The 57,671-nt window shown below is 67.7% G+C and carries 43 protein-coding genes and 2 tRNA genes (2 of these 45 cut by a window edge); 24 read left to right on the top strand and 21 right to left on the bottom strand.

What is annotated here, in order from left to right:
- Together ACY466_RS00750 and ACY466_RS00745 are read right to left on the bottom strand one after the other, a co-directional pair.
- A tRNA-Ser gene (locus ACY466_RS00750) sits at positions 1-68 on the bottom strand; it reaches 22 nt to the left of the window's first position.
- A 93-nt stretch (positions 69-161) separates the two neighbouring features.
- The gene (locus ACY466_RS00745; protein ID WP_463248965.1) at positions 162-863 is read right to left on the bottom strand and encodes a dienelactone hydrolase family protein; all 702 of its coding nucleotides are present in this window, start codon (positions 861-863) and stop codon (positions 162-164) included.
- A 92-nt stretch (positions 864-955) separates the two neighbouring features.
- Between ACY466_RS00745 and hisC the strand changes: the two genes are divergently transcribed.
- Positions 956-2,011, top strand: a complete 1,056-nt coding sequence (gene hisC / locus ACY466_RS00740) for a histidinol-phosphate transaminase (protein ID WP_463248963.1) — start codon at positions 956-958, stop codon at positions 2,009-2,011.
- Positions 2,012-2,017: 6 nt separating this feature from the next.
- Here the strand turns inward: hisC and ACY466_RS00735 are convergent, their stop codons facing one another.
- On the bottom strand, positions 2,018-3,043 hold the full coding sequence (locus ACY466_RS00735) for an alpha/beta hydrolase (RefSeq protein WP_463248961.1): 1,026 nt from the start codon (positions 3,041-3,043) through the stop codon (positions 2,018-2,020).
- Between the two features lie 514 nt (positions 3,044-3,557).
- Here ACY466_RS00735 and ACY466_RS00730 point away from each other — a divergent pair.
- Positions 3,558-4,817 (top strand): PucR family transcriptional regulator, encoded by a 1,260-nt coding sequence (locus ACY466_RS00730; protein WP_463248959.1) that lies wholly within the window; start codon positions 3,558-3,560, stop codon positions 4,815-4,817.
- Positions 4,818-4,909: 92 nt separating this feature from the next.
- Here the strand turns inward: ACY466_RS00730 and ACY466_RS00725 are convergent.
- From ACY466_RS00725 to ACY466_RS00715, 3 genes are all read right to left on the bottom strand, one after another.
- A tRNA-Ser gene (locus ACY466_RS00725) sits at positions 4,910-4,999 on the bottom strand.
- 10 nt (positions 5,000-5,009) lie between these two features.
- On the bottom strand, positions 5,010-5,498 hold the full coding sequence (locus ACY466_RS00720; RefSeq protein WP_463248956.1) for a MarR family winged helix-turn-helix transcriptional regulator: 489 nt from the start codon (positions 5,496-5,498) through the stop codon (positions 5,010-5,012).
- 64 nt (positions 5,499-5,562) lie between these two features.
- Positions 5,563-6,738, bottom strand: coding sequence for an alpha-hydroxy-acid oxidizing protein (locus tag ACY466_RS00715; RefSeq protein ID WP_463248954.1), 1,176 nt, complete (start codon positions 6,736-6,738; stop codon positions 5,563-5,565).
- Positions 6,739-6,866: 128 nt separating this feature from the next.
- Here ACY466_RS00715 and ACY466_RS00710 point away from each other — a divergent pair, with 128 nt between their 5' ends.
- Together ACY466_RS00710 and ACY466_RS00705 are read left to right on the top strand one after the other, a co-directional pair.
- Entirely contained in the window at positions 6,867-7,817 is a 951-nt protein-coding gene (locus ACY466_RS00710) for an ATP-binding cassette domain-containing protein (protein ID WP_463248952.1), read from the top strand.
- Positions 7,814-8,641, top strand: a complete 828-nt coding sequence (locus ACY466_RS00705) for an ABC transporter permease (protein ID WP_463248949.1) — start codon at positions 7,814-7,816, stop codon at positions 8,639-8,641. The genes ACY466_RS00710 and ACY466_RS00705 overlap by 4 nt, the downstream gene beginning before the upstream one ends.
- A 33-nt stretch (positions 8,642-8,674) precedes the next feature.
- Here ACY466_RS00705 and ACY466_RS00700 read toward each other — a convergent pair whose 3' ends face one another.
- On the bottom strand, positions 8,675-10,207 hold the full coding sequence (locus ACY466_RS00700) for a protein adenylyltransferase SelO (protein WP_463248947.1): 1,533 nt from the start codon (positions 10,205-10,207) through the stop codon (positions 8,675-8,677).
- 57 nt (positions 10,208-10,264) lie between these two features.
- Here ACY466_RS00700 and ACY466_RS00695 point away from each other — a divergent pair, with 57 nt between their 5' ends.
- Positions 10,265-11,254: an NAD(P)H-quinone oxidoreductase gene (locus ACY466_RS00695; protein ID WP_463248945.1), complete on the top strand. Its 990-nt coding sequence runs from the start codon at positions 10,265-10,267 to the stop codon at positions 11,252-11,254.
- 126 nt (positions 11,255-11,380) lie between these two features.
- Here ACY466_RS00695 and ACY466_RS00690 read toward each other — a convergent pair whose 3' ends face one another.
- On the bottom strand, positions 11,381-12,583 hold the full coding sequence (locus tag ACY466_RS00690) for a cysteine desulfurase-like protein (protein ID WP_463252400.1): 1,203 nt from the start codon (positions 12,581-12,583) through the stop codon (positions 11,381-11,383).
- A 141-nt stretch (positions 12,584-12,724) separates the two neighbouring features.
- On the opposite strand from ACY466_RS00690, the gene ACY466_RS00685 reads away from it, so the two are divergent.
- The 5 genes from ACY466_RS00685 to ACY466_RS00665 are packed head-to-tail and all read left to right on the top strand — an operon-like array spanning position 12,725 to position 16,867.
- Positions 12,725-13,345 (top strand): bacterial proteasome activator family protein, encoded by a 621-nt coding sequence (locus tag ACY466_RS00685; protein WP_463248943.1) that lies wholly within the window; start codon positions 12,725-12,727, stop codon positions 13,343-13,345.
- A gap of 48 nt (positions 13,346-13,393) precedes the next feature.
- Positions 13,394-14,254, top strand: coding sequence for a galactan export ABC transporter permease subunit Wzm/RfbD (gene wzm / locus ACY466_RS00680; RefSeq protein WP_463248941.1), 861 nt, complete (start codon positions 13,394-13,396; stop codon positions 14,252-14,254).
- Between the two features lie 31 nt (positions 14,255-14,285).
- Positions 14,286-15,095 carry a galactan export ABC transporter ATP-binding subunit Wzt/RfbE gene (wzt, locus tag ACY466_RS00675; protein ID WP_463248939.1) on the top strand — a complete coding sequence of 270 codons (810 nt, stop codon included), beginning with the start codon at positions 14,286-14,288 and terminating at the stop codon, positions 15,093-15,095.
- The gene (gene glfT1 / locus ACY466_RS00670) at positions 15,088-15,993 is read left to right on the top strand and encodes a galactofuranosyltransferase GlfT1 (RefSeq protein WP_463248937.1); all 906 of its coding nucleotides are present in this window, start codon (positions 15,088-15,090) and stop codon (positions 15,991-15,993) included. The genes wzt and glfT1 overlap by 8 nt, the downstream gene beginning before the upstream one ends.
- 46 nt (positions 15,994-16,039) lie before the next feature.
- Positions 16,040-16,867 (top strand): class I SAM-dependent methyltransferase, encoded by an 828-nt coding sequence (locus tag ACY466_RS00665; protein WP_463248935.1) that lies wholly within the window; start codon positions 16,040-16,042, stop codon positions 16,865-16,867.
- Here the strand turns inward: ACY466_RS00665 and ACY466_RS00660 are convergent.
- The 4 genes from ACY466_RS00660 to ACY466_RS00645 all read right to left on the bottom strand — a co-directional run bounded on the left by ACY466_RS00660 (position 16,860) and on the right by ACY466_RS00645 (position 22,523).
- Positions 16,860-18,770 carry a glycosyltransferase gene (locus ACY466_RS00660; RefSeq protein WP_463248932.1) on the bottom strand — a complete coding sequence of 637 codons (1,911 nt, stop codon included), beginning with the start codon at positions 18,768-18,770 and terminating at the stop codon, positions 16,860-16,862. The two genes, ACY466_RS00665 and ACY466_RS00660, sit on opposite strands and share 8 nt — an antisense overlap.
- Before the next feature lie 71 nt (positions 18,771-18,841).
- Positions 18,842-21,028: a hypothetical protein gene (locus ACY466_RS00655; RefSeq protein WP_463248930.1), complete on the bottom strand. Its 2,187-nt coding sequence runs from the start codon at positions 21,026-21,028 to the stop codon at positions 18,842-18,844.
- Between the two features lie 68 nt (positions 21,029-21,096).
- Entirely contained in the window at positions 21,097-21,537 is a 441-nt protein-coding gene (locus ACY466_RS00650) for a GtrA family protein (protein ID WP_463248928.1), read from the bottom strand.
- Positions 21,534-22,523 (bottom strand): glycosyltransferase family 2 protein, encoded by a 990-nt coding sequence (locus tag ACY466_RS00645; RefSeq protein ID WP_463248926.1) that lies wholly within the window; start codon positions 22,521-22,523, stop codon positions 21,534-21,536. The genes ACY466_RS00650 and ACY466_RS00645 overlap by 4 nt, the downstream gene beginning before the upstream one ends.
- 377 nt (positions 22,524-22,900) lie before the next feature.
- Here ACY466_RS00645 and ACY466_RS00640 point away from each other — a divergent pair, with 377 nt between their 5' ends.
- From ACY466_RS00640 to ACY466_RS00620, 5 genes are read left to right on the top strand one after another with little or no spacing between them, the layout of a single operon-like run.
- A complete protein-coding gene (locus ACY466_RS00640) occupies positions 22,901-25,153 on the top strand; it encodes a hypothetical protein (protein WP_463248924.1) in 2,253 nt (750 codons plus the stop codon).
- 38 nt (positions 25,154-25,191) lie between these two features.
- Positions 25,192-26,199, top strand: coding sequence for a glycosyltransferase (locus tag ACY466_RS00635; protein WP_463252399.1), 1,008 nt, complete (start codon positions 25,192-25,194; stop codon positions 26,197-26,199).
- Entirely contained in the window at positions 26,196-27,122 is a 927-nt protein-coding gene (locus ACY466_RS00630) for an NAD-dependent epimerase/dehydratase family protein (RefSeq protein ID WP_463248922.1), read from the top strand. The genes ACY466_RS00635 and ACY466_RS00630 overlap by 4 nt, the downstream gene beginning before the upstream one ends.
- Before the next feature lie 49 nt (positions 27,123-27,171).
- A complete protein-coding gene (locus tag ACY466_RS00625) occupies positions 27,172-27,690 on the top strand; it encodes a GtrA family protein (protein ID WP_463248920.1) in 519 nt (172 codons plus the stop codon).
- Positions 27,691-28,521 (top strand): glycosyltransferase family 2 protein, encoded by an 831-nt coding sequence (locus ACY466_RS00620; protein ID WP_463248918.1) that lies wholly within the window; start codon positions 27,691-27,693, stop codon positions 28,519-28,521.
- Positions 28,522-28,524: 3 nt separating this feature from the next.
- On the opposite strand, the gene rfbB is transcribed toward ACY466_RS00620, so the two are convergent.
- Positions 28,525-29,529 carry a dTDP-glucose 4,6-dehydratase gene (gene rfbB / locus ACY466_RS00615; RefSeq protein WP_463248915.1) on the bottom strand — a complete coding sequence of 335 codons (1,005 nt, stop codon included), beginning with the start codon at positions 29,527-29,529 and terminating at the stop codon, positions 28,525-28,527.
- Positions 29,530-29,587: 58 nt separating this feature from the next.
- On the opposite strand from rfbB, the gene rfbA reads away from it, so the two are divergent.
- A complete protein-coding gene (rfbA, locus tag ACY466_RS00610; RefSeq protein ID WP_463252398.1) occupies positions 29,588-30,463 on the top strand; it encodes a glucose-1-phosphate thymidylyltransferase RfbA in 876 nt (291 codons plus the stop codon).
- Positions 30,460-31,038 (top strand): dTDP-4-dehydrorhamnose 3,5-epimerase family protein, encoded by a 579-nt coding sequence (locus ACY466_RS00605; protein ID WP_463248913.1) that lies wholly within the window; start codon positions 30,460-30,462, stop codon positions 31,036-31,038. The genes rfbA and ACY466_RS00605 overlap by 4 nt, the downstream gene beginning before the upstream one ends.
- Here ACY466_RS00605 and ACY466_RS00600 read toward each other — a convergent pair.
- On the bottom strand, positions 31,025-31,483 hold the full coding sequence (locus ACY466_RS00600; RefSeq protein WP_463248910.1) for a GtrA family protein: 459 nt from the start codon (positions 31,481-31,483) through the stop codon (positions 31,025-31,027). The genes ACY466_RS00605 and ACY466_RS00600 overlap by 14 nt on opposite strands.
- A 71-nt stretch (positions 31,484-31,554) precedes the next feature.
- Here ACY466_RS00600 and ACY466_RS00595 point away from each other — a divergent pair, with 71 nt between their 5' ends.
- The 7 genes from ACY466_RS00595 to ACY466_RS00565 all read left to right on the top strand — a co-directional run bounded on the left by ACY466_RS00595 (position 31,555) and on the right by ACY466_RS00565 (position 45,261).
- Positions 31,555-32,958 carry an FAD-binding protein gene (locus ACY466_RS00595; RefSeq protein WP_463248908.1) on the top strand — a complete coding sequence of 468 codons (1,404 nt, stop codon included), beginning with the start codon at positions 31,555-31,557 and terminating at the stop codon, positions 32,956-32,958.
- A complete protein-coding gene (locus ACY466_RS00590; RefSeq protein ID WP_463248906.1) occupies positions 32,955-33,719 on the top strand; it encodes a decaprenylphospho-beta-D-erythro-pentofuranosid-2-ulose 2-reductase in 765 nt (254 codons plus the stop codon). Before ACY466_RS00595 ends, ACY466_RS00590 begins: the two co-directional genes overlap by 4 nt.
- Before the next feature lie 16 nt (positions 33,720-33,735).
- Positions 33,736-35,625: a galactan 5-O-arabinofuranosyltransferase gene (locus ACY466_RS00585; protein ID WP_463248903.1), complete on the top strand. Its 1,890-nt coding sequence runs from the start codon at positions 33,736-33,738 to the stop codon at positions 35,623-35,625.
- The gene (locus ACY466_RS00580; protein WP_463248900.1) at positions 35,622-37,364 is read left to right on the top strand and encodes a glycosyl transferase; all 1,743 of its coding nucleotides are present in this window, start codon (positions 35,622-35,624) and stop codon (positions 37,362-37,364) included. The genes ACY466_RS00585 and ACY466_RS00580 overlap by 4 nt, the downstream gene beginning before the upstream one ends.
- Positions 37,365-37,426: 62 nt before the next feature.
- The gene (locus ACY466_RS00575) at positions 37,427-40,675 is read left to right on the top strand and encodes an arabinosyltransferase domain-containing protein (protein WP_463248898.1); all 3,249 of its coding nucleotides are present in this window, start codon (positions 37,427-37,429) and stop codon (positions 40,673-40,675) included.
- 21 nt (positions 40,676-40,696) lie between these two features.
- The gene (locus ACY466_RS00570) at positions 40,697-44,047 is read left to right on the top strand and encodes an arabinosyltransferase domain-containing protein (protein ID WP_463248896.1); all 3,351 of its coding nucleotides are present in this window, start codon (positions 40,697-40,699) and stop codon (positions 44,045-44,047) included.
- 239 nt (positions 44,048-44,286) lie between these two features.
- The gene (locus tag ACY466_RS00565; protein WP_463248894.1) at positions 44,287-45,261 is read left to right on the top strand and encodes a hypothetical protein; all 975 of its coding nucleotides are present in this window, start codon (positions 44,287-44,289) and stop codon (positions 45,259-45,261) included.
- A 156-nt stretch (positions 45,262-45,417) separates the two neighbouring features.
- On the opposite strand, the gene ACY466_RS00560 is transcribed toward ACY466_RS00565, so the two are convergent.
- The 7 genes from ACY466_RS00560 to ACY466_RS00530 all read right to left on the bottom strand — a co-directional run.
- On the bottom strand, positions 45,418-46,962 hold the full coding sequence (locus ACY466_RS00560) for an acyl-CoA carboxylase subunit beta (protein WP_463248892.1): 1,545 nt from the start codon (positions 46,960-46,962) through the stop codon (positions 45,418-45,420).
- On the bottom strand, positions 46,959-52,274 hold the full coding sequence (pks13, locus tag ACY466_RS00555) for a polyketide synthase Pks13 (RefSeq protein ID WP_463248890.1): 5,316 nt from the start codon (positions 52,272-52,274) through the stop codon (positions 46,959-46,961). The genes ACY466_RS00560 and pks13 overlap by 4 nt, the downstream gene beginning before the upstream one ends.
- 33 nt (positions 52,275-52,307) lie before the next feature.
- Positions 52,308-54,206, bottom strand: a complete 1,899-nt coding sequence (fadD32, locus tag ACY466_RS00550) for a long-chain-fatty-acid--AMP ligase FadD32 (protein WP_463248888.1) — start codon at positions 54,204-54,206, stop codon at positions 52,308-52,310.
- A gap of 157 nt (positions 54,207-54,363) precedes the next feature.
- Positions 54,364-55,368: an LLM class F420-dependent oxidoreductase gene (locus ACY466_RS00545; protein WP_463248886.1), complete on the bottom strand. Its 1,005-nt coding sequence runs from the start codon at positions 55,366-55,368 to the stop codon at positions 54,364-54,366.
- A gap of 194 nt (positions 55,369-55,562) precedes the next feature.
- On the bottom strand, positions 55,563-56,495 hold the full coding sequence (locus tag ACY466_RS00540) for a cutinase family protein (protein WP_463252397.1): 933 nt from the start codon (positions 56,493-56,495) through the stop codon (positions 55,563-55,565).
- 49 nt (positions 56,496-56,544) lie between these two features.
- A complete protein-coding gene (locus ACY466_RS00535) occupies positions 56,545-57,084 on the bottom strand; it encodes a DUF732 domain-containing protein (RefSeq protein WP_463248884.1) in 540 nt (179 codons plus the stop codon).
- Between the two features lie 146 nt (positions 57,085-57,230).
- Positions 57,231-57,671: the end of an alpha/beta hydrolase-fold protein gene (locus tag ACY466_RS00530; protein ID WP_463248881.1), read on the bottom strand. Its footprint extends 1,464 nt past the window's final position; 441 of the gene's 1,905 nt are visible here — the last part of the coding sequence; the start codon falls outside the window, past its right edge; its stop codon occupies positions 57,231-57,233.

Here is a 57,671-nt window from a genome sequence, read left to right as displayed (position 1 = left end):
ACCTCCGGACCCGGTGAAGGGTCAAGTCATTAGCAGTGACTCCCATTCGGCCGCTCTGGCACGCCTCCTGAGCCTTCTTCCGAAGGGCACCGGTCCTTTCGAACCGCCGAGGAGCAAGGTTACACAGACCCGTCGACAGACGCAAAACGCCTGATCGGGTGCTATCGGAGGTGGCTGTCGAACCAGTCGAAGATACGCCGCTCCGCGTCGACCACGGGGTCCTCGCCGGCGTCGTCGGTGAGGATCGTCCGGTCTTCGTCGGCGCGATGCTCGACCCCGGCGTAGCTCACGACGAGCGTGGCCACCGACGCGGTCGCGGTGGCCTCCTGCAGCCGCTCGACCTCCTGGACGGGGGTACGGGCGTCGTCCCGGCCGTACAGACCGAGCCACGGTGCCTTCATGTGCGGGGCAGCGTCGAGCAGAGACGTCGCGTCCTCCGTGAGCGCCTCGGCGATACCGGGCGCCGCGACGCTGACGGCCGCACCGATGGCGCGATTCGTCGCGACGAGAGCGGCGGCGGTGCCGGCCTCGTCGAATCCGACGACCCCGATGCAGTCCTCGTACGCGCCGTTGGCGACGAGCCACCGGGTGGTCGCGTCGAAGTCCTCGAACAGAGCCGCGCCGAAGACGCCGTTCTCGTTCGACGCGCGGTGGAACAGGTGCGGGGCCGCGACCAACCACCCGTCGGCGGCGAGGGCCTTCATGAACGCGAGCAGAGCGTCGGGGAAGGTTCTGGCCTCGTGCAGGACCACGATGCCGCCTCGGACGCCCGCCTCCGGGGCGAAGACGGTCAGCGGGACGGAGTCGGAGCTGTCGTCCACGTCGGTACCCAGCGGGGCTTGGTCTTCGATCGGACCTGTCATGTCCCCACGGTAGTGCGGTCGAGGTCTCCTGGCGAGGGCTGTGGCCAGGCCGCAACACGACTGTGTCCGACCGCGGCGCATAATCGGAAACCGTGACCGCACGCACCCGTGAAGACCTCGACGCCATTCCCGGATACGTCCCCGGAAGCTCCTCCCCCGGGGCCATCAAGTTGGCCAGCAACGAGACCACCGTGGGGCCGCTGCCGAGCGTGCACACCGCCATCGTCGACGCCGCGACCACCGTGAACCGGTACCCGGACAATCAGTCGACCGCCCTGGTCGAGGCGCTGTCGCGATTCCTGGACGTCCCCACTCAGCAGATCGTGATCGGCGGCGGCTCCGTGGCCCTGTGCCAGGAGCTGGTCCAGGCCACGTGCGCCGCGGGCGACGAGGTGGTGTTCGGATGGCGGTCCTTCGAGGCCTACCCCATCGTCACCCTCGTCGCGGGAGCCCGTGCGGTGCAGGTGCCGCTCACGGCCGACGACATCCACGATCTCGACGCCATGGCCGCCGCGGTCACCGACCGCACCCGTCTGATGTTCGTGTGCAATCCGAACAACCCCACCGGCACCGTCGTCGAGCGAGCCGATCTGGACCGCTTCCTCGACGCCGTCCCGGAGCACGTCCTCGTGGTGCTCGACGAGGCGTACTTCGAGTACAACGACGGCGCCATCGACGGCGTCGAGATCGGCCGCACCCGCCCCAACGTGTTCGTGCTGCGCACCTTCTCCAAGGCGTACGGTCTCGCGGGACTGCGCGTCGGCTACGGCGTGGGCGCACCGTCGGTGGTCACCGCGATGAAGAAGGTGCACACGGCGTTCTCCGTCAGTACCGTCGCGCAGGCCGCTGCCATCGCATCCCTGGCCGCGTCGGACGAACTTCTCGCGCGCACCGTCGGGGTGACGGCGGAGCGCAGTCGGATGCAGAAGGAGTTGCGCGACGCCGGCTACCGGATTCCCGACTCGTCCGCGAACTTCGTCTGGATTCCCCTCGGCGACCGGTCCGGGGACTTCGCGGCGGCGTCGAGGGAAGCGGGAATCCTGGTGCGCGCGTACGGAACCGACGGCGTACGCATCACCGTGGGCGACGTGCACGAGAACGACGCGTTCCTCGCCTTCGCCGCGACGGCCGCCGCCGACTTCGCCTGACGGTCGTCAGAGCCCGAGGGCCCGCGAGACCACCGGCCACGACGCGTGGAGCTCGTCCTCCCAGTACTTCCACTGGTGGGTGCCGAACGGCTTGAACACCACGGTCGCCGGAATGCCCGCAGCACGAAGGGAATCCGAGAACCCGTGGGTGCAGATGTTGGCGGCCATCTCGAGCGGGGCTCCCGAGGTGAACGCCTCGAGGACCTCGGATCCCGGTGCGCCACCGAACTCGTAGGGACCCGGGAACCCGTTGCCGGACGAGACGTAGACCGTCTTGCCGCGCAGGGCCTCCAGTCGCAGACTCGGATCGTTCTCGGCCCAGCCGACGTCGGCGTTGGTGCCCCACATGTTGGTGGCGTCGCCACCCTCGGACGCGACCGTCGCGCGGACGGCGTTCTTCGTCGCGTCGGTGCGGTTGTCGTAGCACCCGCTGAAGCCGGCGACGCCGGAGTAGAGGTCCGGGTGCTTGGTCATCAGGTTCATCGCGCCCTGCGCGCCCATCGACAGACCCATCAGAGTGTTGATCCCGTTGGTGCCGAACTGGGCGTCGACCAACGGAGGTAGTTCACTCGTGAGGAACGTCTCCCACTTGTTCACACCCAGGACGGGATCCGGAAGGTTCCAGTCGGCGTAGTAGCTGCCGCGGCCTCCCACCGGCAGGACGACGTTCACGTTCTTGTCCGCGAAGAACTGCTCCGCATCGGTCTTCTGCGTCCAGGTGCTCTCGGTGTAGTCCGATTCCTCGCCGGCGCTCACGCCGTCGAGCATGTACAGCGACGGCCGCCGAACCGACCGATCGGCGGGCAGGAGCACCTGCACCTGGATGTCACGACCCATCGAGGGCGAGAACACGAACATCTGCGCGCGCTGCTCGGTCAGCATCGACACGGCCGTCACCCGGGCGCCGGGAACCGCGTCGGAGACCGAGGTGACCGGTTCGACCGGCCGTGGATCCGCATGGGCTGCCGGGGTGGCGGTGGCCATCGTCAGCGCCAGTGCGCATCCGACGATCACTCGGGTTCTCTGTCTCACTCTCCGTCCTCTCCTGGTGGTATCGGACCGCGCCGATGTGTCGCTCGGGCCGGTACCGCGCACCAAGGTAACTCACCGGTAGCGTCGTCGCCTCCACCCTCCAAGTACCTCGCGAAGCTCTTGGCAGGGGTCACAAACGCGGCGAAAACCGACCGGCGGATACAGGATCGGCCCGCGATGCGTACCCGAAACCTCATTCTTCGGACCGAACCCGTCGCCCGTCTCGTATGACCGATCATGAAATTCATCGGTCGAGGTTGTGCGCACGCACGGTAAATCGGTGAATTACCCGAGGAATGCGGGGTGAAGCGACGTCTCGATGGCTTCGAACTGCATCGTTTGTGCTGGTCAGACGCCGAGTCCGAAAAGGTGAGCGATATCCGGCGAACTGCTCACTGCGATACCGGTACTCCTCGTTTCATTTCCGAAACAATCTCCAAGTTCGTTCCGGATTGTTACGGTACACACGAGATCAGCACAGACTGCAGTAACCACACAGTCACGGGGGGACACCATGACCACTTCGAAGGCAGCACCCAACCCGCTTCCGGGTCACGTCGAGGCCGGCTTCCTCGCCGGAACCAAGACCAACTCGTTGGCCATGAACGACCTGCGGGGGGTCGCCCGACACCTGGTGGATCACTTCGCCGCCAACACACCGTGCGGCACGCTGCCCGGCGAACTGCTGCACGGCGACGTCACCGAGGTGACCGTCAAGTGCCTGGGACTCGCCGTTCGCATGCTCGAATCGGGAACGACGCCGTCGGAGAAGGACCTCACCAACGTGCACGACGCGGCCGCCCGGTGGGCCCGCGAGGGAGTGCCGCTGCGATCGATCCTCCGGGCGTACCACGACGGTTTCCGCTTCGGCCTCACTCTCGTCAGCCGCCAGGCCAAGCCCGAGGACCTCACCAACGTCACCGAGAACTCGCTCGTCCTGGTGACCCTGCTCGAGGCCGTCACCACCGAGGTCTCCATGGCGTACGTCGAGGAGTACCGCTCCGTTGCCTCCGAGCACCACACCGCCACCCACACGCTCGTCACCGCGCTGCTCAGCGGCGGCCAGAACGCGATGTCCATCGCGCAGCAGTCCGGTATCGACCTGGCCGACGACTACTACGTCGTCGCGATGCACTTCCCACAGCACCCGGACGAGACCAGCCCGGTGGTCGACCGCACCGTCTCCGCCCGTCGGAAGCTGCGCCGCATCCAGGCCGAACTCGCCACCCTGACCGGGAAGGCGCCCCTGGCCCTGCTCACCACCGAGGGCGGCACCGTACTCATGCCCGCGCCCCGCGAACGCGAGTGGATGGACTCGTTGATCGAGCGCCTCTCCCGCGCCGGCGAGATCCCCATCACCGCCACGGTCACCCTCGCCGTTCGCGAGGACGTCCCGTGCGCCGCCGAGCACGTCTACGAGCTGCTCTCGCTCACACGGCAATTGGGCCGACCCGCCGGGATGTACCGCACCGAGGACCTGGTGCTCGAGTACCAGCTCACCCGGCCCGGACGCGGCCGCGACCAGCTGCTCGCCGCGCTGGCACCGCTCGACGACGCACCCGAGCTGCTCGAGACCCTCAAGTCCTACATCGGTCACGAGCTCAACCGGCAGCGCACCGCGCGCCACCTCTTCGTCCACGCCAACACCGTGGACTACCGCCTCAAGCGCATCGGGCAGCTGACCGGTATCGACCCCAGCGTGCCGTCCGGGCTGCGGTACCTGCAGGCCGCCATCGTGGCGCGGGGGCTGGCGACGACGCCGAAGCCGCGCTGACCGCTTCCGCCACGACCGCAGCCGCACACACGACCGAGCCCGAAGCCGCAGATCATGTGGCTTCGGGCTCGGTCGTTGCGTGGCCGTGATCGTGGCGGAAGCGGAGGGATTCGAACCCCCGGACGCTTTCACACGTCTCTCGCTTTCAAGGCGAGTGCATTGGGCCGCTCTGCCACGCTTCCGCAGGCGATACTAGAGGTCGCCGGAGTCCAGGCGACGATCGACCTTCTCGAAGATGTCGCCGAGGGTGGACAGTTCCCGTTCGTCGAGCAGGTCGATCAGATGGCGACGCACCCCGACGACGTGGGTGGGCGCGGCCTCCGCCAGCCGGGACCGGCCCTCGGCGGTGATCACCGCTCGGACCCCGCGCCCGTCGTCCGCGCAGGTCTGCCGCTCCACCATCCCCTGCTGCTGCATCCGCCCGATCTGGTGGGTGAGCTTGCTGCGCGAGGAGAGCACTCCGTCGGCGAGCGAACTCATCCGCAGCGACCCCTCGGGGGACTCGGCGAGCAACACCAGAATGCGGTACTCCGCGATGGTCAGACCGTGCGCGTTCTGCATCCGACGGTTCAGGACGTCCACCAGGCGGTGGTGACCCTCGATCAACGACCGCCACGCACGCATCTCCCCGGCGTCCAGCCACCGTGGGGAGGCGTCGCCGTGTTCGTCGGGGTCTGTCATCACCCACGCATCGTGGGGTACGCCGGGCACCTGCGCCGCCGTTCGGGACACGGCACGAACAATTCTAGAGTTTCTGCAGAATGGACGCGTCGACCTCGGTGACCGATGACAGGCCGGCCAACCCCATCGTGATGTCGAGGTCCGCGAGCAGCGAGCGCAGCGAGTGCACGACGCCGTCACGGCCGCCGAGCCCGAGTCCGTAGACCCAGGGCCGTCCGTACAGCACGGCATCGGCCCCGAGAGCGAGCGCCACGACGACGTCGGCTCCCGACCGGATCCCGGAATCGAGCAGGACCGCGGCCCGATCGCCGACGGCCTCGGCGACACCGGGCAGGGCGTCGAGCGCGGCGATCGCGTTGTCCACCTGCCGCCCACCGTGATTGGACACGATGACGCCGTCGGCGCCGGCGTCGACCACGCCGCGGGCGTCGTCGGGATGCAGAACGCCCTTCACGGCGATGGGAAGATCCGTCCACCCCCGCACCTTCGCGATGTCCGCGAGCCGCACGGTGTGATTGCCGAACATGCCGATCCAGGTGAGCACCGCGATCTGCATCGCCTCCGCGCTCTCCTCCGGTGGCGCGCTCAGCCGGGACCGGAACACCGGATCCGTCAGGTAGTTCGCGATGCCTTCCGAGCCCAGGAACGGGAGGTGGCCGAGGGTGAGATCCCGCGGACGCCAGCCCATTCCGGGGGTGTCGGCCGTGACGACGATCGCCTTCGCGCCTGCGGCGTCGGCCCGACGGACGAACGATTCGGCCACCTCGTCGTCGGCGGGCCAGTACAGCTGAAACCACCAGTCGTCCCCGGCCTCGGCCGCGACGTCCTCGATGCACATCGACGACGCCGTCGACAGCACGAAGCCCGCGCCCACCTCGGCCGCGGCGGCCGCCACCAACGCCTCGGCACCGGAGTGCACGATCCCGAGCGCCCCGATCGGCGCCGTGAGCACCGGGCTCGACAACGGGGTGCCGAGGACGGTGACCGACAGGTCGCGGGCGTCGGGTGCGCTCGCCCCGGTCCACATCCGCGGAACGATGCGATGGGACGCGAACGCGTCGACGTTGGCGCGCGCGGTGCGCTCCGTGGAGGCGCTTCCGGCCACGTACGCGTAGGCGACGGCGGAAAGGGATTCGCGGGCGAGATCGTCGAGCCCGGCGGCGGTCATGGGAAGAGACGGGACGGTGCCGCCGAGTCCGGACAGATAGATCTCGTTCTGAAAGTTCCCGAAGTTGCTCACATCGGCGCACGTTACTGCCTGAGGCGCCCCCGCGGACGAGCATCGAGCGCAGGTGATCACGCCGATTTCTCGTGTGATCTCGCCGCGCTCGCGGTGACGACCGGGGCGCGGTGGTTCATGCTTGTCGCATGCATCCCGCGATCGAAGCCGAGGGCCTGGTCAAGACGTTCGGAAAACACCGCGCCGTGGACGGCGTCAGCCTCACGGTGCCCCGCGGCACGGTGTACGGCGTGCTCGGCCCCAACGGAGCCGGCAAGACCACGACGGTCCGCATGCTCGCCACCCTGCTGCGACCGGACGGCGGCAGCGCGCGCGTCTTCGGTCACGACGTTCTGAAGGAGCCGACGGCCGTTCGATCGCTGGTCGGCGTCACGGGTCAATACGCATCGGTGGACGAGGATCTGACCGCCACCGAGAACCTGGTGATCTTCTCGCGCCTGCTCGGTCTCGGCCGGGGCGAGAGCAAGACGAAGGCCCGCGAACTGCTCGAGGAGTTCGACCTTCTCGACGCCTCCGACCGGCCCCTGAAGAACTTCTCCGGCGGCATGCGGCGCCGGCTCGACCTCGCCGCGAGCCTCATCTCCTCCCCGCCGCTGCTGTTCCTCGACGAGCCCACCACCGGACTCGACCCCCGCACCCGCGCGCAGATGTGGGACACCATCCGGCGTCTGGTCTCCGAGGGCACCACCGTGATGCTCACGACGCAGTACCTCGACGAGGCCGATCAACTGTGCGATCGCATCGCCGTCATCGACCACGGACGGGTGATCGCCGACGGCACCGCCGACGACCTCAAGGCGTCCATCGGAGAATCCTCGCTGCACCTGCACCTCGAGGACCCCACGCGGTCCGAGGAGGCCAGAAGCATCGTCGTCGGCGTTCTGGGCGTCGAGGTCGCGGTGAAGGCGGGCGGCCGGCTGAGCGCCCCCATGGCCGACGCCTCCGCCACCGCCGACATTCTGATCCGGCTGCGGGAGAACGGCATCGACGTCACCGAGATCACCGTGACCAAGCCGAGCCTGGACGAGGTATTCCTCACCATCACCGGAAACACCGACACCGAGGACGACGCCGCATGACCACCACCCTGAACGATCCCGGTCCGACGATCGACGACGATCTCGTCGTCGTCCGACGCATCTCGCTCGGCCAGTCGGTCGGGCACTCGCTCACGATGGCCCACCGGGGATTGCTCAAGATCAAGCACAACCCGGAACAATTGTTCGACGTGGTGTTCGTGCCGGTGGTGTTCACCCTCATGTTCACCTACATCTTCGGCGGCGCGATCTCCGGTGACGTGCAGAGCTACCTGCCGGTCATCATCCCCGGCATCCTGGTGCAGACGGTGATCACCACGTCGATCGTGACGGGCACCCAGTTGCGCGAGGATATGGACAAGGGCGTCTTCGACCGCTTCAAATCGCTTCCCATCGCGCGCATCTCACCGCTCGCGGGTGCGTTGCTCGCCGACGTCGTCCGCTACGGGATCGCGACCGTCATCACGGTGTGCACCGGATACGCCATGGGGTTCCGGCCGGGCGGTGGAGCCGTCGGCGTGCTGCTCGCCGCCGCGCTCGTCATCTTCTCCGCGTGGGCCATCAGCTGGATCTTCGCGCTCATGGGCGTCCTGATGAACAAGGCGTCGTCGGTGCAGGGCATGTCGATGCTGATCCTGTTCCCGCTCACGTTCCTGTCCAACGCCTTCGTCCCGCCGGAGACCATGCCGGGGTGGCTGCAGGCCTTCGTCGGCGTCAACCCGGTGTCCCAATTGGTCTCGGCGGTACGCGAACTCATGAACGAGGGCAACGCCGGGATCCACGTGGTGTGGTCGCTGATCGGCGCCGTCCTCATCGTCGCGATCGTCGCGCCGCTCACCGTGCGGACGTACATGCGCAAGGCCTGACGGCCTGCGGTTCGGTGAACCCGGTGGGGTGTCTCAGGTGCCGCAGAAGGTCTGGAACCCGTCGCAGAACGCGGCCGGGGCCGGCTCGGCGAACTCGGACCGGTCGTCCCGACGCTCGAACGGGTGCGTCACCACGGTCAGCAGTTCGCGGAACGGCGCGAGGTCGCCCGCCGTCGCCGCCCGCAGCGCGGCGTCGACCCGGTGGTTGCGGGGGATGTAGACGGGGTTGACGCGGTCCATGGCGTCGGCGATCTCGGTGTTCGTGCTTTCGGGGTTCGGGCTCTCGGGGTTCGGCGCGGCCAGGGCGTCGCGCCAGCGACCGAGCCAACCGGCCGAATGTTCGCGCGGCACCAGGGAATCGAGGGCGGTGGGATCGCCGCGAAGCTCGTCGGCGAGGGCCCGGAACGTCCCGGTCCAATCGGCCCCGTGGTCACGGAGCAGGACCAGGAGATCGTCGGTCAGCGCCGCGTCGAGCGCGTCGGGGTTCAGCCCCAGCTTGGCCGCGAGCCCGGTCCGGTAGTGCGCGTCGTATCGCTCGCCGAACGTCCCCAGCACCGCGGTGGCCGCGGTCACGGAATCGTCGGGAACCGAATCGATCAGTGGGAGCAGCGTTTCGGCGAAACGCGCGAGATTCCATCCCAGCGCCGCGGGCTGGTTGCCGTACGCGTATCGACCCTGGCGGTCGATGGAGCTGAAGACCGTCGCGGGGTCGTAGGCGTCGAGGAAGGCGCACGGCCCGTAGTCGATGGTTTCCCCGGAGATCGTCGTGTTGTCGGTGTTCATCACTCCGTGCACGAAGCCGACGAGCATCCATCGCGCGACCAGTGCGGCCTGGGCCTCGACGACGGCGCCCAGGAACGCCAAGTACCGGTTGTCCGGACCCTCGGTGGGCCGGTCCAGCAGGTCCGGGTAGTGGCGAGCGATCGCGTAGTCGACGAGCGGGGCGGTCATACCCTCACGGCGCGCGGCGAATTCGAACGTGCCGACCCTCAGGTGGCTCGACGAGACTCGAGCGAGGACCGCTCCGGGCTCCACCGTCTCCCGCTCGATCAGCTCACCGGTGACCGTCACGGCGAGAGCACGCGTGGAGGGGATGCCCAGCGCGTGCATCGCCTCGCTGACGAGGTACTCGCGCAGCATGGGCCCCAGCGCCGCCTTGCCGTCGCCGCCGCGCGCGAAAGGTGTTCGGCCCGAACCCTTCAGGTGCAGATCGACCCGATCGCCGGCCGCGGTGGTCAGCTCGCCGAGAAGCAGGGCGCGGCCGTCGCCGAGCAGCGGGACGTATCCGCCGAACTGGTGACCGGAATAGGCCATGGCAACCGGTGAGGCGTCTGCCGGTGCGGCCGACCCGGCGAGCACCGCGACGCCGTCGTCCCCGCGCAGCATGTCGGAGTCCAGGCTCAGCTCGCCCGCCAACGCGTCGTTGACGACGGCCAGGCGCGCGTCCGGTGCGGGCGCGCCCTGCCACGGAACCGAGAGGTCGGGCAGCTCACGGGCCAAGGAATCGTCGAGCCCCCACGCGGCGTCGACGGTGGGGCGAGCGGCGGATTCCGGTACGGCGGTCATATCCGACAGTAACCGTCGGGTGGGCCGAAAAATTGCGTCCGGCCTAGCATCGGGAGCGTGTACGCAATCACCCTGACCGAATACGGCGACCCCGACGTGATGCGGTGGACCGAGGTCCCCGACCCCGAGCCCGGCCCCGGTGACGTCCTCATCTCGATCACCGCCGCCGCCGTCAACCGGGCGGACCTGCAGCAACGCCAGGGCAACTACCCACCGCCACGGGGGGCATCGGAGATCCTCGGGCTCGAGTGCTCCGGCGTGATCGCCGAGGTTGGCGCGGACGTCACGCGCTGGAACGTGGGCGACCGCGTGTGCGCGCTGCTCGCCGGGGGTGGCTACGCCGAGCAGGTCGTGGTGCCGGCCGAGCAGGTCATGCCGATTCCCGACGGACTGGATCTGCACGTCGCCGCGTCGTTGCCGGAGGTCGCGTGCACGGTGTGGTCGAACCTGTCGATGTACGCGGGCCTGTCCGACGGCGACACCCTGTTGATCCACGGCGGCGGGAGCGGGATCGGCACCCACGCCATCCAGGTCGCGAAGGCCCTCGGCGTCCGGGTGGCCGTCACGGCGGGATCGGCGGAGAAGCTCGAGGTCTGCCGGTCGTTCGGTGCGGACATCCTGATCGACTACAAGACGACGGATTTCGTCGAGGAGCTGCGCACTGCCACCGACGGTCACGGCGCCGACGTCATCCTCGACAACATGGGCGCGAAGTACCTCGGCCGCAACATCTCCGCCCTGGCGCTCGACGGCCGGCTGGTGACGATCGGCATGCAGGGCGGCCGGGTCGGCGAGCTCGATTTCGCGGCGTTGATGGCGGTGCGCGGGTCGGTGCACTGTGCGGGGCTGCGGGGGCGTCCGGTCTCGGGACGCGGCGGGAAGGCGGACATCGTGCGCGCCGTCACCGAGCGGGTGTGGCCGCTGATCGCGGACGGCACTGTTTCCCCCGTCGTGCACGCGGAGGTCCCCGTCGCGGACGCCGCCGAGGCGCATCGGATGCTCGACGATCACGCGACCGTCGGAAAGGTGATTCTGCGGGTGCGGTAGCGGCCGGCGCTGGGGGTCCGCGCGGGGTCCTCGCGCAGTTCTCGCGCACCCTCCAGCGAGTTGCGCACCGTGCAGCGTGCGCGGAGCGCTGGAGGGTGCGCGGGAGGGGTGAGTGCGCCGGGGGGCTCAGGCGAAGGTCGACAGCAGGTAGACGAACTGATCGATCTCGTACCTCGTGGTGTACGGCGCCAACCCCACCGTGATCGCACCACCCGCATCGCCCACGCCCAGGGAATCGAGCAGACGGCTGTCGCCCGGCACCCCGCTCACGACGCCGACCTGACTGTCCGCCAAACGAGCCGCCACCTTGTCGGCCGCGACCCCGTCGACGCTGACGCTGACACACGGGATGCGGCTCGACGACTGGCCGATGGTCATGACGTGCGCCATGGTCCGCAGGCGCGCGAGAAGGTAGTCGAACAGCCGGTCCTGGTAGTCCTGCAACGAGGAGATCGACATCTCGATGCGTTGGCGGCGAGTGCCGACGGCACGCTCGTCGAGTCGGGCCAGGTGGTCGATCGACGCGGTCATGCCGGCGAGGACGGCGTACTGGAGCCCACCGACCTCGAGGCGTTCGGGGCCGCGCGCGTTGGGATCGAGCGACATCGACGGCAGCCGGTCGAGCAGCTCCGGATCGCGGAAGACCAGGGCGCCCGAGCGCGGACCGCCCCACGCCGACGAGTCGACGGCGATGACGTCGGCGCCGAGCTCTTCGAGGTCGAGCACCGCGTACGGAGCCGCTCCGACGGCGTCGACCACGATCAGTCCACCCACCTCGTGCACCAGATCGGCGGCGACCTTGACGCCGGGTGCGGATCCGACGATCGACGACGCCGCGGTGACGCTCACGACGCGAGTGTTGGGGGCGATGAGGTCCGCGAACTGCCAGCTGGGGAGCTCGCAGGTCTCGATGTCGACCTCGGCCCACTGCACCTGCGCGCCGTAGCGGTTCGCGATGCGCAACCAGGGAGCGACATTCGCCTCGTCGTCCAGCCGCGACAGGACGATGCCCGTTCCCAGTCCCAGACGAGTGCTCATCGATTCGGCCAGAAGAGCGAGCAGAGCCCCGTGGTTCGGTCCGAGGACCACACCCTCCGGGGTACCTCCGACGAGGTCGGCGACGGCCTGGCGAGCCTGGTCCGTGATCTCGGCACTGCGCTGGGCGAAGGGGTGGCGTCCGACGCGCGACGTCGCGGACCCGCGGAAGGCGGTGGACACCGCGGTGGACACCCGATCCGGGGTCTGCATGCCGAGCTGGGGGTCCAGGTGGATCCATCCGTCGCCGAGCGAGGGGAACAGCCCTCGGACTCGGGCGACGTCGTAACTCATGGTGATCACTCTAAGCGTCTCGGCGCGAGACGCGAGGCTCACGTGGTGAGGGTGGGGGGACATCGCCGGACGTGCATGGGTCCGCGCCCTGGCGAAATGTCGGGATCGACCGGTGTCGGTCCGGTAGGCCACTATGGGGACATGACTTTTCCGCAGTCTTCGCGCGAGCAGGCGTCCGACCAGCAGTCCACCGACGAGCGGGGCGACGGCTCCGACCACGTCACGGTCGTCGGACCCGACGGCAATCCGATCTCGCTGAGCCCGTCCGAAGCCGCCGCGGCCGCGGCGCGGGCCAACGTGACCGGGGCGGGTGACGACGGCGAGGAGTCTCTGGCCGACATGGTCGAGCAGCCCGCCAAGGTGATGCGCATCGGCACGATGATCAAGCAACTCCTCGAAGAGGTGCGGGCCGCTCCGCTGGACGACGCGAGCCGCACCCGGCTCAAGGAGATCCACAGCTCGTCCATTCGCGAACTCGAGCAGGGCCTGGCACCCGAGTTGCGGGACGAGTTGTCCCGGTTGGCGCTGCCGTTCGGTGAGGACTCCGTACCCTCGGACGCCGAGCTGCGCATCGCTCAGGCGCAGCTCGTCGGCTGGCTCGAGGGCCTCTTCCACGGCATCCAGACCGCACTGTTCGCCCAGCAGATGGCGGCGCGCGCGCAGCTCGAGCAAATGCGCCAGGGTGCGCTGCCGCCCGGCGTGAGCATCGCCGGTGGCGGCGGCGGTGGCGGTGCCTCCCCCGGAACGGGCCAGTACCTCTGATGCCGGTGCTCCGGGTGCAGCGGTGACCGGACGGTAGGGTCGACCGTCGTGGCAGTCCGAGGAACAGAATCCAGCACCGACGCCCCGCCCCCGTCCGACTCCCAGACGTTCGGCCGGGCCGTGGGCGATCTGCGCCAGGGTTTCGCTCAGCGCGAGCTGTGGTTGTCGCTCGGGTGGCAGGACATCAAGCAGCGCTACCGCCGCTCGGTCATCGGACCGTTCTGGATCACCATCGCCACGGGCGTGCAGGCCGTAGCCATGGGCCTGCTGTATTCGGTGCTGCTCGACATCGAACTGCGCGACTTCCTGCCGCACGTCACCGTCGGGCTGATCATCTGGAATCTCATCAGCGCCTCGATCCTCGAGGGCGCGGACGTGTTCGTGGCCAACGAGGGACTGATCAAGCAGTTGCCGTCGGCGCTGAGCGTGCACATCTACCGTCTGGTGTGGCGCCTGGTCCTGCTCTTGGGCCACAACCTGCTGATCTACCTGATCATGCTGGCGGTCTTCCGACCCGAGCTGCACTGGACCATCGTCACGGCGATCCCGGCGTTCGTGCTCATCGTGATCAACATGGCGTGGGTCGCGATGTTGTTCGGCATCATCGCCACGCGGTACCGCGACCTGGCCCCGATCCTCGGGAGCCTGGTGACGTTGCTGTTCTTCATGACACCGATCGTGTGGACCACCGCCAACCTGCAGACGATGGGCGGCGAGGCCGCCTCGCGCGCCCGGTTGGTCGAGATCAACCCGCTGTTCCATTACCTGGACATCCTGCGAGCGCCCCTGATCGGCGAGGACCAGCAGGCGTACCACTGGTACGTCGTCCTGGGTTGCACGGCCGTCGGGCTGATCCTCACGATGCTCGCCATGCGCAAATTCCGGGCCCGCGTGCCCTACTGGGTCTGACGGAGACAACCACCATGACTGTGAGTGCCCCATGACCGTGAGCATCGAGACGCGCAACGCGTGCGTCGACTTCCCCATCTTCGACGCCAAGACCCGCTCGCTCAAGAAGGCGTTCCTGGGCCGGGCCGGCGGAACCATCGGGCGCAACAGCGACGACGTCGTCGTCGTGGAAGCCCTGCGCGACATCTCCCTGTCGCTGAAGGAAGGCGATCGCGTCGGGCTCGTCGGACACAACGGCGCCGGCAAGTCCACGCTGCTGCGCCTGCTGGCCGGCATCTACGAGCCCACCCGGGGTAGCGCCAGCGTCCGCGGCCGCGTCGCGCCCGTGTTCGATCTGGGCGTCGGGATGGATCCGGAGATCTCGGGCTACGAGAACATCGTCATCCGCGGCCTGTTCCTCGGCCAGACGCGCAAGCAGATGATGGCCAAGATGGACGAGATCGCCGACTTCACCGAGCTCGGCGAGTACCTGGACATGCCGCTGCGCACCTACTCGACCGGTATGCGCGTGCGCGTCGCGATGGGCGTCGTCACCAGCATCGACCCCGAGATCCTGCTGCTCGACGAAGGCATCGGCGCGGTCGACGCCGAGTTCATGAAGAAGGCTCGCATCCGCCTGCAGGCACTGGTGAAACGCTCGGGCATCCTGGTCTTCGCCTCGCACTCCAACGAGTTCCTGGCCCAGCTGTGCGACTCCGCGATGTGGGTCGATCACGGGCAGATCCGTCAGCGCGGATCCATCGAGGAGATCGTGCGCTCGTACGAGGGGAACGACGCAGCCGATCACGTGGCCAAGGTCATCCGCGAGATCGAGGCGCAGGATCACGATCCGCGTGCCTGAGCGGATCGTCGGTGTCGTCGTCACCCATCGCCGACGCGAACTGCTGGCGACGTCCCTGACGGTGCTCGCCTCGCAGTCTCGGCCGCTCGATCACCTCGTCGTCGTCGACAACGCGGACGAACCGCAGGTGCGCGAACTCGTGGAGTCCACGGCCGGACTCGACGTCACGTACCTCGGCAGCAAGCACAACCTCGGCGGTGCGGGCGGATTCGCGCTCGGCATCCTGTACGCCCTCTCGCTCGGCGCGGACTGGGTGTGGCTCGCCGACGACGACGGCCGCCCGGAGGGCTCGGACGTTCTGCGCACCCTCGTCGACTGCGCGCAGCGCCACGGACTCGCAGAGGTCTCCCCGGTGGTCTGCGACATCGACGACCCGGATCGCCTGGCGTTCCCGCTGCGCCGTGGACTCGAGTGGCGTCGGCTCCGCTCGGAACTGATCGACCCCGCCCGGCCGGAGGACGACCTCCTCGCCGGCATCGCGTCGTTGTTCAACGGCGCCCTGTTCTCCGCGTCGGCGATCGACGCCGTCGGCGTTCCGGATCTCAGACTGTTCGTCCGCGGCGACGAGGTGGAGATGCACCGGCGGTTGCAGCGATCCGGCCTGGCGTTCGGCACCTGCCTCACCACCGCCTACGTCCATCCCAACGGAGCCGACGAGTTCAAGCCGATCCTCGGCGGTCGCATGCACACCCAGTACCCGGACGACGCGACCAAGCGGTACTTCACCTACCGCAACCGCGGATACCTGATGGCGCAGCCGGGAATGCGCAAACTCCTCCCCCAGGAATGGGTGCGGTTCGGCTGGTATTTCCTGGTCACGACGCGCAATCCCGCAGGCCTGCGGGAGTGGCTGAGCCTGCGCAAACTCGGTCGGCGCGAGCACTTCCGCCGCCCCTGAACACCAGGTGCGTCCGATGATCGTCGGTCCACTACGGTAACTGCTCATGACCTCGAAGTGGCGCCTGACGCAGCGCATGAAAGTGTCGGCTCGCGACAAGGTCGTCCGGGCAGTCCACGACGCCACAGCCGCCGACCGGTCCGACGCAGAACGCCGCCACCACGAACTCGTGAACCTCCTCACCAGCCAGGCGCAGGTCATCTCGGAACTACAGGAGTCCGTCACCACGCTGGAATTTCGGATGCGTCGTGACATCCCCTTTGCGTTGGACGTCGAAGCGACTGCATCCAGCGCGGACTTCGTCGAGGACCACCTGACGCGTACGCCGTCTTTCACGCACCCCAACCTGACGCTGCGCCACGCGCTGGGTGCAGTTTCCATCGACGGCATGGCACTGGAGTTCGGTGTCGCCACTGGAACCACGCTGGCCATCATCGCCGAGGAGTGGCGTCAACAGTCGAATGTTGGCGTGGTTGCCGGTTTCGACACCTTCGAAGGTCTTCCCGAAACATGGCGCACCGGCTTCGAAGCCGGAACTTTCGCGCAGGATTCTCTACCCGACGTGCCTGGCGCGCATTTGGTCAAGGGTCTGTTTCAGGAAACGCTTGGCCCGTTCCTGTCCAAGAACCGCGGACCGATCGCGTTCGTCCACGTCGACTCCGACCTGTACTCCTCGGCCGACTTCGTCCTGCGACGCCTCGAGTCCCGGCTGCGCCCGGGCACCGTGATCGTGTTCGACGAGTTCTTCAACTATCCGGGCTGGGCCGCACACGAGTACCGGGCGTGGACCGAATTCGTCGATCGCACCGGAGTCGGATTCGAATACCTCGCCTACACGTCCAACGGGGAACAGGTGGCGCTGAAGCTCATCTGACCGACTTACTGTCGGCGGAATCGACGCCGTACAGGCGAGCCCAATTCTCGCGGCTCGTCAAATCGGGAACAGCGTCTCTGAACTGTCGCTGGACGTCACTGCCCTCCGACCGAAAACGCCGCATCACGTTGGCAACACGCTTGGCGACCGACCTCGCCTCGGACACATTCCGACGACGTACTCGAACCCCGGACTGGGACGCATCGGCAACAACGACCCGATCGAACAACGACACGTGCCACCAATGCGCCTCGGCCGCCGGGATGTAGGCGAACTCGTGCCGTACCCGACCTTGCAACTGGTCCCGAACTCGCTTCGCCAGAACCAGGTCGAGCATCGAATCTTTCGGGGGGTAAGTCGCTGTCCTGGTAACCAATTCGGATGCCGAGACTCCGGGTACAGCACTCGCGGGGTGCTTGATGGTTTCCGGATGGGCAGCACGCATGGCACGAACCGAAACAAGAGCGGACTGACCACCGTCGTCGAGAATGCTCGGCCCGGTCAGAAAATCCTCGACTGCCTGAAGAACAGTGTGCGCCAGGCCGTACTGCATCGACACAGCGAACTGGGTCACTTCACGAGCCAATAGTTTCGTCAAAGCGTTGACCTCGAAGTCGCTGTGCAGAGCTGCCGCGATCAGGGAATTTCGCACACTGAAATATTTCGCCCAGTCGTCGCGGTCCTTCCAGTGGAAGTCTGCATGCCATACTCCGGCGTTGGGAAGCGTGGCGGTTGCAAAACCGTGAGCACGCGCTCGAATCCCGAACTCGATATCGTCCCATTGAAAGAACACCGGTAACGGAAGACCGATAGCAGAGACGACTTCGGCGGGTATCAGGCAGGACCACCAGGCGTTGTACCCGGCGTCCACACGCTTGTTTGCGCGCTTCTCGGTCAAATCCACGTCGTGAAGAGAATTCGCCGACCACCGACCCGCCTTGAGTTTGGGTAGGTCCGCTTCCTCGCCGCTCACGTGCAGGTTCAATGGATTCATCAGATACAGCATCTGCGCGCCTACCAGGGTCGGCTCGCTCGTGACATTCGCAAAGGCGTTCATACGTAGGACTGTTTCCGGTTCACACAAGATGTCATCGTCCATCAGAATGACATTGGCGTGTTGGTTCAATTCCGTGATCTCGAAGATCCCGCGAGTGAAACCACCGGCCCCGCCGAGATTGGGTTGCCGGATGTAGACGAGTTTGTCACCGATAGTTTCGCGCACCTCGGTGAACAGAACCCGCTCCGCTACCGGATCGGTACCCTGATCGACGACGAAGACTGCGTCGAGGCCCGCCATGACCCCATCGTCGGACGCAAGCGCGGCAACCGTCTCCGCGCAGTCGTCCGCTCGGTTGAACGTGCATATCGCGACCGCCGCAGGGCGAATTACCTCAGGTGCCGCTACGGTCCATTCTACGTTCGAGACAACGACGCGACTGCCGGACGCTGCGATCTCGATCCAGAGATATCCACCGTCCAAGAACGTGTCGAGGGTTCCGGTGAGATGCAGTCGGCCTGAATCGGACAAGCCGGCCGTCCGAACCGTCCTCTCGTTTCCACCCGAATCCGACGCACGCAGCCTCACCTCGCCAGAGCCGTCGAAATCGAATGACACCGTCACTTCGAGGATCGAGGTCCAACGTTGAAAGTAGCTTGCAGGGAACCGCCCGAAATAGGTGTCGGCATGAACCAGGGCACCTTGTTCCAGAGTCACATCGAACCGGCGGCGGTGAGCATCTCCATTGACGATGGAGCAGTACAGATCGTCGGAGACCCGTGAAGACGGCCCTGCGAATGTGCCGCGCTGAACCACCAACCGTGTCGACGGCTCGTGGTCGGTCAGTTTGCGCCGCACCGCCTCGATGTCGTTCTGCGTTCCGACAGTTTGCGCGGACCTACTCATTACTCTCCTACCGATTTGCGGTGCGATCCACCACTGGCGTCCAGCTTCGTCGATCGACGCAGCTCACGTTATCAACCCTTTGCGGTCCCATCCGGGATAGCCGTTCGGGCGCGGCGCCGCGAAACGACGCCCAGAAATGACATTGTCAGCACTACCAGGCCCGCCACCACTGCCGCGATCCTGCCCAGTCGCAGACCTGGTGACTCGAACACCACTTCGAGGACCGCAGTTCCGGCGGGCACGTCGACGGTCAACAGACCCGCGGGGCCCTCCCGGACGGGGACGGCTACCCCATTCACGCTGGCCGAGTAACCCGGCCAGGCCAAACGCGAGAACACGACGGTACCCGAAGTGACCGCGTCGATATCGACCCTTTCCACACTCGCGGTGCCGCGTGACGAAGACGCATCGACCCCCGGAGAGGACCAGGTCGCAGGACCGGCGCGACTTGCCATCGGCTGGGTTCGTACCCACACGACACGAGCACCGTCCTCGTCTGCAATGCGCCACCCGCGAGGCGGAGGACCAGCAGTTTGCGAGGGCAGGAGAGCGCGCTGCAGTACCAAAGTCGAAATGCCCATGATGTCGACCAAAGGAGCGACGATCTCGTCGGACGCGGGTTCGAACAGCCTGTCATAAGCATCCGCACAAACGGCGCCTCGATAATCCATGCACAATTCGTCGGCGAATACGTCGAAGCCCATTCCCGTGTAACTGGCTACCGTAGTTCGACCGACTACACGAGCAACGTTGCCGAACAGGAGCCGGCCCGACCGAGTGTCTTCGGTGGTCACCGAAGCCTTCTCGGCCAGTTGCAGAACCGTTCCTCGATATGTTTCCGCGCCCGCTCGCATCTCGTCGATCGAGAACCCCGGCGTACCTCCGTTCGGTGGGCCCGGTGGTTCCGGCGTCGCCGACGGCAGTGGTTGTGGTGAAGATGGAAACGACGACGCCTGCAAGCCGAGTGCGCCGACGGTGCCCACGAGGGCGACGACAACCAGAGCAGATGTCCCCCGCCGAATCCCCAGGATCACGCTTGTCGCCACGAACGCAGAAGTCGATACGAGACCGACAAGGTGGATGACCCCCAGGTCGGGCCGAACCGCCCAAGACAAGTAAGCACCCAATGCAATGGCAACGACCGTCAGCCCTGCTCGTCGACGCAGATCATCACGTGCGAGCCCAGCGGACAGCGCAATCGCGAATGCAACAGCGACCACCAAATAGAGATATTCGACCAATCGGAACGGCCATCGAAACAACCACACGTTCGACGGTGCGAGACTGGCCACGAAATAGAAGCCACCCACGATGGCCAAACCCACCGCACCCGAGTATCTGCGCCGCAGAGATCCCCATCGTAGCCAGGGGAGAAGCGGCAGGAAGAACCACGCGAAGTAGGTGGATGGCACGCTCTCCAATCGCGCACCACCCCAATTCGAGATAGACGGAAGATACGTCGTCGAGCTACCTGCGACCAGATCGCCGATGTCCGGAACGAGAAAAGTATCGTTCGCGATAGCGGCGAGAGATTGTCGATTCGTCACCTCACTGGAGCCGAGGAGTGGAAGAAAGACCATCAAAGCCACCGCGCCAACGCACGCACCCACCAGAGTCAGCGCCGCCAGTTTCGCGCGATCTCCACGAAGGAACGTTTCGACGCCAAGAGCACTCAGCACCACGACAAGGCCGAGAGGCGCGTAGGGATTGCCCGCTGTCATCGCAAGGAAGCCGAACACGAACGGTACGATTGCAGGCACACGACCAGCGACGAAACGCCGTGATGACCACCAGAAGTGGATGACCCAAGTGAACGCCGCGAGGCCCGCAGGCCATCCTGCTGCCTCGTACCAGAGGGTGAGCCCGGACACCGGCATCGCGACCGCGACCAGGTAAGACGGCGCCCGTCCCGCGCCATATGCCCTCGCGAGCAGGTAAACACCGGTCCCGAGGATTGCCATCATCTCCGCGGTCACGACAAACGCGGCGAGCGCCAAGTTGTCGAAGAACGAGACGATGACGAAATTGACGAGGTTGACGGGGTTCCAGATCCCCGTCAGTGCCTCCGCTGCGTAATTCCCGCCCATCCATCCGGTCGGATCCATCGCAACCCATTGCCCGCTTCGTAATTGCGACCCGAAGATGTGCCACAAGGGAACGAACTGCTCGTACATATCGCCCACGTAGAAAAACAGCGTCCCTCGCCACTGCGCCAACGCGGCCATGAGGACAACGGTGACCGCGACCAGCGGGACCATCGCCGTATCAGTAACTCGGCGGGTGTGCCCCCTCACGGTGTCACCCGAGCGCGAAGCGTCGACCGACGTCACGATGAACTGACCGATCCGACGACATGCCCGCGCAGAAGTATTTTCTTCGACAGAACGAAGGTGAAAGGAATCGCAACCACCGCGGCCACCAGCGGTGCAATTCGCTCATCTATTCCAACCCCATCCACGAGAAGAACAACCCCTACCGTTGTGATGACATAGTTCGCCATGTTGCCGAGTGGAAACATGGCAAATTTTCGCCATGTCGGCTTCGTCTTGAAGGTCCAATAGCAGTTGAGAAGGAACGAACCCACCATCGCGATGACGATTGCCACGAGATGGGCCGCAAGGTAGGGGATTATCAATCTCAGCAGTAGGTAACTCCCGTAATACACCGAGGTGTTGAGGACGCCGACCAGGGCAAAGCGCATGACGCTCGGGAGAGCATTTCTGCCGCGTCGGCGCAGTGCGCCGTCATGCGCCTGCGGGTCACTCACTCCTTTTCGTCCCCGTGAAGTTCTCGAGCGATGCGGCTGCGACGCACCGAACGTGATGGGGCATGGTCGTCCTCTGTTTCCGCGACCAAGAAATGCGGGCGCTGCTTGGTCTCGTAGTAGATTCGTCCGACGTACTCCCCGATCACGCCCAGGAACATCAGCTGCAACCCCCCGAGCCCGATGATCGCCGCAACCAGCGTCACATACCCGGGAACGGAGACCCCCGCCACTATTGCGGCGATGATCAAAAACAGGACATAAGCCAGTCCGAGCGCCATCACCGTCGCCCCGATATAGATCGCGAGACGCACCGGAGCATTGTTGAACGACATGATGCCGTCGATGCCGTAGTTGACGAGGCGCCGAAAGGACCACTTACTGACGCCGCCGCCTTGACGGGCCACGTTCTTGTAATCGACTGTTGCGGTGGGGAACCCGATCCACGAGAACAGTCCCTTGGAGAAGCGGTTGTACTCGCCGAGTTGCAGAAGCGCGTCTACGGCGCGTCGACTCAACAGCCGAAAATCCCCAGCACCGTCTTGCATGTCCACGTCGACCATCCGGTTCACTGCACGGTAATACACCCTGGCAGCCGCAGTCCGGCCGAAGGAGTCACCGTCCCTCGTTCGACGGGCGACCACCTGGTCGTACCCCTCAGCGTGCAAGCGCAGCATGTCCACGATCAGTTCGGGCGGATGCTGCAAGTCCGCGTCCATGATGACAACGGCATCACCTTTGGCGTAGACCAGGCCTGCCAGCATCGCCGATTCTTTCCCGAAGTTTCGGCTCAGCGAGATGTACCGAATACGCGAATCGTCACGATGCAACTGCCGCATGATCGCCACGGTCTCGTCGCGGCTGCCATCATCGACCAGGATGATCTCGAGGTCGGGTCCCGATGAATCCATCTGCGCCACGACTCGCTCGGCGAGACTGGACAGCACGTCCTCCTCGTTGTGACACGGGACGACGACCGACAACAGCACAGTAGCTCCAACACAACGGCAGACGCCATCGATTGGATGGCACGAACTCGGCAAGTGTTACACAAGGAGCCACTGACACAAGAACAGGACATGCGGTCGGAACCGCCCATGAATCCGGCAGTGCCGGAAGTGGTGCTCGTGCGGTGGATGCAGTGATGCGCTCATTACACGTTCGTGTGTCGACGCCTCAGTCGATCCGTGTGGATCCTTCGCCCGCGATCGGGAACAGCGGGCGATCGCAGTCTGTGAGTCACCTACGATGCAACCTGCGACCACGAGGCCGATGCAACCTGCGACCACGAGGCGTGAATCCCCACACGACGGGGGCGGGACGCGGTCTGCATTCGGACACGTCCGCTGAACCAGGGGGAAATCGGATGACCACCGCACCGACAGCGACACGCGCCGAACGGCTGCGATGGGGCGCTGCGTCCGCGGTGGTGGTGCTGATCGGCATGTTCTCGATCTTCGCCGTCGACAATCGCTACTTCTACCTCGACGACACCGCGTCCGGCGCGGTCGGTAACTGGCTGGCTCTCGGCCGACTGCTGCGCGAGGGCCAGTTCCTTCCGCTGGTGACCACGCAGTGGATGGGCGGAAATTACCCCGTCGAGGGCCAGGGCGGACTCTGGAACCCCGTCCAGATGATCGTCAACCTCCTGGCCCCTTCGTTCGACGACCTCGCCCTCTACTCCGCACTGGTCAAGATCTTCTTCGCGGTGATCCTCGCCCTCGGCGTCTACCGAGTCGCCCTCGAGTACGGCGCGCGCCCGGCGTGGGCCGCTGTGGCCGGAGCCGCCGTCCCGTTCAGCGGCTTCACACTCTTCTTCGACCAGCCGTCGTGGGTGACCTCGCTCATCGGCATGGCCTGGGTCATGCAGGCCTGGGCGAGTGCCGAGCGCTACGTCCGCGGACGCAGCGGACCGATCCCCGTGTTCGCCTTCCTCTACCTCGCGATCAGCGTCGGATACGTCCACGCCGCCATGATGGCCGGGGTCACCGCAGGTGCGGTGATGATCGGGCACTACATCCGCACCCGCGGCCTCGGTCCCGTTCTGCGGTTGGCCGCGGCGGCGACGGCCGCCGCCATGTGCGGCGCCATCACCTTCCTCCCCGGTGCACTGACCTCCGGCGTCACGTGGCGAACCGGGGTCGGTGTCCGCAACGACAACTCACTGGTGGCGCCCTGGTCGGAGACTCTGAGTGCGAGCCTGCCGAGCGCGATCACCAGCATGCAGTCCTTCGGTGAGGAGACGACGCCCGCCCCGGTCACCTACATCGCGTGGTTCGTGATCCCGATGCTCGCGTTCGTCCGGTGGCGCCGCGTCGCGGACTCGATGCGCGAGTACGCCGCACCGGCGATCCTGCTGGTGACACTCCTGCTGTTCACCGCCGGACCCAGCGACATCGGCCCGCTTCGCTGGCCGGCACGCCTGCTGCCGTTCGTCGCCTGCGTCCTGCTGGTCGCCGTCGTGGTTCTGATCAGCCGGTTCGGCACTCTTCGACAGATCCGCGGACGCATCACCGCCGCCGTGATCCTGATCGTGATCCTGCTGATCCGCGCGATGTCCTCCGGCCCCTTCCTCGCGGGCCGCCACCTGTTGTCGGTGCTGTTCGTGGTGGTCGCCGGCGCACTCGTGCTGCTCCTCGTACGCACGCGCGGGGCGACATCCGCAGCCGCCCTGCTCATGGTCAGTGTCATCCCCGTCGCGCTCTACCAGGTGACCAGCTACGACACCGTGTTCCAGGGTCCCCTGCTCCCGGGGTGGCAGTTGCCGAGATATCAGAGCGAAGCACGCGAACAGTTCCCCGATCGGCCGGGAACCACTCTGCAACTCGGCGATCGCGAGGCGAGCCTGCAGAACACCGACGGGCCGACCGAGCGCTGGGAGGCGCAGACGTACGGCAACTACGCCAAGATTCTGGATCTGGACTACGTCAACGTGTACACCCCGGTCGGCCACCGAGCATTCGGTGACCTGGTGTGCGCCGTGTTCGACGGCAGCACCTGCCGCGCCGCCTACGACAAGGTCTTCGCGATCGAGCCGACCACCGGCCGCACCTACGTCGATCTGATGCTCGTCGATCGCGTCGTGCTGCAGATCGCTCGGTATCCCGCCTGGCAGCAATTACCCGTGGCCGCCGGTTGGGAGTGGGTCGACGTACCGGAACCGCAAGCCGACCAGATCGTCGTGCTCGAGCGCATCGACGGCCCGATCTCCGCAGCGCCGGGCACCGTGTCCGCCGTCGTGGACGCCACTGCCGAGTCGGTGAGCGTGTCCGAGGTGAACGAGACCGTGCGAGTGAGCTCCGAGACGGGCGGCAGCGTCGTGTTCGCCCGCCTCGCCTGGCCCGGCTACACCGCCGCGCTCGACGGCGACGCCGTGCCCACCGCCGAACTCGACGACATCTTCCTGACCGTCGATGTTCCGCCGGGTACCGCCGACGCCGAACTCGAGATCGTGTTCCGGCCCCCCGGTTTCGTCCCCGGCCTCGTCGCGATGGGCGGAGGGCTGATCGCGTTGGCTCTGCTGACAGGCCTCGACATCCGGGATCGTCGCAGACGGGGAGACGATTCCGAGCCGGGTGTCGACGCCACGACCGCGCGGGGAGCGTCGACGGACCTATAGGGTCGAGCATCGTGACAGACGCGATGACACCGCACCGGATCTCGGTGGTCGTCCCCGTCTATCAGGGGGAACGCACGCTGGGACCGCTGATCGACGAGCTCGAGAGCCTGACCCGAGCGTTCGTGACGCCCGGACGCCGGCCCGCGATCGTCGAGGAAGTGCTGCTGGTCTTCGACCACGGACCGGATCGGTCGGATCGCACCATTCGCGAACTCGTCGACGCATTTCCGTTCGTCCGCGGCATCTGGCTCAGCCGCAACTTCGGCCAGCACCCGGCCACCCTCGCCGGGATGGCGTCGAGCGGTGGCGAGTGGATCGTCACGATGGACGAGGACGGGCAGCACGATCCCGCGGCCATCGGCGGACTGCTGGACACCGCGCTCGACGAGCAGGCGACGGTGGTCTACGCCCGCGGCGCCAACGCCGCACCCCACGGCGCGTGGCGCAACGTCACCAGCAAGGGCGCCAAGTGGCTCATCGCCAAGGCTCTCTCGGGTGAGAACACGGTGCAGTACAGCAGCTTTCGCATGGTCGTCGGGGAAGTGGGCAGATCGGTGGCGGCCTACGCCGGCTCCGAGGCCTACCTCGACGTGGCGCTGGGCTGGATCGCGGGCCACGTCACCACGAGCCCGGTGACCCTGCGCGAGGAACAGGGCCGACGCTCCGGGTACAGCCTGCGCACCCTCCTGTCGCACTTCTGGCGGATGGTGCTCTCGAGCGGAACCAAGGGGCTGCGCCTGGTGAGCGTGCTCGGGATGGTCTTCGCCGTGCTCGGTCTCGTTCTGGTGCTGTATCTCCTCGTCGTCTACGCGTTCTTCGATCCCACCACCACGGTCCGCGGGTGGGCATCGACCATGGTGGTGTTGCTCTTCGGCTTCGGGGCCTCGCTGTTCTCGCTCGGCGTGGTCGCGGAGTACGTCGGCGTCAACGTCAAGACCGCCATGGGCAAACCGCCGTATCTCATCGTCGGCGACCCCGCGTCCGGTCCCCTCGGCCGCGCCGATCGGCTGCCCGACGACACCCGCCCGGCCGGGCCGCCCGAGTGACCACCTCCTGGGTCGTCGGAAGCGGCGGGTTGCTGGGCCGCGCGGTGACCTCGGAACTGAGTCGACGTGGCCGCACGGTGGTCACCACCGCGGTGCCCTGGCTCGACGAGTCGGCGGCGCGTGCCGCGATCGAGGAACAGATCGCGGCACTGCCCCGCACGGGCGGAGTCGAGGTGGTGTGGTGCGCGGGCGCCGGGGTCAACGGCACGCCGCAGGAATTCTTCGATCGCGAGAACTCGCTGCTCACGCACGCGCTGACCGCCCTCGAACGCCGCGCCGATCGCGACACGCCGTTCACCGTCTTCCACGCGTCGTCCGCGGGTGGGGTCTACGCGGGCACTCCCGACGCACCCCACGACGAGGACAGTGCGGTCGCGCCCCTGGGCGAGTACGGCGCGGCGAAGCTGCGCGCGGAGGACATCGCCGTCGACTTCGGCCACCGGACCGACTCGTCCGTCGTCGTCGGGAGGTTCGCAAATCTCTACGGTCCTGGACAGAACCTGTCGAAACCGCAGGGCCTGATCTCGCACCTGTGTCGCGGGTACCTGCTGGCGACACCCGTGTCGATCTACGTTCCGGTGGACACCCTGCGCGATTACCTCTACGTCACCGACGCCGCCGAGATGGTCGCCGACAGCCTCGACCTGGCCGCGCGCACCCGACCGGACCCCGTGACCAAGATCTACGCATCCGGCAACGCCGTGACCATCGGGGCGATCCTCGGGGCCTGCCGCTCGGTGTTCCGAAGGCGACCCCTGGTGGTGCAGGCGGCGTCACCACTGTCCGCGCTGCAGGGCCGCGACCTGCGGCTCCGCTCGATCGTGTGGCCGGAGATCGACCGCCGCCCCCACCGAACCCTGCCCGCCGGCATCTCGTCCACCCTGGAATCGACCCGACGGGCCCTGCTTGCCGGCCACCGGTAGCGGCGGCGCACCTTTGTGCCGGACCGCACCGGGCTGGAACACTGCTCGGGTGCAGGACGAGGACGCGCAGAACCCGGACACACCCGACGATCGGGCCGTTCTCGATGCCCGTCCTCGCGGTCCGCTGCTGCGCCTGATCGGTAACCAGGGCGTCGCGTTCGTCCTCGTCGGCGGCTTCAACACCCTGCTCGGCACGGTGTGGTTCATCGGCTGGCAGCTGGCCATCGGCGAGCAGTGGGGCTACCACGCCGCCATCGTGCTCGGCTACCTGTGCAACGTGGTCACCGCGTTCGTCACCAACCGCTATCTGGTGTTCCGGGTGCGCGGACACGTCTTCCGCGACCTCTGGCGATTCGCCGTCGTCAACTCCGGGGCCTTCGCCGTCAACCTCGTGCTCATGACGACCGCCGTGTCCGGACTGGGCTTCTCCCCGATCCCCGCGCAGTTGGTCATCACCGTCTTCCTCGCGGGCCTGAGCTTCTTCGGATATCGGGATTTCTCGTTCCGTCGCAGTTCCGCGCCCGCCTCCCCCAAGCCCGATGCCTCCCCCACCGTGAAAGGTCAGTGAATGGCTCCCCGCGTGTCCGTCGTGGTCCCCGCCTACAACAACGCCGACTACGTCGCGGAAACGCTCGACTCCATCCTCGGCCAGACCTACGAGGACCTCGAACTGATCGTCGCCGACCACTCCTCCACCGACGGCACGATGGCGGTCCTGCATCGGTACGAGTCCGATCCGCGGGTGACGGTGCTGACCACGGACGCCGGCGGAGGGGCGAAACGAAACTGGGACCGCGTCAGCAAGGCTGCGACCGGCGAGCTGATCAAGCTGGTGTGTGGAGACGACACCATCACGCCCAGGTGCCTCGAGGAGCAGGTGCGGGCGTTCGACGAGCACCCCACGGCGGTCCTGGTGGCCTCCCAACGCACGCTCGTGGACGCGTCGGGTGCGGTGTTGGTCGGTCGTCGCGGACTGGGCGGACTGGCGGGACCGGTGCCGGGCGCCACCGCGGCCCGCACGGCCGTTCTCGCCGGCTCCAACATCTTCGGCGAGCCCGCGTGCGTGACGATGCGCCGCGACGCTCTCGAGTCCGTCGGATGGTGGGACGACACGCATCCCTACCTCATCGACCAGGCGACCTTCACCGCGGTGGCCCTGACGGGTGACGTCGTCGCCATTCCCCGCTCGCTCGCGACGTTCCGGATCAACGCGGGACAGTGGAGCGTGCGGCTCGCTCGTCAGCAGGCGAGCCAGGCCGCCGGCTTTCACCGCAGACTTCAGGACGAGCACCCGGATGTGTTGTCGCAGAACGATGTACGCCTCGGAAACCTGCGGGCTCTCGGAACGTCGTTCCTGCGGCGAGCGGCCTATCTGGTACTGCGACGACGGATGCGCTGACCGTCAGAGCGTGCGTTCGCCGGCGCCGGCGTACTTGGTTTCGGTGGCCTCTTTCTGTGGGGCCCACCAGGTTTCGTTGTCGCGGTACCAGGCGACGGTGGCGGCCAGGCCGGCGCGGAAGTCCTGGTATCGGGGGGTCCAGCCGAGTTCGGTGCGCAGGCGGGTGGCGTCGATGGCGTAGCGCAGGTCGTGGCCGGGGCGGTCGGTGACGAAGTCGAAGTCGCCGGTGTCCTTGCCGCAGACGTCGAGGATGGTCTCGACGACGGTGCGGTTGTTCGCTTCGCCGTCGGCGCCGATGAGGTAGGTCTGGCCGAGTTCGCCGCGTTCGATGATGGTCCAGACGGCGCTGTTGTGATCGTCGACGTGGATCCAGTCGCGGACGTTGGCGCCGGCGCCGTAGAGCTTGGGGCGGATTCCGGTGAGCACGTTGGTGATCTGGCGGGGAATGAACTTCTCCACGTGCTGGTAGGGGCCGTAGTTGTTGGAGCAGTTGGAGATCGTGGCGCGGACGCCGAACGAGCGGGCCCAGGCGCGCACCAGCAGGTCGGACGAGGCCTTGGTCGAGGAGTAGGGGCTCGACGGGTTGTAGGGGGTGTTCTCGGTGAAGCGGTCCGGTGAGTCGAGGTCGAGGTCGCCGTAGACCTCGTCGGTGGAGATGTGGTGGTAGCGCACGTCGTGCTCGCGGACCGCCTGGAGCAGGGTGGTGGTGCCGATGACGTTGGTGTGCACGAACGGCCACGGGTTCGCCAGCGAGTTGTCGTTGTGCGATTCGGCGGCGAAGTGCACCACGAGGTCGGTCTCGCGCACGAGGCGGTCGACGAGGTCGGCGTCGGCGACGTCGCCGTGGACGAAGTCGATGCGGTCGGCGACGGAGTCGAGGGAGGCGCGGTTGCCGGCGTAGGTCAACGCGTCGAGCACGGTGATCCGGACGTCGGGGCGTTCGGCGACGGTCGTCAGGACGAAGTTGGCGCCGATGAAGCCGGCGCCACCGGTCACGAGCATTCTCATGGCTGAAGACATTACGTGGGCACGCGAAGCGCGGCGTGGTCTGAAAGACTTCCCCCTCATGCGGGGAATCATTCTGGCCGGGGGCACGGGATCGCGGCTTCATCCGATCACCCAGGGCGTGAGCAAGCAGTTGGTGCCGGTCTACGACAAGCCGATGATCTACTACCCGCTCTCGACGCTGATCCTCGCCGACATCCGCGACATCCTGATCATCACCACCGCGCAGGACGAGGCGCAGTTCCGGCGGTTGCTCGGTGACGGTTCCCAGTTCGGGATCTCGCTGACCTACCGGGTCCAGCACGAGCCCAACGGGCTCGCGCAGGCCTTCGTCCTCGGCGCCGAGCACGTGGGGACCGATTCGGTCGCGTTGGTGCTGGGCGACAACATCTTCTACGGCCCCGGCCTGGGCTCGCAGCTCTCGCGGTTCGGCGGACTCGACGGCGGTGCGGTGTTCGCCTACGAGGTCTCCGACCCCACCGCGTACGGGGTGATCGAGTTCGACGACGCCGGCACCGCGATCTCGTTGGAGGAAAAGCCCGAGCGCCCCCGGTCGAACTACGCGGTGCCGGGGTTGTACTTCTACGACAACGACGTCCTCGCGATCGCCCGTGACCTCGCCCCGTCCGCGCGGGGGGAGTACGAGATCACCGACGTCAACCGCCACTACCTCGACGCCGGCCGCCTCCGGGTCGAGGTCCTCCCCCGTGGCACGGCCTGGCTCGACACCGGCACCTTCGAGTCCCTGCTCGACGCCTCGAACTACGTGCGCACCATCGAACAACGCCAAGGCCTCAAGATCGGCGCCCCCGAGGAAGTGGCGTGGCGACGCGGGTTCATCACCGACGAGCAGCTGCGCGCCCGAGCGCAGACCCTCCTCAAATCCGGGTACGGGGCGTACCTGATCGATCTGCTCGAAAGGGGCCGAAAGGCGTGAGCTTCCGAGAGTTGTCCATCCCCGGCGCGTGGGAGTTCACCCCCAGAAAATTCGGGGACGACCGCGGCGTGTTCTTCGAATGGTTCAAGGCCTCGGCCTTCGAGGCCGCCGTGGGGCGGCCACTGGACCTGCTCCAGGCCAACTGCTCCGTCTCCGCCGCCGGGGTGCTGCGCGGCATCCACTACACCGTGAACCCGCCCGGGCAGGCGAAGTACGTCACCGCCACCACCGGAGCGTTCCTCGACGTCATCGTCGATCTGCGCGCCGACTCCCCCACCTACGGGCAGTGGGACTCGGTACTTCTCGACGACGTCGACCGACGCGCGGTGTTCCTCTCCGAAGGACTCGGCCACGCCATCCTCTCCCTCGAGGACAACTCCACGGTGATGTACCTGTGCAGCCTCGAGTACTCCCCGGACCTCGACCGCGACCTGCACCCACTCGACCCCGACCTCGGCATCGACTGGCCCACCCACGGCCGCGACGGCACCCCAATGACCTACCGACTCTCCGACAAGGACGCCGCCGCGCCCTCGTTCGCCTCCCTGACCGAGCGGCGCGTCAGCGGATCTTGAAGATCACTCCTCGCTGGACGACGAAGTTGATCACCGTCGCCGTGCCCTGCGCGATCACGAAGGCCGCGGCGCTGTAGATCAGCGTCTCGGGCCAGATGCCACCGAACACGGTGTAGAGCACGTTCTGGATTCCGAAGGTCACGAGGTAGAGCACTACGACGGCGACGAAGCGCTTGCGGTTCGGGGCCGCCGCGAAGGTCCAGCGGCGGTTGATCAGGTAGGCCACGGTGGTCCCGGCGAAGAATCCGACGGCCTTCGCCAGCGACAGCTGCACGCCGAGCCCGTATTGCAGGGCGATGGTGATGGAGAAGTCGACGATCGCCGACAGCACCCCGGTGGCCAGGAACCGCAGAATCTGGGTCTTCAGATCCAGGGCGTCGTCGGCGATGTTCTCGGTGAGGGGCAGCTCGACCGGAAGCGGGACGTGCGGTTCCTGTTCTGACACGCGTGCGAGCGTACTGCCGCACCCGTTCGGGTGAACCGGCGACCGCGCTCGTGCCTGTAACCTGTGGGGCGATGTCCACCACCGAATTGACCACGACGGCGCGCACCCTCAGCGGGTGGGCGCGCACCGCGCCCACCACCGCGCAGGTGCTCACGACCTCGGACCCGGAGCTGATCGCCACGGCCGTCCGCGAGGTCGCGGAGCGCAACGATTCCAAGCCGAGCCACCTGCGACGCGGGGTCATTCCGCGTGGTCTGGGCCGGTCCTACGGAGACAACGCCCAGAACGCGGGCGGTCTCGTCGTCGACATGACGGCACTGAACCGGATCCACAGCGTCGACTCGGCGACACACCTCGTCGACGTCGACGGCGGGGTCAGCCTCGATCAGCTCATGCGCGCGGCCCTGCCGTTCGGCCTGTGGGTTCCCGTCCTCCCGGGAACGCGGCAGGTGACCATCGGCGGCGCCATCGGGTGCGACATCCACGGTAAGAACCATCACAGCGCCGGGAGCTTCGGCAACCACGTGCGCTCGATGGATCTGCTGACGGCCGACGGCACCATCCGCCACATCACGCCCGACGGCGCCGATTCGGCCCTGTTCTGGGCGACGGTCGGCGGCAACGGCCTGACCGGCATCATCCTGCGCGCGACCATCGCGATGACCCCGACGGAGACGGCGTACTTCGTCGCCGACGGTGACGTGACGGCCGATCTCGACGAGACCATCGCGATCCACAGCGACGGCAGCGAGAACCGCTACGACTACTCGAGTGCCTGGTTCGACGCGATCTCGGGGCCGCCGAAGTTGGGCCGCGCGGCCCTCTCCCGCGGATCGCTGGCGACCCTCGACCAACTGCCGGCGAAGCTGCAGAAGGACCCGCTGCGGTTCGACGCGAAGCCGCTGCTGACGTTCCCGGACGTGTTCCCCAACGGTCTGGCGAACAAGTTCACGTTCGGACCGATCGGCGAGCTCTGGTACCGCAAGTCCGGGACGTACCGCAACAAGGTCCAGAACTTGACGCAGTTCTACCATCCGCTGGACATGTTCGGGGAGTGGAACCGCGCGTACGGCCCGGCCGGATTCCTGCAGTACCAGTTCGTGGTGCCGCCGCAGGCCGTCGAGGAGTTCAAGAAGATCATCCACGACATCCAGCGCTCGGGGCACTACTCGTTCCTCAACGTGTTCAAGCTGTTCGGCGCCGGAAACGATGCGCCCCTGAGCTTTCCGATCGCGGGCTGGAACGTGTGCGTCGACTTCCCCATCAAGGCGGGACTGAACGAGCTGGTCTCCGAGCTGGACAAGCGCGTCCTCGAGTTCGGCGGCCGTCTCTACACCGCCAAGGACTCCCGCACGTCCGCCGAGACGTTCCATTCCATGTACCCGCGGATCGACGAATGGATCCAGGTTCGCCGATCCGTCGACCCCACAGGCGTTTTCGCCTCCGATATGGCCAGAAGGTTGGAACTGCTGTGACGATAGACGCCGTCGGCAACCCCCAGACGATCCTCGTACTGGGCGGCACCAGCGAGATCGGTCTGGCCATCACCGCCGAGTACCTGTCGAAGGCCCCCGCCCGCGTGATCCTCGCTGCGCTGCCGAACGATCCGAACCGCGACTCCGCCGTCGCTCAGGTGACCGCGGCCGGTGCACGCGAGGTCGAGGTCATCGACTTCGATGCTCTGGACACCGCATCGCATTCGGCCGTGATCGACCGCGCGTGGGCCGGCGGGGACGTCGACGTCGCGATCGTCGCGTTCGCCGTCGACTTCGATCCCGAGTTGCTCTGGCAGGACCAGGGCAAGGCCGTGCTCACGGCCAACATCAACTACACCGCGTCCGTCTCCGTCGGCGTGCTGCTCGGACAGAAGATGAAGGCGCAGGCCTCGGGCCGCATCATCGTCATGTCGTCCGTGGCGGGCGAGCGGGTTCGGCGATCGAACTTCGTGTACGGCTCGACCAAGGCCGGGCTCGACGGCTTCTACCTGGGTCTCGGAGAGGCGTTGCGCGAGTTCGGTCCTCGGGTCACCGTGATCCGTCCCGGCATGGTGCGGACCAAGTTCAGCTCGCACGTCAAGGAAGCGCCGCTCACGGTGAACAAGGAGGACGTGGCCAAGCTGGCCGTCGCGTCCTCGCAGAAGGGCAAGGATCTGGTGTGGGCACCCGGCCCGTTCCGGTTCGTGATGATGGCACTGCGACACGTGCCGCGGCCGATCTTCCGCAAACTCCCCATCTGATCGGGCGGGCGTGGCGATGACGGCACCGGCCCGGCGAGCGCTCGGTACGGCCGCCGAGGCCGTCCTCGGTGGTCTCGTCGCCGCCGTGGTCGCGGCGGTCGGCCTCTACGCGTTCTCGTTGGTGCAGTGGCCGGCGTTCAACTCCTCCAACGTTCTTCGGGCGGTCACCACCGTCGGGCAGGTACTCGCTCTCGCGGTGATCGCGGTCTCGGTGGTGCTGATCCGACGAGGCCGCCGCCCCGTGGTCTCTCGCGTGCTCTCCTGGATCGGCCTGTCCGGGTTCGTCACCGTCACACTCGGAATGCCCCTCGCCGCGACGCGGCTGTATCTGTTCGGCATCTCCGTGGACCAGGAGTTCCGCACCGAGTACCTGACCCGCCTGACGGATTCACCCGCACTCGCGGACATGACCTACGCCGACCTCCCGCCGTACTACCCGGCCGGGTGGTTCTGGGTGGGCGGCCGCGTCGCCGACGTCCTGGGACTCGACGGGTGGGAGGCCTACAAGCCGTACGCCATCGCCTCGCTCGCCGTCGCCGTGGTCGTCTCGCTCGTGCTGTGGCGCAGCTTGGTTCGCGCCGACCTCGCCGTACTGGTCTCGCTCGCGGTCGCCGCGCTGGCCGCGGCGTACGCCTCCCCCGAGGCCTACGGCGCGGTGATCGCGGTGCTGATTCCGCCGGTGCTGATCCTGGCGTGGGGTGCGCTGCACCGCCCCGGCCCCACCGAGCGCGGTGCGGGATGGGGCGCCGTCGTCGGCACCGGACTCTTCCTGGGTGCGGCGGCCACCGTGTACACGCTCTACCTCGGGGTGGCCGCGTTCACCGTGACACTCATGGCCCTGATCGCCGCCGGGCTTCGATACCGCGAATCTCGTTCGCCGCGCGCCCTGCTCGATCCCGCGCTGCGCCTCGTGGTCATCGCCGCGATCTCCGGCGCCCTCGCCCTGACCGTGTGGGCGCCGTACCTGCTGGCCGCGGCATCCGGACGCACCTCGGAGAGCGGCACCGCTCTGCACTACCTGCCCGACGCGGGCGCCGAACTCCCCTTCCCCATGCTGCAGGCGTCGTTGCTCGGCGCGCTGTGTCTGATCGGCCTGGGCTGGATCGTGGTGCGCATCAAGGACTCTCGCCGGGCACAGGCCCTGGGCATCGGCATCGTCGCGGTGTACCTGTGGTCGATCCTGTCCATGGTGGCCACCGTGGCCGGCACCACCCTGCTGGGGTTCCGACTCGAACCGGTCCTGGTCCTCGTCCTCGGCGCGGCCGGTGTCTTCGGGTTCGTCGACGGCGCGCGGGCGGCCTACCTGGTGGCGAGCGAATCACCCCGTGTCCGGGCTCTGGGCGTCGCGATCGGGGTGGCCGGGGCCGTCGCGTTCGCGCAGGACATCCCGCACGTCCTGCAGAACGAGATCACCGTTGCCTACACGGACACCGACGGCGACGGCGTGCGCGCCGATCAGCGGCCGCCCAGCGCGGTCTCCCACTACGCCGACGTCGACGCCGCCCTCACCGATGCCCGCCCGGGACCGCGATCGGACACCGTCGTCCTGACCTCGGACACCACCTTCCAGGCCTACTACCCGTACCTCGGATTCCAGGGCCTGACCTCGCACTACGCGAATCCGTTGGCGGAGTTCGACGCTCGCGCCGACGCGATCGAGTCCTGGAGCGAGCTCGGCGGTCCCGACGAACTGCTCGCGGCGCTCGACTCCTCCGAATGGCGCGCCCCGGACGCGTTTCTCTTCCGACGCGGGGCGGACGGCTACACCCTGCGCCTGGCCGAGGACGTGTATCCGAACGATCCGAACGTGCGCCGCTACACCCTGTCGTTCCCGGAATCTCTGTTCGACGATCCCGCCTTCACCACCACCGACATCGGGCCTTTCGTCCTGATCACCCGGGCATGACGACGACCGTCCCGGCATCGGCGACCGAGACCCGCTCCACCCACCGCCGCACGGATGCGGTGATCGGCGCCGTGTACACGCTGTTCGCATTCCTGCTGCTGCAGAATCAGTGGCGCGACATCGACGGCACCTACCTCCGGGTGAGCGGTCAGGACCAGGCCATGTGGGAGTGGTTCTTCAGCGTCACCGCCCGCGCGGTCACCACACTGTCGAACCCGTTCTTCAGCGACCTGCAGAACGCACCCGACGGCGTGAACATGATGGCCAACACGTCGATGCTCGGGTGGTCGGTGCCGCTGATCCCCCTGACGCTGCTCGTCGGGCCGACGGCGACGTTCGCGCTCGCGCTGACGGCCGGGCTCGCGTTCACGGCGTTCGGTTGGTACTACCTGTTCTCCCGCACCGTGGCTCCCTCCCCGGCCGCCGCGGCCCTCGGCGGACTCGTCGCCGGGTTCGCGCCCGGCATGGTCTCGCACGCCAACGCACACCCCAACTTCACCTTCCTCGGGGTGTTGCCCTTCCTCTTCCTTCTCACCGTGCGCATCGGAGAGCGAACCCGGGTGCGGCGCAACGCCGTCCTCCTCGGCGTGCTCGCCGCGTGGCAGGTGCTGCTCGGGGCGGAGCCGCTGCTGCTCTTCGCGCTCGGTGTCGCCGTGTTCGCCGTGTTCCATCTGATCCTTCGTCCGCGCGCCACCGGCGCCCTGCTCGGACGTCTCGCACTGCCGATGCTCGGAGCGGGCGCCCTCAGTCTGCTCCTGGTGTCGGTGCCGCTGTGGTGGCAGTTCCAGGGACCCCAGAGCTACCGGCACCTCGAACACGGTGTGCCGGGCAACGATCTTCTGACGCTGATCTCGTACCCGCCCCAGTCGGTGTGGGGACCCTTCTTTCCCGGCGAGGACCTCGCCCTCAACCCGACGGAACACAACGCCTACTTCGGGCTCGGTCTGGTGTTGATCGCCCTCGTCGCGGCGATCGCGCTGCGGCACCGACCCGTGGCCGTCGCCGCCGCGCTCACCGCCGTCGTCTTCGCCGCGATGTCCCTCGGACCCGAGGTCACGCTCCGCGGCGAACCCACCGGCATCACCGGCGTCGGAGTGATCCTGGACGAACTGCCGCTGCTGCAGTCGGTGCTCGACACTCGATACACCCTGGTCTCCCTGCCTTTGATGGCCATGCTCGTGGCGATGGCGACCGACCGGGTGATCGCCGCGCGACGCGTCGGGCTCGGTGGGGTGTGGGCCGTGGCGGTCGCCGTCGCTCTCGTCCCGCTGATCCCCGCCCCGCTCCCGACGGCCGCGGACCCGGTGACTCCCTCGTTCTTCACCACCGGGGCGTGGCGGGACCACGTCGACGACGGTTCCGTCGTCACGTTCCCCCTGCCCGGAACGGGCAACGCCGATGCGCTGCGCTGGCAGGTGCAGACCGACCTGCAGTTCCGCATCGCGGGCGGGTACTTCGTGGGCCCCAGCGGTGTCGACGACGGCCGCGGCCGGTACGGCGCCGTTCCTCGTCCCACCGCCGACATCGTGCGGACCGTCGCGAACACCGGAATCGTTCCGACCCTGTCGGACGAGCAGCGCGCCGAGGCGGACGACGACCTGCGGTTCTGGGGTGCCGACGTGGTGCTCGTCCCGCCGGGGAACAACCAGGACCAGGTCCTTCGGACCACGGTCGACCTGCTCGAGACCTCGCCGATCGAGATCGACGGCACCTACGTCTTCGACGTCCGTGATCGCTGACGCGCGGCCCGCCGACGGCGAGGATTCTCGGTACGTCGGAACCGTCGCCTAGCATCGGAGCCGTGCCGACGACCGACCGAACGACGCCCGATCCCCCGGCACCCGACTCGCGGGCACAGGCCCCCGCGGCAAGCTCGTTCCGCACGGCGCGTCTCGTCGCCGTCGTCACCGGCCTGCTCGGCACACTCCTCGCGGTACTCACTCCTTTCCTCCCGGTCGCGCAGACGTCCGCGTCGCTCTCGTGGCCGCAGAACGGCGAGCTCACCAGTGTCGAAGCGCCGCTGGTCTCCTACCACCCGCTCGACGTCACCGCCACCATTCCCTGCACCGTCCTCGCCGACGCGCAGCCCGGAACCGTCGTGCTCTCCACCGTCTCCCCGCAGTCACCCGATGCGCAGCGCATCGGGCTGGTCGTGGGGAAGGACGACTCCGGCGAGGTCACCCTGGTCCTGCGGGATCAGGTGCTGCTCACCGTTCCCGCCGACATGCAGACCACGTGCGACGCCGTCGTCGTCACCTCCACCCCCGAGCGCACGACGGCCGAGGTCGTCGGCACGGACCTGGTGGGCACGGTCGAGGGCGACGTACGCCCGCAGTCCGTGGGCGTGTTCTCCGAGCTCACCGGCGCGGCGCCGGCCGGTCTGAGCGTCGACGTCGACGTCGATTCGCGCTTCTCCTCCACCCCGACGCTGCTCAAGCGGCTCGCGATCATCGTCGGGGCGCTGCTCGCGGCCGTGTCCCTGGTCGCGCTGCACCGGCTCGACAACACAGACGGACGCCGCGCCCGCCGCTTCTTCCCCGCGTCGTGGCGCCGAGTCACGGGTATCGACGCCGTGGTGGTGGGCGTGCTGCTGCTCTGGCACGTCATCGGGGCCAACACCTCCGACGACGGTTATCTGCTGAGCATGGCCCGTGCGTCCGAGATCTCGGGCTACATGGCCAACTACTACCGCTGGTTCGGTGTCCCCGAAGCGCCCTTCGGCATGCCGTACTACGACATGCTCGCCGCATTCGCCACCGTGTCGACCGCGAGCCCGTGGATGCGCGTACCCGCACTGGTCGCCGGAATCCTGTGCTGGCTCGTGATCAGCCGCGAGGTCATCCCGCGCCTCGGCCGCGCGGTGCGGGACGAGCCCGTCGCGATCTGGACCGCCGGACTCGTCTTCCTCGCCTTCTGGCTGCCGTACAACAACGGACTGCGCCCCGAGCCGGTCATCGCCCTGGGCGCGCTGCTCACCTGGTGCTCGATGGAACGGGCGATCGCCACCGGCCGCCTGCTTCCCGCGGCCGTCGCCGTCTTCATCGCCTCGTTCGCTCTCGCCGCCGGACCCACCGGACTCATCTGTATCGCCGCCCTGGTCGCGGGGGCGCGGCCGGTCCTGCAGATCCTGGTCGCGCGCGCGAAGGTCGTGGGCCTGGCCGGCGTCGTCGCACCCCTCCTGGCGTCGGGCACGGCGGTGTTGTTCGCGGTCTTCGCGGATCAGACGGTCGCCACGGTGCTCGAGGCCATCCGGGTGCGCTCCGCGGTCGGACCCAACGTGCCGTGGTTCGAGGAGTCGTTGCGCTGGGAGGCACTCCTCAACATCTCGCCCGACGGATCCCTGGCCCGCCGCTTCGCCGTCTTCGCGATGCTCCTGTGCCTCGTGACCTGCATCGCGGTGATGCTGCGCCGCGGTGGCCGCATCCCCGGGACCTCGCTCGGACCGTCCCGGCGCATCCTGGGCATCGTCGCCGGTGCGCTGCTGCTGATGATGTTCACCCCCACCAAGTGGACCCACCACTTCGGTGTCTACGCCGGACTCGCGGGATCGCTGGCGGCCCTGGGGGCGATCGCGGTGATGTCGGCGACCGCACGATCGCCGCGCAACCGCACCCTGTTCACCGCGGCCGTGCTGTTCCTGACCGCGCTCGCGTTCACCGGGTCCAACGGCTGGTGGTACGTCTCGAGCTACGGCGTCCCGTGGTTCGACAAGCCGCCGTCCATCGCGGGTCGCGGATTCTCGACCGTGCTGCTCGCCCTGACGCTGGTGGCCCTGCTGTACGCCGCGTGGCAGCACTTCCGGGCGCCCTACATCGGGACACCCCGTACCCGCACCCGTCGATTCAGCGGATCCGCCCTCACCGTGATGGCCGGGCTGATCGTCCTGTTCGAACTCGCGTCGCTGCTCAAGGGCGCGGTCTCCCAGTTCCCCGCGTACTCCGTCGGACGCGCGTCCCTGAACTCGCTCACCGGAGAGACCTGTGGATTGGCACGAGATGTGCTCGTCGAATCCGACCCCAATGCCGCGGCCCTGCAACCGCTGAATCCGGAACCGGGCGTCGATCCGCTGGCGGGCACCGACACCGTCGGGTTCACGCCCGACGGTGTGGCGGGCGACCTCACGGCCGACCGCGAGGACACCGCCACCACCGGCGGAGCCAACACCGTGGACCCCTCCGACACCGGCGACCAGTCCGCGACAAGCAACACCGCGGGCACCGGTGGCGGAACCCGCGCCGCCGAGGGCGTCAACGGCTCGACCGTCGCGCTCCCCTTCGGACTCGATCCGGCAACCACCCCCGTCCTCGGCAGCTTCGGGGCCGGACAGGCGTCGCTCACGTCGGGTTGGTACTCCCTGCCCGGCACCGTTGACGGCGACTTCCTGGCGATCACGGCCGCCGGCCGCATCGAATCCGTCGACTCGGACGGCATCGTGACCCCCGGTCAGGTGCTCGAGGTCGAGTACGCGACGGTGGCCGCCGACGGCACCGAGCAGATCCTGGGGCGCGTCACGCCGATCGACATCGGTCCGCAGCCGTCGTGGCGCAACCTGCGCGTTCCGCTCGCGGACATCCCCGACGAGGCCGACGCCGTCCGCGTGGTCGCCACCGACGACGATCTCGCGCCCGATCAGTGGCTCGCGGTCACCCCGCCGCGCATTCCGCAGACCACCGTGTTGAACGACGTGGTGGGCTCGACCGCACCGGTTCTTCTCGACTGGTCCGTGGGCCTGGCGTTCCCGTGCCAGCGTCCGTTCGACCACCGCTACGGCGTCGCCGAGATTCCGGAATGGCGCATCCTCCCCGACCGCACGGGCGCCGAGTCCACCAACGCGTGGCAGGACGACATCGGCGGCGGGCCGCTCGGCTGGACCGGTACGGTGCTGCGCGCCGACACCGTGCCGACGTACCTGTCCGGCGATCTCCGTCGGGACTGGGGCTCCCTCGAGCGGTACACGCGCCTCGATCCGGACGCCGTCACGGCCGAGCTCGACGTCGAGACCATCGACCGCTCGGGACTGTGGACACCGGGTCCGATGAAATACCGGTAGAAAGCCCGAAAACACCGGCGAATGCAGGGAGCGTGTCCTGATCGCTTACGATCGGTAGCCGTGCCCGCCGCCCCCACCTCGTCGACGACCGAGCCCACAACCGCCCGCGCGGTCGGTTCCGACGACGCACGGCAGCAGTACCGAACGCCCCGAATGTTGGCGATCGTCACCGGTGTTCTCGGCGCACTCTTCGCCCTCCTGACCCCGTTCCTCCCGGTGGCCCAGGACGACACCTCCGTGCAGTGGCCGCAGGGCGACACGGTGGCCGGCGTCGACATCCCCCTGATGTCGCAGGTGCCCGTCTCCCTGTCGATCTCCATCCCGTGCGAGGCCGTCGCCGAACTCCCCGCCGCCGGCGGCCTGCTCCTGGCCACGGCCCCGACGCAGGGCGAGGGCGCGGGCCTGAACGCTCTGTTCGTCCGCGTCTCGTCCGACACCGTCGACGTGCTCGACCGGAACGTCGTCGTGGCCAGCGCTCCGCGGTCGGAACTGCAGTCCACCGCCTGCCGCACCATCACCGTCGAATCCGACATCGACCGCACCTACGCCGCGTTCGACGGACTCACCGACGCACAGGGCACCCCCCGCGAGGGCGAGCTGGGCGGCGACCTCCGGCCGCAGGTCGTCGGCCTGTACACCGACCTCGAGGGCAGCGTCGCCGACTTCCCCGGCCTGTCCGTGACCGTCGACGTCGACTCCCGCTTCTCGTCGAGTCCCACGCTGCTCAAGCTCATGGTGATGATCGGCGCCGTCCTGGCCACCGTCATCTCGCTCGCCGCGCTGGCCCGACTCGACGGCGTCGACGGCCGTCGTCACCGCCGCTTCTTCCCCTCGGGGTGGTGGAAGCTGTCGGGTATCGACGCCACCGTCGTCACCGTCCTCGTCGGGTGGCACTTCTTCGGCGCCAACACCGCGGACGACGGCTATCTCCTCACCATGGCCCGCGTATCCGAGAACTCCGGCTACATGGCCAACTACTTCCGGTGGTTCGGCGTCCCCGAGGCTCCGTTCGGCTGGTACTACGACGTGCTCGCCGCCTTCGCGAAGATCTCCACCGCGAGTCCGTGGATGCGTCTGCCCGCACTGATCGCCGGCATCCTCTGCTGGCTGGTCATCAGCCGCGAGGTCGTCCCCCGACTCGGCCGAGCGGTGCGCAACAACTCGGTGGCGCTGTGGACCGGCGGCCTGGTGTTCCTCGCCTTCTGGCTTCCCTACAACAACGGCCTGCGCCCGGAGCCCGTCGTCGCCCTCGGCGCCCTGCTCACCTGGTGCTCGGTCGAACGCGCCATCGCGACCGGCCGGCTGCTTCCCGCCGCTGCGGCCGCACTGATCGGCGCCTTCACCCTCGCCGCCGCCCCCACCGGTCTGATGTGTGTCGCGGCGATCCTCACGGGTATCCGGCCGCTGACCCGCATCGTGGTCAAGCGGCACCGATGGGTCGGCACACCGGCACTCCTGGCCCCCATCGCCTCCGCGGGGCTCCTGGTTCTCATCGTGGTCTTCGCGGACCAGACCTTTGCGACCGTCCAGGAATCCACCCGCGTTCGCACGCTCATCGGTCCGAACCTGCCCTGGTACAACGACTTCCTGCGGTACTACTACCTCTTCGTGCAGACCGTCGACGGGTCCGTGGCCCGCCGCTTCGCGTTCCTGACGATGCTGCTGTGCCTGTTCACGACTCTCTTCGTCCTGTTGCGCCGCAAGCGGATTCCGGGAGTCCCGTCGGGTCCGGCGTGGCGTCTGCTCGGCGTCGTCCTCGGCACGATCTTCTTCATGATGTTCAACCCGACCAAGTGGACACACCACTTCGGCGTCTACGCGGGTATCGCCGGGTCGCTCGCCGCCCTCACCGCGGTCGCGGTCTCGGCCAGCGCCCTGCGATCGCGGCGCAACCGGACGGTGTTCACCGCGGGGCTCATCTTCGTTCTCGCGCTGTCCTTCTCGGGCATCAACGGCTACTGGTACGTCTCGAGCTACGGCGTCCCGTGGTTCGACAAGACCGTCTCCCTGAACGGATTCGAGTCCAACAGCCTTCTGTTGGCGCTGTTCTTCCTCGCGCTGGCTCTGGCCGGGTGGCAGTACCTGCGTGAGGGATTCGCGCCGCCGCAACCGCGGGCCGGCTCCGAACGCGGACGTCGTATTCGCAAGTTCGCGGCCGCGCCGCTCACCGTCGTCGCCGGGATGATGGTGCTGTTCGCCGTGCTCTCCCTCCTCAAGGGTGCGATCTCGCAGTACCCGGCGTACTCGCTCGCGCGATCGAACGTGCAATCGTTGGCGGGAAACAGTTGTGGGCTGGCCCGGGACGTGCTCGTCGAGTCGAACCCCAACGCGGGGATCCTGTCCGCGCTACCGGGGCCGGTGGATCCCGAGCTCGGGCCGCTCGGCGGCGAGGACTCGACCGGATTCGACCCCAACGGCGTGCCCACCGACCTGAGCGCGGATGCGGTGGAAGTTCGCCCCGGACAGGGCAACACCGACCAGCAGGGTGTCGGCGCGGCGTTCGAGGAAGGCCAGGCGTCGGGAACCGGCGGCGGCGTCGGCGAAGCGGGAGTCAACGGCTCCACCGCCGCCCTGCCCTACGGTCTCGACCCGGCCACCACCCCGGTCCTCGGCTCGTACCAGCCGGGCGCCCAGACGCCGGCCGCCGCCACCTCGAGCTGGTACGGGCTGCCCGAGCGCAGCGAATCCGCACCGCTGATCGTGGTCACCGCCGCCGGCCGCATCTGGTCCGAGGACCCGACGACGGGAACGTCCACCTACGGTCAGTCGCTGCTCGTCGAGTACGGCGTGCGGCAGCCCGACGGAAACATCGACGCTCTCGGTACGTACCTGCCCAAGGACATCGGACCGGCTCCCTCGTGGCGCAATCTGCGGGTACCGCTCGACGAGCTGCCCGACGAGGTGGACGCCGTTCGGATCGTCGCCAACGACCCCAACCTCACCGGCGATCAGTGGCTCGCCTTCACCCCGCCGCGCGTGCCGGTCGTGACGCCCCTGCAGGAGGAAATCGGCACCGAGCAGCCCGTGCTGCTGGACTGGGCCGTCGGGCTGCAGTTCCCCTGCCAGCGGCCGTTCGACCACCGAGGCGGCATCGCCGAGGTGCCGAACTTCCGCATCCTCCCGGACCGCGGACTCGCCGTGTCCTCCACCGACACCTGGCAGGCCGCAGAGAACGGCGGCCCCCTGGGCTTCACCGAGATGCTGTCGGCCGCGGTCACCGTCCCCACGTATCTGAACAACGACTGGGGACGGGATTGGGGATCCCTCGAACGCTACGACCGGTACAACCCGGACGCGACGGCAGCGGAGGTCGACACCACCGTGGAGACGCGGGGTGGGCTGTGGTCGCCGGGGACTTTGCGGGTGTACTGACCTCTACCCGGCCCGAGTGAGGGTGCCGTTCGGTCCGTCACACGCGGTCGGGGCGCCCCTGACTCCCGGTCAACAGCCCGCCCACCGGAGTGAGGGTGCCGTTCGGTCCGTCACACGCGATCGGGGTGCCCCTGACTCGGATCGGCGCGCTGATCAACAGGTGTGAACGTCTTCGGCGGTTATCCACAGACCGGTTCTCGCAGAGCATTCGGGCAGTTCGCGCGTGCAATCGTGGGCCCATGAAACGGGGGAAGTGGAGTGAGATCGCCGACGCAGTGCGCACGGCGTCGCCGCACGGGGTGATCCGAACGTCGACGCTCGAGAAACTCGGTGTGTCGGCGTCGGGGATCGTGCGGCGGTGTCTACCGGACGGACCGTGGCAGCGAACGTTGCCGGGAGTGATCGTTCTGCACAACGGCGACGTCAGTGAACACCAACGTGTTGTCGCGGCGCTCATGTACGCCGGTACGGACGCGATCCTCACCGGCACGTCGGCGTTGGCGGTGCTGGGATACCGCTCGTCGTCGAACCCGGTCCACGTCCTCGTACCGCACCATGTCCGCCGCAAATCCGTGGAGTTCACGGAAATCGAGCGCAGTCGACGCCTCCCCGAACCCACCCATCATCGCGGTATCGCCGTCGCCCCGATCACGCGCGCCACGGTCGACGCGGTCCGGCGGTGCCGCACCGAAGAACAGTGCCTGGACATCCTCGCCAAGTCGATCCAGCGCGGAGCCACGTCCGTCGACGAATTGGCCATCGAACTCGCGCAGTGCACCACCCGTGGTACGGCGCTACCGCGTCGGCAATTGCAGAAGTTGGGATCCGGTGCGCACTCGATCGCCGAGGTCGGAGCTCACAAGCTCTACGCAACCACGACCTTGCCGACCATGATGGCCAACTGCGACATCGTCGACGCGTCGGGCCAGTTCATCGCCCGCCCCGATGTGTGGATCGACGAGGTGGCCCTCGCGTGGGAGATCGATTCGTTGGCCCACCATTCCACGATCGCCGACCACGAGCGAACCCTGTTGCGCCGCACTCGGATGCAGGCTCACGGAATCATCGTGATCTCGCACCTGCCTCGCACGGTGCGCGACTCCCCCGACCTGGTGAGGTCGGAGCTCGCTGCGGCGTACGCGGCCGCTGTCGCGAGACCACGGCCCCCCGTGCGCGTCAGACCGCACCCCGGTTCGGAGTCAGGGGCACCCTGACCTCCCGAGACGGACCCAACGGCGCCCTCACTCCGGTGGGGGCGCTACCGAATCGGAGTCAGGGGCACCCTGACCTCTCGAGACGGACCCAACGGCACCCTCACTCCGGCGCGCGAACGGTGCAGGACCGGTTCGAGCCTGCCCGCACCGCCCCGGTCAGTACGGAAACAGGTGATGCTTACGCGGACTTGCCGGCTTCTTCTTGTCGCGCAGCAGCGCCAGCGCCCGTCGCACCTCGAGCCGCGTCTTCGACGGTTCGATGACCGCGTCGATGTAGCCACGCTCCGCGGCGATCCACGGTGTCGCGACGAACTCGTTGTAGAACTCGATGAAGGCCTGACGCACAGCGGGAGCGTTCTCGCCGGCCTCGGCCAACTGCTTACGAGCCATGATGCTGACCGCACCCTCGGCACCCATCACCGCGATACGCGCCGTCGGCCACGCCAGGTTGATGTCGGCGCCGAGTTGCTTGGACCCCATGGCGGCGTAGGCACCGCCGTACGACTTCCGCACCACCACAGTCACTTTGGGAACCGACGCGGCGACGTAGGAGAAGATGAAACGACCGCCGCGCTTGATGACGCCGATCTTCTCCTGCTCGAGTCCGGGAAGGAAGCCGGGGGTATCGGCGACGACCACCAGCGGGAGGTCGAACGCGTCGCACAACCGGATGAAATGCGCGGCCTTGTCCGAGCTCGCGGCGTCGAGCGCACCGCTCAGGAACATCGGCTGATTGGCCAACACCCCGACCGGTCGACCGTCGACGCGTGCGAACCCGACGATCAGGTTGTGCGCGGTCTGTCCGGTGAGCTCGTGGAACTCGCCGTCGTCGAAGATGCGGAGCAGGATGTCGTGCATGTCGTACCCGGCGTTGTCCGAGTCCGGCATGAACGTGTCGAGGAACCGATCGTCCGCCGTCGTCTCGGGTTCCAGACCCGGGTTGATCAAAGGAGGCTTCTCCGTGCAGTTCGACGGCATGTACGACAGGTAGCGCCGCACCCAGTCGAACGCCGACTTCTCGTCGGCCGCAACGTGATGCACGTTGCCGTACTCGGCCTGCTTCCGGGCGCTGCCCAGATCGTGCAGGCTGACGTCCTCCCCGGTCACGGACTTGATGAGGTCCGGACCGGTGACGAACATGTAGGCCTCTTCGGTGGCCACGACGATGTCGGTGTTGATCGGCGCGTACACCGCACCGCCCGCGCACTTGCCGAGGATCACCGAGATCTGCGGGCACATTCCGGACAGCGGTTCCTGACGGCGACCGATCTCGGCGTACCAGGCCAGGGAGGTGACGGCGTCCTGCACTCGCGCGCCACCGGAATCGTTGATACCGATGCAGGGGCAGCCGATGTCCGCCGCCACCTCCATGATGTGAGCGACCTTGCGGCCGAACATCTCTCCGACGGTGCCACCGAACACGGTCTGATCGTGCGAGAACACGACCACCGGCCGTCCGTCGATGGTTCCGTGGCCGGTGACGACGCCGTCGCCGTACAGCGCGTTCGGGTCGCCCGGCGTACGCACCAGCGCACCGACCTCGACGAAGGAACCGGGGTCCAACAGCATGTCGATCCGGTCACGCGCGCTGGGGATTCCCTTCTTCGCGCGCTTGGCCAGAGCAACCTCGCCGGCGGGTTCCGCGGCGCGTTCGAGGTTCTCCCGGAGTTCCGCGAGCTTGGCGGCCGTGGTCGATGTCACGAGAGAGACCCGCTTCCTTGCGGCGACGCCGCGATCGTCTTCATCTTCTCGGTCAGATCGGCGCCGATCTTGGCGATGTACGGCTCGTCGATCACCGCGAGATGATCGCCACCGACGTAGACGATGTCCAGGTTCGGCGCGTACGGGCCCCACCCGCCGTGCGATTCCCGCTTGCCCAGTCGAGGTTCGAGCGAGATGGCGTCGTCGTGATACTTGTCCGCCATGTACAGCGTGACGTCACCCTCGTACGGCTGAGGCTGCGCCGTCTGGATCGCGCGGTTGTCGAGCCACGACGTTCGCTGGTGCTCGATGATGCCGCCGGGAATCTTGGCGTTGCTCAGTTTCACCATGTCCATGATGATCTTGATCTGACCGTCGTCGTCCGCCTGCGCCAACTTCTCGTACGGCAGTGGGTAATCCACGTTGTAGAGCTTCTTGCCCACCTGTGCGTACCGCTTCCAGCGGAGCTCGATCTCCTCCGGGGTGTCCGGAATCGGCTCGTACGGCATGACGGTGTCGATGAGCCCGACGTACCGGACGTCGGCACCCTGCTCGCGCAGCATCGAGCCCACGACGTAGGACAACACACCGCCGAGCGACCAGCCCAGGAGAACGTAGGGTCCGTCTCCTTGAATCTCGCGCAACACCGGCAGGTAGGCGGCCGCACGTTCTTCGATCGGCCCCTCCGTGCGCTCGAGCCCGTACATCGGAGTGCCGGCGGGAAGACGGCGCAGCAGCGGTTCGTAGACCACGCAGGAACTTCCGGCAGGATGGAAGACGAAGACGGGCACGGCATCCGAACCCTCCGGACGCGCCCGGAGCGTGCGTACGAGACCGGTGACGTCGCCGGCCTCGAGGTACTCGCGCACCACGTTCGCCAGTTGCTCGATGGTCTCGGAATCGAGGATGTCGTCGAACGTGACCTCGCCCTTCGACCGCTCGCTCAGTCGTTCCGCGAGCTTCTCCGCCGTCGGATCGTCCAGCACGGGAAGCGGATTGAAGATTCCCTTCGCCGACTCCCCGGTCACGACGGCCCACGTCGCGAACGTCAGCCGCTCGGCGGCGTCGCGTGGAGCGACGTCCTGCCCGGTCGCCTCGCTGAATGCCTGTGCATCCGAGGCAGTGTCGCTCGCCTCGGTCGCCGGCGCCTCGAACGCGGCCGCGACCGTGGGGCCGGGCGGAGGCGAGACCTCCTCCGACGGAACGGCTTCGACCGGATCCGACGGGGCCACCGGGGCCTGCTCGGCGACCGAAGCGTCGGACTCCGCCTCGGCTTCCTGCTCCCGACGCTGGGCCTCGGCCATCGCGGCGACCTCGTCGCGATTGTCGACGGCGTAGCGCAGGTACTTCTCGACCTCGCGCAGGCTCGCGTCACGCACGGCCTGCAGCTGCAACTGCGGGATGTCGAACTCGAACTCGACACGGTTCTTGATACGCACGGCCATGAGCGAATCCAGACCGAGCTCGATGAGAGGGATCTCGGCGGGCAGATCCTCGGGTGCGTACCCCATGGACTCCGCGACGATGCCGGCCAGTCGGTCCTCGAGCTTCTGCGAACCCTGCGGATCCCACTTGTCACCGAAGTCCTCGACGACGTCGAGGTCGCCGTCCTCCGACGGCAGAGGTGACGCGGCCGCGTCGGTCGCAGCGTCGCTCGGCGACACGGCAACGGCACCCGGCGCCGAGGTTCCCGCGGTGACAACCGCGTCGGCCACCGAGTGGAACGTCGTGCCGTCGTGCCAGTGGATCTGCAACGACGCGCCACCGAGATGCGGAGTCAGTGTGGTCGTCAAGGTGCCGGTGGTGGGAACCTCCCGAGTGGCCACCACTGCGCCGACGGTGACGTCGTCCAGAACCTCGGCAGCCGCTGCCGACGCCAGCGCAGCGAAATCCTTGACCGTGGATGCCGTTGTCTCCCAGACGAATCGACCGTCCGGGAGTGCGACCCGAGCTCCGGCGGCGCCCGAGAAGGACCCCATCGACACCGGCGCATCGATCCAGTGGTGCTTCCGCTGGAACGCCGTGCGCGGGATGTTCGCGTGCTCACCGTCGCCGAACAGGCTCGGCAACGAGACTCCGTGGCCGCGGACGTACAGCTCGGCGAGCGCGCCGAGGAACGTCGCGGGTTCGCTTTCCTTGCGCTTCAGGGTAGGGACCAGCGTCGCGTCGGGAACGCCTGCGGCCCAAGCGGTTGCGGCAATCGACATCAGCGCGATGGGATTGGGCGAGAGCTCGACGAACGTGGTGTAGCCGGCGTCGACGGCGACCTTGACCGCCTGGGTGAACCAGACGGGATGCCGCATACCCTTGGTCCAGAAGTCGACTCCGTGCACGGCGTCGTGCCCGGCCCGGTAGAACGTGTCCTTGTCCACCGAGGAGAACATGCCCACCCGGAGCGGGGCGGCCTCGATTCCCGTGACCTCGGCGGCCAGTTCCCCGAGAAGGGGGTCGACGGCGGAGGTGTGTCCCGCGCCGCGGACATCGAGGATCCGCGCCATCTTTCCCTGCGACTCGGCGTACTCGACGAGTTCACGGACCGTCTCCCGCGGGCCTCCCACCGTGGTGTGGGTGGGCGCCGCGTAGACGCACGGTTCGATGCCGGGGAATCGATTCGCGAGTTCGCCGACCTCCGCGGAGGAGTACTCGACCAACGCCATGGCTCCCGCAGCAGCTTCGCCGAGACCCTCCTGGGCCTCGCCGAGCAGACGAGAGCGCGCGAAGATGATCCGCACGGCGTCCTCGAGGTTCACACCCCCCGCCGCATAGGCGGCTGCGACCTCACCCATCGAATGGCCCACCACGGCAGCGGGTTCCGTGCCGTACGCGCGCAGGGTGTGGATCAGTGAAACCTGGATCGCGAAGATGGCGACCTGCGAGTTCTCGAACTCGTACGTCTGCGCATCGTCGAAGACGATGTCGCGGATCGAGTATCCGGCCTCGTCCTCGATGAGCGTATCGACCTCGTCGAACGCGGCGGCGAAGATCGGCTCGGCGCCGTAGAACTCCTTCGCCATCAGACGGTGCTGGGCACCGAACCCGGAGAAGACCCAGACGGCGCCGTTGGACGCGGGTGCGTCGGCGGAGAACACCCCGGCGCCCGGCTTGCCCGCGGCCACCGCGCGCAGACCGGTGACGGCCTCCGCGCGATTCGTCGCGATCACGACGGCACGCGAACGCCCGTGGTTCCGCTTCGCGAGAGCCCGACCGACGGCGTCGAGGTCGGCAGTGCTCCCCGCCTCGCTCTCCAGCCAGTCCGCGAGATCCGCGGCGGCGCGGCGGCGGCGGGACGGCATGGACGCCGACACCGCGAGGAGTACGGCTGCGGGGGCTGCGTCGCTGGGCGTCGCGCCCGAGTCAGGGGCACCCTCGGTCCGTCCTGCGACATCAGGGTGCCCCTCACTCGGGGCGGGGGCGGGGGCGGCAGCGGGGGCGGCAGCGGCAGCGGTAGCGGGAGCCACCTCGTCCGGCACTCCGACCGGCTCGACCACCGTTGCGTCGGGATCGACGGCGGACGGGTCGAACACGGGCGCGTCCGGATCCGCAGCCGAGTGAGGGGCACCCTCGGTCCGTCCTGCGGTGTCAGGGTGCCCCTCACTCGAACTGGGAGCGGCGGCGGCCGAAGTGGGAGCGGCGGCGGCCGAACTGGGAGCGGAAACGGCCGAAGCGGCAGCACCACCCGCCACGTACTCGCGCACCACCACGTGCGCATTCGTCCCGCCGAAGCCGAAGCCGGAGATGCCGGCGACGGCGCGGCCGGAGTACCGGGGCCAGTCCGCACCCCGGTCCACGACCTTCAGGTGCGCGGCGTCGAACGGAATGTACGGGTTCGGACCGGCGAAGTTGATGGACGGCGGCAGATGATCCTCCCGCATCGCGAGAACGACCTTGATCAATCCTGCTGCGCCCGCTGCACTTTCGAGGTGACCGAAGTTCGTCTTGGCCGAGCCGAGGAGGGCGGGCGCATCGTCGGCGCGTCCCCGCCCGACGATGCGACCGAGCGCGTCGGCCTCGATGGGGTCGCCGAGGATGGTGCCGGTTCCATGCGCCTCGATGTAGTCGACGGTGGACGGCACGATGCCGGCGTCGCGGTAGGCGGTCTTGAGAACCTCGGCCTGCGCGTCGGGATTGGGAGCGGCGAGACCGTTGGACCGGCCGTCCTGGTTGACGGCGGTGCCCGCGATGACGGCGAGGATGTCGTCGCCGTCACGCTCGGCGTCCTCGAGTCGCTTGAGGACCACCAGGCCGCCGCCCTCGGAGCGGATCATGCCGTCGGCGTCGGAGGAGAAGGCCTTGATCCGGCCGTCGGGCGCGAGCACTCCGGTCTGTCCGAAGCCCAGCGTGGCGGGCGGGGCGAGAAGCATGTTCACGCCGCCGGCGAGGGCCAGGTCGGAGTCACCGTCGCGCAGGCTGCGCACGGCCTGGTGCACCGCGACCAGAGACGACGAGCACGCGGTGTCCATCGTGACGGACGGTCCGCGGAAGTCGTAGAAGTACGACACCCGGTTGGCGACGATGGCCGTCGACGTCCCGGTCAGCGCGTAGGGGTGTGGATCGGGGTCGCTGACCGCGATGAGCTGGTAATCGTTGGTGGAGCTGCCGATGAAGACGCCGACCTGAGTCCCCTTGAGTTCGTTCGCGGGGATACGCGCACTCTCGAGCGCCTCCCACGTGAGCTCGAGGGCGAGACGCTGCTGCGGATCCACGTTGGCCGCTTCCCGCGGCGACATCGCGAAGAACTCGGCGTCGAAGGTCTTCACGTCGTCGAGGTAGCCGCCCTTGGTGACGGTCTTGGCCACCTGCTCGGCGATGCGCGGGTTGCCCAGGAATTCCGACCACCGGCCGTCGGGAAGGTCGCTGATCCCGTCGCGGCCGGCGGCGAGCATGTCCCACATCTCCTCGGGAGTGTGGCCGGCACCGGGGAAACGGGAGGCCAGGCCGACGATCGCGACGTCGTGCGCGGTCCCGGTCGGGGCGGAGAGGTAGAAGGCGTCGTCGGTGGCGACGGATTCGGACTCCGGCTCACCCTCGATGATGCGCGTCGCCAGTGAGGCGATCGTGGGGTGCTGATAGGCGACCGTGGCGGTGAGGGTGACCCCGACGAGGTCCTCGATCTCCCCGCTGAGTGCGACCGCGTCTCGCGACGAGAGCCCGAACTCCTCCATCGGTCGATCGTCGGAGATCTGCTCCACCGGTTGGTTGGTGGCGTCGGCGACCCAGGTGCGCAACCATTCGCGCAGCTGAGCCACCGTCATCTCGGAACCGGTGACCGCCTCGGTGGCCGGGGCGGAGGTCGTGGTGTCTTCTTCAGCCATCTCGTTGCATCGCCAAACTACCCGCGTGGGTGATCAGTCTTCGGGATTGTCGGGGAACGCGGTCTGCTGGTACCCGCCGCGGAGCGTGCCCTCGATGTAGGCCGCCTTGCAGGCCCGACGCGCGATCTTGCCGCTCGAGGTGCGGGGGATGGATCCCGCGGGAACCAGCAGCAAGTCGCGCACGGTGACGCCGTGGCGCGCGGAGATCGCGGCCCGCACGGTGTCCGCGACGGGCGCGGGATCGGCCTTGCCGGCGCCCGGGGCTCGCTCGGCGACGACGACCAACTGCTCGGACCCGTCCTCCGGATCACGGCTCAGCCCGCTCGCGCCGCCGTGCTCGAACACCACGTCGGGGAGTTGATTGGCCGGCACCGAGAACGCCGCGACGAAGCCCGGACGCAGAGCGGTGCTCGACTCCTGGGCCGAGAACTCGAGGTCCTGCGGGTAGTGGTTGCGGCCGTCGACGATCACCAGGTCCTTGACCCGACCGGTGATGAACAGTTCACCGTCGATGTACACGCCGTAGTCCCCGGTACGCATCCAGTGAGCGTCCTCGGCGGCGCCGTCCGCGTGCGAGGAGGTCGACTGCCGCGAGGCCAGCGTGTTGCGGAACGTCTCCTCGGTCTCCTGTGCGCGATTCCAGTAACCCCGGCCGATGTTCTGACCGTGCAACCAGATCTCACCGACGCGCTCGTCGGGCAGTTCGCTCGACGTCTCCACGTCGACGATGACCGCCCACTGGCTCCGGGAGACGTATCCGCAGGAGACCTGCGGAATCGCCCCGTCCGCACCCTCGGCGGTCCGCTCGATGCGTCCCTGGTTCAGGGCATCACGATCGACCCACACCACCCGGGCTTCGTCGGTGTGCTTGGTGGAGGACACGAACAGCGTGGCCTCGGCCATTCCGTACGACGGCTTGATGGCCGTCTTCGGCAGCCCGTACGGCATGAAGGCGTCGTTGAACTTCTTCATCGACGACGTGGTGACCGGCTCGCTGCCGTTGATCAGCCCGATGACGTTGGACAGATCCAGGCTCTCCCCGTTCTTGGGGAGGCCGCGCTGCGCGGCGTGCTCGAACGCGAAGTTCGGCGCGGCCGCGAAGGTGCCGGCGCCGTCGGACACCGCGGCGAGCTCCTTGATCCAACGACCGGGACGCTGCACGAACGCACGCGGACTCATGATGGTGATGTATTTGCCGCCCAGAGCGGGAAGGATGACCGTCAGCAGGCCCATGTCGTGGAAGAGCGGCAGCCAGGTCACCCCGCGCGAGTCCTCGGTGATCTCCATCGTGTCGACCATCTGGAGTGCGTTGACTCCGACCGCCCGGTGCGTGATCTCCACGCCGGCGGGTGTCCTGGTGGACCCGGAGGTGTACTGCAGGTACGCGATGTCGTCCAGATCCGCGGTGGGTTCGACCCAGGTCTCCCCGACGCTGTCGGGAATCGCGTCGACGGCGATCACGCGGGGACGCTTCGCGGCGGGCAGGGCGCGGAAGAAGGCACGCACCCCGGCCGCGGAGTTGGTGGCCGTCAGGATCGCGGAGGGCTCGCAGTCGCCGAGCACCGCGTGGAGGCGGTCGCTGTGGCCGGGCTCGTCCGGATCGAACAGCGGGACGGCGATGGTGCCGGCGTAGATCGCGGCGAAGAAGGCGACGACGTAGTCGAGACCCTGGGGCGCGAGGATGGCCACGCGGTCGCCGGGCGAGGTGACCTGCTGCAGGCGAGCGGCCACGGCGCGCAGACGCGATCCGAACTGCGCCCAGGTGAGCTCCTGCTTCTCCCCGTCGCGCTCACGGGAGTAGTCGATGTAGCGGTAGGCAAGGGCGTCGCCGTTGTCGGCGACGTTGCCCTCGACGTGCCGCACCAGCGTCAGGTCGTCACTGATCGTGATGTTGCCGGACTCGTCGACATACTCGTCGAACGCTCTTATCATCTTCATCTCCTCCGAAGCAGAGTGTCACCGCTTCGTTCCTGCGTCGGCCGAAGGCACTACGCCGAGCGACGTCATATTACTTCCGTGTGTCTTCTGCGGACCCGCTCCGTGAACCATTGTCGACGGAGCCGAGGTCATGGTACCGAGTCCGTGTCGGTCATTCGCCGGACAACAGCGGGATGACCGGTGCGAATGCCTCCATCTGCGTGGGAAACACCCCCACGTACGACATCGTGGTCTTCGCCCGCACGTTCCTGATCTGCTCGGCGATCTCCTCGAATCTGCCGATGGCGATGTACGGCGAATTCAGAATGTCCTCGACCGTCAATTTCGTGTCGACCTCGACATTGGGCGGGAATCCACTGTCGAGCGCGCCCAGAGCCATTTCCGCGGTCTGCTCGCGGTCGTCGGAGACGACGATGGACGTGATGGTCCAGTTCAGTTCGATCGAGTCGAAGCGGTCGCCCGCGGCGCGACGGATGGTCTCGACCCGCTCGATGCTCTTCTCGATGGTGATCTCGGAGAGCTTCATCTTCCCTTCCTTCGTGCTGCTGGGCACGAGGGAGATGATGTCGGCGTGCTTGGCGGCCATGGTCAGCATGCGAGGTCCACCGCCGCCGACGATGATCGGCGGGCGCGGTCCCTGACGCGGCCGCGGACTGCCCTGCAGCCCGTCGATCCGGTAGTGCTTTCCGTGGAACGTGCACTCCTGGCCGCGCAGCAGGGTGTCCAGAACCGTGAGCGCCTCGTCCAGCTTCTCGATCCGCACTCCGGGGCTGTCGTAGGCGATTCCCGCCTTGTCGTACTCGTCCTTCATCCACCCGGCACCGATACCGAACTCGAGCCGTCCGCCCGAGATCTGATCGATGGTGGTGGCATCCTTCGCCAGGACGGCCGGGTGGCGAAAACCGTTCGCCAGCACCGCCGTGCCGAGCCGGATCTTGTCCGTGGCGACGGCCAGAGCCCCGAGAGCAGCGATGGGTCCGACCTGATTGCCCAGGTGATCGGGAATCATGAAGCTGTCGTACCCCAGCTCCTCGGCCTTCTGCGCGAGTTTGACGAATCGCCGGGCGCCACCCTCGTCGGGGTTGCCCTCACCACCCGCTGCGAAGCGAAACTTGCGCAGGGGCGGGCTGATCGCCGCGTCCTCGGCAGAACTCATCAATCTTCACTCCTGGGTCGGTGGAAAATCACAGGCGGTCCGTGGAAAGTCACAATCGACGCCCCACATCGTCGTTGTTCGAGGTCAGAGCGGACTCCGGTCCGGTCGGTTTCCCTACCGGAGCCCGTCGGGCCAAGGGTCGACTCTAGCGGTTCGCCCTGTTCGACCAAACCCGCTTGCCATCTCTCACAACGTCAGGAGTGCGCGGGTCGCGGGGCGGATTCGACCAGACCGGCCGCCCAGGCCGCCGTCCACTGCGTCGCCGTCGTTCCGGATGCGTCGACGACGAAGCTCGCGTAGGAACCGTGCACCGGATTACCCGCGGCGCCCGCGAGAGCGCCGAGCGACGACGGGATGTTGCGGAGGGACATCGCCTCGGGCGGTGCCGCACAGATCAGGTCACCGGGAGCGCAGATGGAATAGGTGCGGTCGGCCAGAGCGCCGAACCCGTCCGGCCTCGGACCCGTCATCGTGACGCCGGGAATGTCGAGCCCACCGAGTGCCACCTCGGCACCGACTCCGTCCAACGGCGGCCCGACGGTCTGGGCGCTGGCGCCGTCCCGACGGCCGTCGGCGATGAGGGTGACGCCGAGGACACGATCGGCCGGGACCGGGCCGTTGCCCGCACCGATGGAGGCGGCGACGTCCCCTGCGATCACGGCGCCCTGGGAGAACCCCGCGAGAACGTAGGTACTCAACGGGCACCGCTCTGACCGCTGCGCGAGAAAGTCGGTGGTCCTGGCCAGTCCCTCGGACCGGCTCACGTTGTACGACGCCTGCCCGTCCGGCGGGAACGCCACGGGGTTGGAGAACTGCGCCACGTACGGAACGGTGTACACCTCCGCCCGATCCGGCGGGAACTGCTCCTGCAGCACGCGAGAGACGTTCAGCATCAACGAGATCGGATTGGCCGTCGGGGCGTAGGGATCGTCCACCGAGTTGGACTCCCAGGTGCCGGGGATCGACACCACGATCACGTCGGCGCAGTCCGCGGGCTGGGACTGCGGGACGTCGCGGTCCGGGTCCAGGGGATCGGTCGGCTCGGGCGAGGTGAGACGACCGGCGAGCAGGTACCAGAGCAGAAGGATCACCAGCGCGACGATCACCAGGATCGCCACGGCGATCATCAGCAATCGCAGCGGCGAGCGGCGCTTCGACCGAACGGTCACGGGCGGCCTAACCGCAGTACGTCGAGGACGCGACGTCGATGTAGGTCTGTGCGGTCTGCGACGCGTCCTCGGCGGAGATCTCGGTGCCGGTGGCCGATGCCTCGGCCCCGACGTTGGCGGTGACGAAGGTCAGCACCTGGTCACCCGGGAGGCCCTCGCGTTGGGCGGCGCAGATGTAGTTGGCCGTGCTGATCGCGATCTCGCCGTTCCCGGCCACGGTCACGTCACGTTCGCGCAGCTCGTCCAGGAACCGGGTGCCGCGCTCGTCGAGCGGCAGAGCGGCAGGCCCGGGGAATCCCTCGGGAACCTCGGCCTCCTGCTCCTCCGGGTTCGTGGCCGCCGCACCCGGTGACGTGGTGGTCGACTCGGTGGTCTCCGACTCCGACTCCGACTCCGTGGTCGAGGCGGCGCTGGTGGTGGTGGCGGCGGGCGAGGTGAACGACGGCGTGCTGCTGGCCGAGTCGTCGCCTCCACAAGCGGTGAGCAGACCGCCGGCGGCGACAGCGAGCAGCACCGGGGCGAGTCTGCGAGCGAGCGTCGTTCTCACGTACGTGGTGTCCTTTTCGTTCGAGTGGTCGGGTGACCGGGGCGGCCGACGGGCCGAGGTCTCGGGGTCTCGGGGTCCGACGAAAACCACGGTACCGATCCGGTGGAATCACCGAGATCGATACCGTGGCCGCAGAGCTCACCGCATCACGGAACGATCTGCACGTTTCCGTCCCGAACGGTCACGAAGCCGTTCTGGAAGTTCTGCTGCTTACCGCCGGGGATGTCGAACTCGTCGCTGGTCACGTAGCCGAGACGGCCGTTCTCGTACCCGGCGCTCTGCCAGGCGTCGAAGAACGGTCCGTTGCGGATCGACCAGGCACCGGTGGCCGGGCTCCAGTAGATGTTGCCGCCCTCGAACCGGGTGAATCGACCACCGTCGCGGACGGGGACCTCGTTGGTCATGGCGAACCCGAGGGCGCCGTTCTCCCACCCGAGCTGGGCGTACTTGTCCATGATTCGACCCATGACCGCGTACGTGCCGTTGTTCGGCGAGAAGTACATGGCCCCGATCTCGAAGCCCTGCACCGCACCCGGCTTGGACGGCGTCTGCACCTCGGCGCGGATGGGGTAACCCAACGGGCCGTT

The organism is Rhodococcus sp. K11/5 (assembly GCF_055193735.1).
This window is presented reverse-complemented; position numbering and strand designations above follow the sequence as displayed.

What these genes read in the sequence shown, in the direction of transcription:
- ACY466_RS00640 (WP_463248924.1), top strand. Translation starts at nt 22,901, where the DNA reads ATGACCACCGCACCGACAGCGACACGCGCCGAACGGCTGCGATGGGGC.
- ACY466_RS00685 (WP_463248943.1), top strand. Translation starts at nt 12,725, where the DNA reads ATGACTTTTCCGCAGTCTTCGCGCGAGCAGGCGTCCGACCAGCAGTCC.
- ACY466_RS00595 (WP_463248908.1), top strand. Translation starts at nt 31,555, where the DNA reads ATGTCCACCACCGAATTGACCACGACGGCGCGCACCCTCAGCGGGTGG.
- rfbB (WP_463248915.1), bottom strand. Translation starts at nt 29,529, where the DNA reads ATGAGAATGCTCGTGACCGGTGGCGCCGGCTTCATCGGCGCCAACTTC.
- ACY466_RS00585 (WP_463248903.1), top strand. Translation starts at nt 33,736, where the DNA reads ATGACGGCACCGGCCCGGCGAGCGCTCGGTACGGCCGCCGAGGCCGTC.
- ACY466_RS00720 (WP_463248956.1), bottom strand. Translation starts at nt 5,498, where the DNA reads ATGACAGACCCCGACGAACACGGCGACGCCTCCCCACGGTGGCTGGAC.
- wzt (WP_463248939.1), top strand. Translation starts at nt 14,286, where the DNA reads ATGACCGTGAGCATCGAGACGCGCAACGCGTGCGTCGACTTCCCCATC.
- ACY466_RS00690 (WP_463252400.1), bottom strand. Translation starts at nt 12,583, where the DNA reads ATGAGTTACGACGTCGCCCGAGTCCGAGGGCTGTTCCCCTCGCTCGGC.
- ACY466_RS00700 (WP_463248947.1), bottom strand. Translation starts at nt 10,207, where the DNA reads ATGACCGCCGTACCGGAATCCGCCGCTCGCCCCACCGTCGACGCCGCG.
- ACY466_RS00655 (WP_463248930.1), bottom strand. Translation starts at nt 21,028, where the DNA reads ATGGTCCCGCTGGTCGCGGTCACCGTTGTCCTCATGGCCGCGTTGGCG.
- ACY466_RS00540 (WP_463252397.1), bottom strand. Translation starts at nt 56,495, where the DNA reads ATGATCGCCGTGGCGATCCTGGTGATCGTCGCGCTGGTGATCCTTCTG.
- ACY466_RS00730 (WP_463248959.1), top strand. Translation starts at nt 3,558, where the DNA reads ATGACCACTTCGAAGGCAGCACCCAACCCGCTTCCGGGTCACGTCGAG.
- ACY466_RS00705 (WP_463248949.1), top strand. Translation starts at nt 7,814, where the DNA reads ATGACCACCACCCTGAACGATCCCGGTCCGACGATCGACGACGATCTC.
- pks13 (WP_463248890.1), bottom strand. Translation starts at nt 52,274, where the DNA reads ATGGCTGAAGAAGACACCACGACCTCCGCCCCGGCCACCGAGGCGGTC.
- ACY466_RS00565 (WP_463248894.1), top strand. Translation starts at nt 44,287, where the DNA reads ATGAAACGGGGGAAGTGGAGTGAGATCGCCGACGCAGTGCGCACGGCG.
- fadD32 (WP_463248888.1), bottom strand. Translation starts at nt 54,206, where the DNA reads ATGATAAGAGCGTTCGACGAGTATGTCGACGAGTCCGGCAACATCACG.
- ACY466_RS00710 (WP_463248952.1), top strand. Translation starts at nt 6,867, where the DNA reads ATGCATCCCGCGATCGAAGCCGAGGGCCTGGTCAAGACGTTCGGAAAA.
- ACY466_RS00570 (WP_463248896.1), top strand. Translation starts at nt 40,697, where the DNA reads ATGCAGGGAGCGTGTCCTGATCGCTTACGATCGGTAGCCGTGCCCGCC.
- rfbA (WP_463252398.1), top strand. Translation starts at nt 29,588, where the DNA reads ATGCGGGGAATCATTCTGGCCGGGGGCACGGGATCGCGGCTTCATCCG.
- ACY466_RS00580 (WP_463248900.1), top strand. Translation starts at nt 35,622, where the DNA reads ATGACGACGACCGTCCCGGCATCGGCGACCGAGACCCGCTCCACCCAC.
- ACY466_RS00665 (WP_463248935.1), top strand. Translation starts at nt 16,040, where the DNA reads ATGACCTCGAAGTGGCGCCTGACGCAGCGCATGAAAGTGTCGGCTCGC.
- ACY466_RS00660 (WP_463248932.1), bottom strand. Translation starts at nt 18,770, where the DNA reads ATGAGTAGGTCCGCGCAAACTGTCGGAACGCAGAACGACATCGAGGCG.
- ACY466_RS00545 (WP_463248886.1), bottom strand. Translation starts at nt 55,368, where the DNA reads ATGAGTTCTGCCGAGGACGCGGCGATCAGCCCGCCCCTGCGCAAGTTT.
- ACY466_RS00745 (WP_463248965.1), bottom strand. Translation starts at nt 863, where the DNA reads ATGACAGGTCCGATCGAAGACCAAGCCCCGCTGGGTACCGACGTGGAC.
- ACY466_RS00620 (WP_463248918.1), top strand. Translation starts at nt 27,691, where the DNA reads ATGGCTCCCCGCGTGTCCGTCGTGGTCCCCGCCTACAACAACGCCGAC.